General features: G+C 72.7%; 47 protein-coding genes (1 of these 47 only partly in view). 25 read left to right on the forward strand and 22 right to left on the reverse strand.

Features of this window, described 5'->3' with window-relative positions; genetic code table 11:
* On the reverse strand, window positions 1-956 hold a 956-nt coding region (locus ABD481_RS11725; protein ID WP_425559147.1), incomplete at its 3' end, for a DUF7507 domain-containing protein.
* A gap of 346 nt (window positions 957-1,302) precedes the next feature.
* On the opposite strand from ABD481_RS11725, the gene ABD481_RS11730 reads away from it, so the two are divergent.
* Together ABD481_RS11730 and ABD481_RS11735 are read left to right on the forward strand one after the other, a co-directional pair.
* Window positions 1,303-1,866, forward strand: coding sequence for an EF-hand domain-containing protein (locus tag ABD481_RS11730; protein ID WP_344665619.1), 564 nt, complete (start codon window positions 1,303-1,305; stop codon window positions 1,864-1,866).
* A 217-nt stretch (window positions 1,867-2,083) separates the two neighbouring features.
* Window positions 2,084-2,356, forward strand: a complete 273-nt coding sequence (locus ABD481_RS11735; protein WP_344665620.1) for a hypothetical protein — start codon at window positions 2,084-2,086, stop codon at window positions 2,354-2,356.
* A 95-nt stretch (window positions 2,357-2,451) separates the two neighbouring features.
* On the opposite strand, the gene ABD481_RS11740 is transcribed toward ABD481_RS11735, so the two are convergent.
* Window positions 2,452-3,072, reverse strand: coding sequence for a DUF3592 domain-containing protein (locus ABD481_RS11740; protein ID WP_344665621.1), 621 nt, complete (start codon window positions 3,070-3,072; stop codon window positions 2,452-2,454).
* 290 nt (window positions 3,073-3,362) lie between these two features.
* On the opposite strand from ABD481_RS11740, the gene ABD481_RS11745 reads away from it, so the two are divergent.
* The 3 genes from ABD481_RS11745 to ABD481_RS11755 all read left to right on the forward strand — a co-directional run bounded on the left by ABD481_RS11745 (window position 3,363) and on the right by ABD481_RS11755 (window position 6,185).
* Window positions 3,363-4,160: an alpha/beta hydrolase gene (locus tag ABD481_RS11745; protein WP_344665622.1), complete on the forward strand. Its 798-nt coding sequence runs from the start codon at window positions 3,363-3,365 to the stop codon at window positions 4,158-4,160.
* A 347-nt stretch (window positions 4,161-4,507) separates the two neighbouring features.
* Window positions 4,508-5,323 (forward strand): SDR family NAD(P)-dependent oxidoreductase, encoded by an 816-nt coding sequence (locus ABD481_RS11750; protein WP_344665623.1) that lies wholly within the window; start codon window positions 4,508-4,510, stop codon window positions 5,321-5,323.
* Between the two features lie 43 nt (window positions 5,324-5,366).
* Window positions 5,367-6,185, forward strand: coding sequence for an alpha/beta fold hydrolase (locus ABD481_RS11755; protein WP_344665624.1), 819 nt, complete (start codon window positions 5,367-5,369; stop codon window positions 6,183-6,185).
* A gap of 154 nt (window positions 6,186-6,339) precedes the next feature.
* On the opposite strand, the gene ABD481_RS11760 is transcribed toward ABD481_RS11755, so the two are convergent.
* Window positions 6,340-9,243: a helix-turn-helix transcriptional regulator gene (locus ABD481_RS11760; RefSeq protein WP_344665625.1), complete on the reverse strand. Its 2,904-nt coding sequence runs from the start codon at window positions 9,241-9,243 to the stop codon at window positions 6,340-6,342.
* A 65-nt stretch (window positions 9,244-9,308) separates the two neighbouring features.
* On the reverse strand, window positions 9,309-12,326 hold the full coding sequence (locus ABD481_RS11765; RefSeq protein ID WP_344665626.1) for a helix-turn-helix transcriptional regulator: 3,018 nt from the start codon (window positions 12,324-12,326) through the stop codon (window positions 9,309-9,311).
* A 204-nt stretch (window positions 12,327-12,530) separates the two neighbouring features.
* Between ABD481_RS11765 and ABD481_RS11770 the strand changes: the two genes are divergently transcribed.
* Window positions 12,531-12,989: a cupin domain-containing protein gene (locus ABD481_RS11770; RefSeq protein WP_344665627.1), complete on the forward strand. Its 459-nt coding sequence runs from the start codon at window positions 12,531-12,533 to the stop codon at window positions 12,987-12,989.
* Window positions 12,990-13,006: 17 nt separating this feature from the next.
* Window positions 13,007-13,276: a WhiB family transcriptional regulator gene (locus ABD481_RS11775; RefSeq protein ID WP_344665628.1), complete on the forward strand. Its 270-nt coding sequence runs from the start codon at window positions 13,007-13,009 to the stop codon at window positions 13,274-13,276.
* 15 nt (window positions 13,277-13,291) lie between these two features.
* On the opposite strand, the gene ABD481_RS11780 is transcribed toward ABD481_RS11775, so the two are convergent.
* A complete protein-coding gene (locus ABD481_RS11780; RefSeq protein WP_344665629.1) occupies window positions 13,292-14,059 on the reverse strand; it encodes an HNH endonuclease family protein in 768 nt (255 codons plus the stop codon).
* A gap of 199 nt (window positions 14,060-14,258) precedes the next feature.
* On the opposite strand from ABD481_RS11780, the gene ABD481_RS11785 reads away from it, so the two are divergent.
* Window positions 14,259-14,690, forward strand: coding sequence for a hypothetical protein (locus ABD481_RS11785; protein ID WP_344665630.1), 432 nt, complete (start codon window positions 14,259-14,261; stop codon window positions 14,688-14,690).
* Window positions 14,691-14,735: 45 nt separating this feature from the next.
* Here the strand turns inward: ABD481_RS11785 and ABD481_RS11790 are convergent, their stop codons facing one another.
* A complete protein-coding gene (locus ABD481_RS11790; RefSeq protein WP_344665631.1) occupies window positions 14,736-15,500 on the reverse strand; it encodes a VOC family protein in 765 nt (254 codons plus the stop codon).
* Between the two features lie 174 nt (window positions 15,501-15,674).
* Between ABD481_RS11790 and ABD481_RS11795 the strand changes: the two genes are divergently transcribed.
* The 3 genes from ABD481_RS11795 to ABD481_RS11805 all read left to right on the forward strand — a co-directional run bounded on the left by ABD481_RS11795 (window position 15,675) and on the right by ABD481_RS11805 (window position 19,498).
* Window positions 15,675-17,339 carry a hypothetical protein gene (locus tag ABD481_RS11795; RefSeq protein ID WP_344665632.1) on the forward strand — a complete coding sequence of 555 codons (1,665 nt, stop codon included), beginning with the start codon at window positions 15,675-15,677 and terminating at the stop codon, window positions 17,337-17,339.
* A 105-nt stretch (window positions 17,340-17,444) separates the two neighbouring features.
* Window positions 17,445-18,371: a ketopantoate reductase family protein gene (locus ABD481_RS11800; RefSeq protein ID WP_344665633.1), complete on the forward strand. Its 927-nt coding sequence runs from the start codon at window positions 17,445-17,447 to the stop codon at window positions 18,369-18,371.
* Window positions 18,372-18,424: 53 nt separating this feature from the next.
* On the forward strand, window positions 18,425-19,498 hold the full coding sequence (locus tag ABD481_RS11805; RefSeq protein ID WP_344665634.1) for a lysylphosphatidylglycerol synthase transmembrane domain-containing protein: 1,074 nt from the start codon (window positions 18,425-18,427) through the stop codon (window positions 19,496-19,498).
* 7 nt (window positions 19,499-19,505) lie between these two features.
* Here ABD481_RS11805 and ABD481_RS11810 read toward each other — a convergent pair whose 3' ends face one another.
* From ABD481_RS11810 to ABD481_RS11830, 5 genes are all read right to left on the reverse strand, one after another.
* The gene (locus ABD481_RS11810) at window positions 19,506-21,236 is read right to left on the reverse strand and encodes an ABC transporter ATP-binding protein (RefSeq protein WP_344665635.1); all 1,731 of its coding nucleotides are present in this window, start codon (window positions 21,234-21,236) and stop codon (window positions 19,506-19,508) included.
* Window positions 21,233-22,222, reverse strand: a complete 990-nt coding sequence (locus tag ABD481_RS11815) for an ABC transporter permease (protein WP_344665636.1) — start codon at window positions 22,220-22,222, stop codon at window positions 21,233-21,235. Before ABD481_RS11815 ends, ABD481_RS11810 begins: the two co-directional genes overlap by 4 nt.
* Window positions 22,219-23,169, reverse strand: a complete 951-nt coding sequence (locus ABD481_RS11820) for an ABC transporter permease (RefSeq protein ID WP_425559149.1) — start codon at window positions 23,167-23,169, stop codon at window positions 22,219-22,221. The genes ABD481_RS11815 and ABD481_RS11820 overlap by 4 nt, the downstream gene beginning before the upstream one ends.
* Window positions 23,170-23,182: 13 nt before the next feature.
* Window positions 23,183-24,931: an ABC transporter substrate-binding protein gene (locus tag ABD481_RS11825; RefSeq protein ID WP_344665637.1), complete on the reverse strand. Its 1,749-nt coding sequence runs from the start codon at window positions 24,929-24,931 to the stop codon at window positions 23,183-23,185.
* 124 nt (window positions 24,932-25,055) lie between these two features.
* Window positions 25,056-25,151 carry an Ms4533A family Cys-rich leader peptide gene (locus ABD481_RS11830; RefSeq protein ID WP_344665638.1) on the reverse strand — a complete coding sequence of 32 codons (96 nt, stop codon included), beginning with the start codon at window positions 25,149-25,151 and terminating at the stop codon, window positions 25,056-25,058.
* 143 nt (window positions 25,152-25,294) lie between these two features.
* Between ABD481_RS11830 and ABD481_RS11835 the strand changes: the two genes are divergently transcribed.
* From ABD481_RS11835 to ABD481_RS11865, 7 genes are all read left to right on the forward strand, one after another.
* A complete protein-coding gene (locus ABD481_RS11835; protein ID WP_344665639.1) occupies window positions 25,295-25,777 on the forward strand; it encodes a hypothetical protein in 483 nt (160 codons plus the stop codon).
* A 57-nt stretch (window positions 25,778-25,834) separates the two neighbouring features.
* Window positions 25,835-27,472 carry an APC family permease gene (locus ABD481_RS11840; RefSeq protein WP_344665640.1) on the forward strand — a complete coding sequence of 546 codons (1,638 nt, stop codon included), beginning with the start codon at window positions 25,835-25,837 and terminating at the stop codon, window positions 27,470-27,472.
* Between the two features lie 81 nt (window positions 27,473-27,553).
* Complete coding sequence (locus ABD481_RS11845; RefSeq protein ID WP_344665641.1) at window positions 27,554-29,164, forward strand: TetR family transcriptional regulator; 1,611 nt, start codon at window positions 27,554-27,556, stop codon at window positions 29,162-29,164.
* A gap of 95 nt (window positions 29,165-29,259) precedes the next feature.
* Window positions 29,260-30,474: an acetyl-CoA C-acetyltransferase gene (locus tag ABD481_RS11850; protein WP_344665642.1), complete on the forward strand. Its 1,215-nt coding sequence runs from the start codon at window positions 29,260-29,262 to the stop codon at window positions 30,472-30,474.
* An 18-nt stretch (window positions 30,475-30,492) separates the two neighbouring features.
* Window positions 30,493-32,649, forward strand: a complete 2,157-nt coding sequence (locus ABD481_RS11855; protein ID WP_344665643.1) for a 3-hydroxyacyl-CoA dehydrogenase NAD-binding domain-containing protein — start codon at window positions 30,493-30,495, stop codon at window positions 32,647-32,649.
* A gap of 188 nt (window positions 32,650-32,837) precedes the next feature.
* Entirely contained in the window at window positions 32,838-33,572 is a 735-nt protein-coding gene (locus ABD481_RS11860; protein ID WP_344665644.1) for a DsbA family protein, read from the forward strand.
* Window positions 33,573-33,680: 108 nt separating this feature from the next.
* Window positions 33,681-34,142 carry a MaoC family dehydratase gene (locus ABD481_RS11865; protein WP_344665645.1) on the forward strand — a complete coding sequence of 154 codons (462 nt, stop codon included), beginning with the start codon at window positions 33,681-33,683 and terminating at the stop codon, window positions 34,140-34,142.
* Window positions 34,143-34,156: 14 nt separating this feature from the next.
* Here the strand turns inward: ABD481_RS11865 and ABD481_RS11870 are convergent, their stop codons facing one another.
* On the reverse strand, window positions 34,157-34,645 hold the full coding sequence (locus ABD481_RS11870; RefSeq protein ID WP_344665646.1) for a hypothetical protein: 489 nt from the start codon (window positions 34,643-34,645) through the stop codon (window positions 34,157-34,159).
* A gap of 228 nt (window positions 34,646-34,873) precedes the next feature.
* On the opposite strand from ABD481_RS11870, the gene ABD481_RS11875 reads away from it, so the two are divergent.
* On the forward strand, window positions 34,874-36,760 hold the full coding sequence (locus ABD481_RS11875; protein WP_344665647.1) for a glycoside hydrolase family 9 protein: 1,887 nt from the start codon (window positions 34,874-34,876) through the stop codon (window positions 36,758-36,760).
* 341 nt (window positions 36,761-37,101) lie between these two features.
* Here ABD481_RS11875 and ABD481_RS11880 read toward each other — a convergent pair whose 3' ends face one another.
* The 4 genes from ABD481_RS11880 to ABD481_RS11895 form a co-directional block, all read right to left on the reverse strand.
* Window positions 37,102-37,671, reverse strand: a complete 570-nt coding sequence (locus ABD481_RS11880; protein WP_344665648.1) for a GNAT family N-acetyltransferase — start codon at window positions 37,669-37,671, stop codon at window positions 37,102-37,104.
* A 236-nt stretch (window positions 37,672-37,907) separates the two neighbouring features.
* Window positions 37,908-39,107 (reverse strand): ROK family transcriptional regulator, encoded by a 1,200-nt coding sequence (locus tag ABD481_RS11885; RefSeq protein WP_344665649.1) that lies wholly within the window; start codon window positions 39,105-39,107, stop codon window positions 37,908-37,910.
* 35 nt (window positions 39,108-39,142) lie between these two features.
* Window positions 39,143-40,534: a KamA family radical SAM protein gene (locus tag ABD481_RS11890; protein WP_344665650.1), complete on the reverse strand. Its 1,392-nt coding sequence runs from the start codon at window positions 40,532-40,534 to the stop codon at window positions 39,143-39,145.
* Between the two features lie 122 nt (window positions 40,535-40,656).
* The gene (locus ABD481_RS11895; RefSeq protein WP_344665651.1) at window positions 40,657-41,889 is read right to left on the reverse strand and encodes a hypothetical protein; all 1,233 of its coding nucleotides are present in this window, start codon (window positions 41,887-41,889) and stop codon (window positions 40,657-40,659) included.
* Between the two features lie 153 nt (window positions 41,890-42,042).
* Between ABD481_RS11895 and ABD481_RS11900 the strand changes: the two genes are divergently transcribed.
* Window positions 42,043-43,227, forward strand: a complete 1,185-nt coding sequence (locus tag ABD481_RS11900; RefSeq protein WP_344665742.1) for an NADH:flavin oxidoreductase — start codon at window positions 42,043-42,045, stop codon at window positions 43,225-43,227.
* Between the two features lie 209 nt (window positions 43,228-43,436).
* Complete coding sequence (locus tag ABD481_RS11905) at window positions 43,437-43,901, forward strand: DUF2690 domain-containing protein (RefSeq protein WP_344665652.1); 465 nt, start codon at window positions 43,437-43,439, stop codon at window positions 43,899-43,901.
* Between the two features lie 129 nt (window positions 43,902-44,030).
* Here ABD481_RS11905 and ABD481_RS11910 read toward each other — a convergent pair whose 3' ends face one another.
* Genes ABD481_RS11910 through ABD481_RS11920 form a run of 3 tightly spaced genes read right to left on the reverse strand, consistent with a single transcriptional unit; the run spans window position 44,031 to window position 47,219 of the window.
* Window positions 44,031-44,750, reverse strand: a complete 720-nt coding sequence (locus ABD481_RS11910; protein WP_344665653.1) for an HAD family hydrolase — start codon at window positions 44,748-44,750, stop codon at window positions 44,031-44,033.
* The gene (gene ligD, locus ABD481_RS11915; RefSeq protein WP_344665654.1) at window positions 44,747-45,631 is read right to left on the reverse strand and encodes a non-homologous end-joining DNA ligase; all 885 of its coding nucleotides are present in this window, start codon (window positions 45,629-45,631) and stop codon (window positions 44,747-44,749) included. The genes ABD481_RS11910 and ligD overlap by 4 nt, the downstream gene beginning before the upstream one ends.
* A complete protein-coding gene (locus tag ABD481_RS11920) occupies window positions 45,621-47,219 on the reverse strand; it encodes a DNA polymerase ligase N-terminal domain-containing protein (protein ID WP_344665655.1) in 1,599 nt (532 codons plus the stop codon). Before ABD481_RS11920 ends, ligD begins: the two co-directional genes overlap by 11 nt.
* 64 nt (window positions 47,220-47,283) lie before the next feature.
* Between ABD481_RS11920 and ku the strand changes: the two genes are divergently transcribed.
* Entirely contained in the window at window positions 47,284-48,324 is a 1,041-nt protein-coding gene (ku, locus tag ABD481_RS11925; RefSeq protein WP_344665656.1) for a non-homologous end joining protein Ku, read from the forward strand.
* A 34-nt stretch (window positions 48,325-48,358) separates the two neighbouring features.
* Here the strand turns inward: ku and ABD481_RS11930 are convergent, their stop codons facing one another.
* Together ABD481_RS11930 and ABD481_RS11935 are read right to left on the reverse strand one after the other, a co-directional pair.
* Window positions 48,359-49,321, reverse strand: a complete 963-nt coding sequence (locus tag ABD481_RS11930; RefSeq protein WP_344665657.1) for an NADPH:quinone oxidoreductase family protein — start codon at window positions 49,319-49,321, stop codon at window positions 48,359-48,361.
* Window positions 49,322-49,367: 46 nt separating this feature from the next.
* Entirely contained in the window at window positions 49,368-50,045 is a 678-nt protein-coding gene (locus ABD481_RS11935) for a phosphotransferase family protein (protein ID WP_344665658.1), read from the reverse strand.
* A gap of 150 nt (window positions 50,046-50,195) precedes the next feature.
* Here ABD481_RS11935 and ABD481_RS11940 point away from each other — a divergent pair, with 150 nt between their 5' ends.
* The 3 genes from ABD481_RS11940 (at window position 50,196) to ABD481_RS11950 (ending at window position 56,361) form a co-directional block, all read left to right on the forward strand.
* Window positions 50,196-51,263 carry a hypothetical protein gene (locus ABD481_RS11940; protein ID WP_344665659.1) on the forward strand — a complete coding sequence of 356 codons (1,068 nt, stop codon included), beginning with the start codon at window positions 50,196-50,198 and terminating at the stop codon, window positions 51,261-51,263.
* Window positions 51,264-51,352: 89 nt separating this feature from the next.
* A complete protein-coding gene (locus ABD481_RS11945) occupies window positions 51,353-52,954 on the forward strand; it encodes a Y-family DNA polymerase (RefSeq protein WP_344665660.1) in 1,602 nt (533 codons plus the stop codon).
* Window positions 52,954-56,361, forward strand: a complete 3,408-nt coding sequence (locus tag ABD481_RS11950; protein ID WP_344665661.1) for an error-prone DNA polymerase — start codon at window positions 52,954-52,956, stop codon at window positions 56,359-56,361. Before ABD481_RS11945 ends, ABD481_RS11950 begins: the two co-directional genes overlap by 1 nt.
* Window positions 56,362-56,408: 47 nt before the next feature.
* On the opposite strand, the gene ABD481_RS11955 is transcribed toward ABD481_RS11950, so the two are convergent.
* Window positions 56,409-56,934 carry the 3' portion of a hypothetical protein gene (locus tag ABD481_RS11955; protein WP_344665662.1) on the reverse strand. It continues 44 nt past the right edge of the window, so the window shows 526 of its 570 coding nt (coding positions 45-570); its start codon lies beyond the right edge, outside the window; the stop codon is at window positions 56,409-56,411.

A 56,934-nucleotide genomic window follows, 5' to 3' on the forward strand; every position in this document is an offset into this window, starting at 1 on the left:
GTCGGGGTCGGCGTGGGAGTCGGGGTCGGGGTCGGCGTGGGGGTCGGGCTCGGGGTGCTTGGCGGCGGGGGAGCGGCGGCGCGCGGGGTGGTGCGCGGCTTCGGGGGCGGCGGTGGTGCGGGTGTGGAGGGCGGGGGTGGGGGCGGCGCCGGGGTGGTGGGTGTCGGGGTCGGCGTCGGAGGCGGTGCTGGTGGGGGCGCCGGTGGCGGTGGCAGGGCCACGACGCTGAAGTCCGCCGACGCGTTGGCCGTCAGCTTCGGCGGCGGCACCGATTTCCCGTCCGGATCCACGGTGGTGGTGCGGTCGTCGGCGGAGGCTGTCGTAGAGCTGTGATAGCTGCCGGGGGTGAGGTGCGTGGTCGCGGTGCAGGTCAGCGATGCGCCGGGGGCCAGGCCGGATCCGGACCCGGACCCGGATCCGGGTGCCGATGGGCAGCTGGCGCCGGAATGCAGAAGCGCGTCGGCCACGGCGAAGTCGAACAGCGCCGCCTTGCCGGTGTTGGTGAGGACGTAGGTCAGGGTCACCTGCGCGCCGCTGGTATCAGATGTCGTTGATACGTGCTCTGTGATGCCGACTGAGCTGGCGATGCCTTGGTAGCCGACCGTGGTCGAAGCGCTGACCTGCTGGTCGTGGTCGTTCTTCTTGCCGTGGCCATCGTCGTGGCCATCGCCATCGTCGTCGCCATCGTCGAGATCCGCGTGCGCGGTGGCGACGACCGTCCCCGTATGCGCACCCGGCTGCGCGGTGAACCGGACGAGGCAGTCCACGGACGTTCCGTGCCGCAGCTCCACCGAGTGCCCTCCGCCGGGGCAGCTCACCGTCCCGCCCAGCGCACCCGGCTCGGCGATCTGTACGTCCACCAGCCGCGGCGAACCGCTGTTGGTCAGCCGATAGTCGACGACCACCGGCGTTCCGGCCCGGATCGAGGGCGGGGAAGAACCCGGCCGCGTGTTCACGGTCGCGGAGATATCGAGCCGTGCCGGCGGACAAGGATGGCACAGCAATCCCGATAGAGACAATGGCGCGATAAGTGCGCACAGCAGCGATGAATGATACGTCGTGGGGGTCATCGAGCCGCACCGTAGCGCGGGTACGAAGGGCCGGCCAGGGCCTGCGGGGCTGGCGAAGAATGGCGAATGTGGCACGCCCGCCGGGCGGATCTCCGGCGCTATTCCAGGCGATGCCAGAATGCTGAAAACATATCCGGAAATCCGCCCTTCACGCCACCGTGGAATTCATCCGATCGTGGGGTTTGACCGACCGGCCCCACTACTCTGGCCGCCCCGGCCCGACCATGGCGCCATGGCAAGCGAATTCCAGCGGACCAAGGTCGCGGCCGTCTTCGACGCGATGGACTCCGGCCGCCGCGGATACCTGGTGGCTGGCGACTTCCAGGCCCTCGCCGCGCGCTGGACCGCGGTCCGCGGCGTCCCCCCGGGCTCGCCCCAGGCCGAACGGCTCCGCACCGTGATGCTCCACTGGTGGACCTCGCTCAGCGCCGCGTCCGCCAACCCCCGCCAAGTCACCATCGACGACGTCCTGACCGTCGTCGACCTCCTGCCCACCATGTCCGAAGCCGTGACCGCGACCGCCGACGCGATGTTCGACGCCATCGACGAGAACGCCGACGACCGCCTCTCCCAACCCGAATACCGCCAGCTCATCGAAACCTGGAACGGCCGCCCCACCGACACCGACGAAGTCTTCGCCCGCCTCGACCTCGACGCCGACGGCCACATCTCCCGCGAGGAGTTCCGCCGCCTGTGGACCCAGTTCTGGGCCGGGGACGACCCGGAGGAGCCGGGGACGTGGGTGTTCGGGCGGGTGGGACCGTTGTCGGGGGTGGGTGGGGGCGAGGTGGGCTGAGGGTGGGTGGCGCCTGTGACTTCCGGTGATGATGTGGACGCTGTGTTCTTCACGTCGATGACGAACACAACGGCAACCAGGCCCGGACGCTGCTGACCAGGGCGTGGTTCACTGTCGGCCGGCACGGGGTCCTCCCGCGCCTGGAGCTGATGCTTGCCGCCACCGCGATCGCCGAAGGCCGCGCGAAACGCGGCTACTCGGCCGTGATCGTGGATGAATGCCAGGGGTCACGATTGCCGGCGCCCGCGGCGTCGTTCTGCGTACCAACTATCGCAACGCCGAGGAGATTTGGAACACGGCGATGGCCGTCGTGGCCGGTGACAGCTTCGAGGATCTCGACGAGACCCGTGCGCTCGGCCGGCGCGACGTCGAAACGACCTATCGAGACGCCTGCAAGATCGGAACCTTTTCCATCGCGTCAAGGGTCTGGAATTCAAGCATGCCTTCCTGCCCTGTCATGACGCGCTCTGCACGACATCGTTGGATATGAGAGCGCGGCTCCGGAGCGTGCTGAACTGGTCCGCCGTCAGCTGTTCGTGGCCATGACCAGGGCGCGCGACACTCTGTGGCTCGGCTCGGTCCATCTCACTGGTCCTCCACCATCCAATCCGGCCGCGCCTTCCGCAACTCCTGATACCGCTCCCGCGCCGTCCGCTCCTCCGCGCCCCGCTTCACGCTCGCGTTGAACGCCCGCAGCGTTGCGCCCTTGTCGTCGGCGCGTTGCGCTTCCTTGTGCGCTGCTTTGGCTTCCTTCGTGCGGGCTGCGGCTGTGCGCCATCGGTCGTATGCCGTGCGCATTGCCGCGTCGGTCGGGAGGTTGCGGGCGGGGCCCGGGTCGGGTTGGCCGGACAGGGTGCGGTCGGCGCGTTCCACGGCTTCGGCTTCCGCTTCGCGTTGCTTTGCTTCGCGTTCGGCCAGCAGGGCGGCTTCGTCGACGGTTGCGTGCGTCGGGTCGGTGGCGTCGTAGCGGACGGGGACGATGTCGCCGGCCGAGAAGTAGGTGTGGGCGCTGTGGGTCAGGCCGCCTAGTTGGCATTCGGTGTCGGTGGTGGTGCCGTCCGGCAGGTGGATGCGGAGGCGGAGGCGGTACGTGACCGGGGTGGCGCCGCCGTTGGCGGTGAGGTGGCCGCCGGAGCGGAGGGCGTCGACGATCACGGCGCGGCCTGGGGTGCCGTCGCGCAGCAGTTTGCGGTTCTTGCCGAACATGCGCCGATCCTTTCCGGAGGCTGGCCCTGATGTGTGTCGCATCATCGCATCGACCAGGGCGGCTGTTCCACGCGGCGGTGGTTGTCCCGCTGCGGTGATACCTCGGGGGGACCCCCAGCTTCCCGGTTCCCGGCTCCCCAGCGGCCCCGGCGCCCTGGGGACTGTGGTGTTTCCCCGGTTCGAGCGACCGCCCCGGCCTGGTGTCCTGCTGGGAGAACAAGCATCCCGCTGTGAGAGCAAGCACAGCACTCGTCGATCCGCTTCCACGGAAACGGAAAGGAACCGCGGCCATGACCACCCCCACGCCCGTCCTGTTCATCCACGGCCTCTGGCTGCACGCCACCTCCTGGGAGCCGTGGATCGACCTCTTCCGCGAGGAGGGCTACGCTCCCAGCGCCCCCGGCTGGCCCGGCGACCCCGACACCGTCGCCGAGGCGCGCGCCAATCCCGAGAGCATCGCCGACCACGGCATCGACGACGTCGTCGAGCACTACGCGGCGATCATCCGCGGCCTGGACACGCTGCCGATCCTCATCGGCCACTCCTTCGGCGGCATGATCGCGCAGAAGCTGCTCGGTCAGGACCTGGCCGCCGCCGCGGTCGCCATCGACGCCGCGCAGATCAAGGGCGTGCTGCCGCTGCCGCTGTCCGCCCTGCGCGCGACGCTGCCGGTGTTCAAGAACCCGGCGAACAAGCACCGCGCGGTGTCGCTGACCGCCGAGCAGTTCCGCTTCGCCTTCGGCAACGCCGTCTCCGAGCAGGAGTCCGACGAGCTGTTCGAGCGGTGGACGATTCCCGCGCCGGGCAAGCCGCTGTTCGAGGCCGCGGCGGCCAACTTCAACCCGCACTCGCCGGCCAAGGTCGACACCGCCAACTCCGGACGCGGCCCGCTGCTGCTGATGAGCGGCGGCAAGGACCACACCGTGCCGGAGACGGTCACGCGGGCCACGCTCAAGCAGTACCGGCACTCCGAGGCGGTCACCGAGTTCGCCGAGTTCCCGGACAAGGGCCACTCCCTGACCATCGACAGCGGCTGGCGGGAAGTCGCGGACGCGGCGCTGGCCTGGCTGCACCGGCAGTCCTTGTAGCAGCGCGATGTAGCAGTACACGCAGAAGGTTGCAGCGCGATGTAGCAGTACGCGCGGAACGTAGCAGCGCGATGTAGCAGTACGCGCGAAAGGTAGCAGCGCGATGTAGCAGTACACGCGGAAGCTCATGGAGCAGCGCCCGCGACGGTCGGCCGGGGTCGGTCAGCCAGGCAGCCCGGCAGCCCGGCAGGCAGCCAGGCGGCCAGACAGCCAGGCGGCCAGACAGCCAGGCAGCCCGCCAGCCCGGCAGCCCGCCAGACAGCCAGGCAGCCAGCCAAGAAACCGGCCGACCAACCCGTCGGGATCGAGCCGCGGACACCCCACCAGGAAAGTCGAAGGGACCCGAGATGGACCTCGGAATCAGCGGCAAGACCGCACTCGTCACCGGAGCCGGGCGCGGCATCGGACTGGCGATCACCCGCGCCCTCGCCGAGGAGGGCGCCCGCGTGGCCGCCGGATCCCGAGAGGTCTCCGCCGAGCTGGAGGACCTCGCCGCCGAGCTGGCGAAGCTCGGCGGCGCCGGCCAGGTCGTCCCCATCGCGGTCGGCCTGGCCGACCTGCCCGACCCGGCCGGACCGGCGGCGCTGGCCGCGGCCGCCGCCGAGGCCCTCGGCGGCCTGGACGTGCTGGTGCACAACGTCGGCGGCGTCCGCCCCCGGCCGGACGGCTTCGCCAGCGTCACGGACGACGACTGGGACCGGACCCTGACCATCAACTTCCTCAGCGCCGTGCGGACCACCCGCGCCGCGCTCCCGCTCCTGCTCGACGGCGGCGGCAGCATCGTCACCGTCAGCTCGGTCAACGCCGCCCTGCCCGATCCGCTGGTGATCGACTACTCGGCGGCCAAGGCGGCGCTCGCCAACTTCTGCAAAGCCCTGTCCAAGGAGGTCGGGCCGCGCGGCGTCCGCGTCAACACCGTCAGCCCCGGGCCGGTCGCCACCGGCCTGTGGCTCGGGGACGCCGGGGTGGCCGCCACCGTCGCCCGGGCCGCCGGGCTGTCTCCCGACGACGTGGTGGCCGGCGCCGCCGCCGACAGCGTCACCGGCCGGTTCAGCCGCCCCGAAGAGGTCGCGGACCTGGTGGTGTACCTGGCCGGGGACCGTGCCGCGAACATCACCGGCGCCGACTTCGTCATCGACGGCGGACTGATCAAGACCCTGTGACCGCACTCACCGCCGACCCTCTTACCGTCCTGAAGGAGAACTCATGAAAGCCAAAGCTGTGATCCCGGCCGCCGTGCTGGCCGTCGCCGCCGCGACCACCCCGGCGCTCGCCTCGGCCGCCCCCGCCGGCGCGGCCCACCACGCGCCCAAGCCCACGGTGGTCCTCGTCCACGGCGCCTTCGCCGACGCCTCCGGCTGGTCCGGCGTGATCGAACGGCTGCGCCACGACGGCTATCCGGTCGTCGCCCCGGCGAACCCGCTGCGCGACCTGACCAGCGACGCGGCCTACATCTCCAGCATCCTGGACACCATTCCCGGACCGGTGGTGCTGGTCGGCCACTCCTACGGCGGCGAGCTCATCACCAACGCGGCCGTCGGCCACGCGAACGTCAAGGCCCTGGTCTACATCGCCGCCTTCGCCCCGGACCAGGGCGAGTCGGCCCTGGAGCTGACCGGCCGCTTCCCGGGCAGCGAGCTGGGCGCGAACCTGAGCGTGCACAACTACCCGGTGCCCGGCGGCGGCAGCGCGCCGGAGGGCGTCATCAACCAGGACGCCTTCCACGCGGTCTTCGCCGCCGACGTCCCGGCCCGCACCGCCGCCGACATGGCCGCCAGCCAGCGCCCCGTCGGACTGGCCGCGCTGTCCGCGCCGAGCGGCGTGCCGGCGTGGAAGACGCTGCCCAGCTGGTTCCTGGTGGCCGGGGCCGACCAGGCGATCCCGCCGGCCTCGGAGGCGTTCATGGCGCAGCGGGCCAACTCGCGGCGCACCATCACCGTCAACGGCGCCTCGCACGCGGTGATGGTGTCGCACCCCAAGCAGACCGCCGACCTGATCAAGGAGGCGGCGGAGGCCACCGGCTGAGACTGAGCCACGAGCCCGAGCCTGAACCCCGAGCCTTCGAAGCAGAAACGGCTGTGGGACCGCGACAACTGTCGCGGTCCCACAGCCGTTTCCCGGTCACCAACCGCGGATCAACCTTCTGCCGACAACCCTCTGCCGATCAACCGTCCGCCGATCAACCCTCCGCCAACATCGTCCGCAGCTGCCGCCGCGACGTGATGTCCAGCTTCCGGAACACCTTGTTGAGGTGGTACTCGATCGTCGACTGCGTGATGAACAGCCGCGTGGCGATCTCCGCGTTCGTCGACCCCGCCGCCGCCAGCTCCGCGATCCGCCGCTCCTGCGGGGTCAGGCCGTGGCCGGTCCGCGTTGTGCGCTTGCGGGCGTGCTCGCCGGTGGCCAGCAGCTCGACCCGCGCCCGCTCGGCGAACCCGGCGGCGCCCATCGTCTCGAACATGTCGTACGCCGTGCGCAGCTCGGCGCGCGCTTCGGCGCGCCGCTTGCGCCGCCGCAGCCACTCGCCGTAGAGCAGGTGGGCCCGCGCCGACTCGGTGCGGATCGGCGTGCGGTCGAGCAGCTCGACGGCTTCCTCGAACAGCGACGCGGTCTGGTCGTCGTCGCTCATCAGGGCTCGACAGCGCGCCAGCAGGCCCAGGGCCCACGGCGTGCCCGCCACCGTGGCCCGCTCCTCCAGGCGGCGCAGCGCGTCCTTGGCGGTGAGTTCGTCCCCGCTGCGCGCCGCGGCCTCCACCAGGTCCGGCAGGATCCGCGCCGCCGCGCCGGGGTTGTCCGTGCCGAACGCCACCCGCGCCAGGGCCGCGGCCTCGGCGTAGCGGCCGAGGCTGAGCTCCAGCACCGTCAGCGAGTAGCGGGCCCAGTCGCCGAAGCCGCCGTGGTCGTTGGCCTCCACCCAGTCCTCGGCCACCAGCCTGGCCGCGGCCCGGGTCTCGGACTCGCGGCCGCTGTAGGCGAGAAGCTCGATCCGGTAGGCGTCGCCGGGAGTCGGCTGTCCGGTGACGACCGCGAGGTCCTCCGCCTCGTCCAAGCACATCGTCGCGACCGAGAACCGGCCGGCTCGCAGCTCCCACGAGGAACGGACCAGCAGCGCCGCGCGCAGTGCGCCGAGTGCGCGGGTTTGGCGGGCCCGGGCTTCCAACACCTCCACGGCGCGCAGAGCGTCGTCGTCCCAGGTCTCGTCGCCCGCGTAGATGGTGAGCTCGGCCACCGGCATGGTCTGGTCGTCGGATTCCTCGCCACGACAGATCGCCGCTATGGCGGCTCGCAGCACCGGCACGCACTGCGGGTAGCCCTCGGCCATCCGCAGCGCGAAGCCGCGCAGCATCAGGTCCGCACCGCTGTCCGGCCCGAGCGGGGCTGACCCCGAAGGGCGCAGCGCGGGGGAGTCCAGCACCGCCTCGCCGAACTCCCGCAGCCGGTCGTGCCCGCTGTACAGCGTGGCGACCAGCCCTTCCAGCAGCATCCGCCGGGCCAGCCCGGGATCGTTCCCGGCCACGGCGACGGTGTCGGCGGCGGACATCAGCAGGGCCGGAACACCGGTGAGCTGGGCCAGCAGCATCCCGATCTTCGCCCGGGCGTAGAGGGCGCGGGCGCGGAGCAGCGGATCATCGGCCAGCAGCGGCTCGGCCTGCTCCAGGACGCTCCGCGCCGAGTGCGGGTCGCCGAGCACCAGATGTGCCTGCACGGCCTCGACCAGCCGGCCGGCCCGGTTCACCACCGACAGCTCGGCCGCCCGGGCCAGGAACGCCGCCTGCTCGGCGTAGCCGCCGCGGGCCCGGGCGCGCTCCGAGGCGGTCTCCAGTTCGCCGGCCACCGTGTCGTCCAGGCCGATCGTCGCCTCGGCGCTGTGCCAGGCCCGGCGTTCGGGAGTCTGGACCGGGTCGGTGACGGCGGCCAGGGCCCGGTGGACCCGGCGGCGCAGGGTGGCGTCGGCCCCGCGATACACGGCGGAGCGGATCAGCGGGTGCCGGAACTCGATGAGGTGGTCGCCGGTGATCAGGCCGGCGGACAGCGCCTCGTCGGCGGCCGCGGCCGGAACCCCCAGCTCCCCGGCGGCCCGCCACAGCAGCACCGGGTCCTCCGGCGACGCCGCCGACAGCAGCAGCAGGAAGGCGCGGGTCGGCTCCGGCAGGTCCTGGATCAGGCGTCGGAAATGGTTCTCCAGCCGGGCCCCGACCGGCAGCGGCTCGTGCAGCGGCGCCGCGCCGGCCAGGTGCGCGGGGCTCAGCGCGTCCGCGATCTCGGTCAGGGCCAGCGGGTTGCCGCCGGTGTCGGCGACGATGCGGGTGGCGACCTCCGGGTCCAGCAGTCCCAGGACGCTGTGACGCAGCAGCGCGTGCGCGTCGGTCTCGGCCAGGCCGCGGACCGGCAGCGCGGTGAAGCCGTCGAACGGTCCGCCCGAACCCGAATAAGAACCCAAATAGGAATCAGAAGGGTCCGAAGAGTCCGAATAAGAGCCGGAATAAGAGTCCGAATAGGAACCCGGGCCCTCGCCCGCGGCCGGGCCGGAGCCCTCCGTGCGCCCCGCGACTACCAGCCCGATCCCCTCGGCCCCCAGCCGCCGCCCGACGAACGCCAGCACCTCGGCGGACTCCCGGTCCAGCCACTGCACGTCGTCCACCAGGCACAGCAGAGGCTGCGCCGCCGCGGTCCCGGCCAGCAGCGTCAGCACGGCCAGGCCGACCAGGTACCGGTCCGGCGTCGGCCCGGCGCGCAGCCCGAACGCGGCGGCCAGTGCCTCGTGCTGCGGCGCGGGCAGCGCCTCGAAGGCGTCCGGGTCCGCCAGCAGCGGGCGCAGCAGCCGGTGCAGCGCCGCGTACCCCAGCCTGGCCTCGGTCTCGACCCCGGCGGTCCGCACCACCCGCAGGTCGGTCGAGGTCCGAGCAAGATGGTCCAGCAGCCGGGTCTTGCCGATCCCGGCCTCGCCGACGAGCACCAGCGCGGAGCTCATGCCCTCGCGCACTCCCGCCAGCAGATCGGTGAGTATCCGCAGTTCCTCGTCGCGTCCGGTAAGCGGGGCCCTGCGGGTGCGGGCGCCGCCCGGGAGGTGTCCAGCCGTCACCCCTTCAGCGAAGCACCGAAATCCCTAGGCGGCCCTAGGGTCCGACCCTAGTCCGGGCAGTTCGCTCAGGCCCGGACCAGCGCGGTGAGGTGACGGCGCGACGTTATGCCGAGCTTGGAGTAGATGTTGGACAGGTGATACTCCACCGTCTTCGGAGTGACGTAGAGCTCTGCCGCCGCCTGCTGGTTGGTGCGGCCGTCGGCGATGAGGTACGCCACCGACAGCTCCCGCTCGGTCAGCGCGTGCAGCGGACCGCCGGTCTGTGCCGGCGCGGACAGGCCGATCGCTGCCAAGTCCGCCTCGCACCGCTCAAGGAACGGCGCGGCACGCAGCGCGGCGAACCGGTCGTGCGCCGACCGGAACCAGGCCGACGCCTCCCGCCGGGCCTTGGAACCGGTCGCCACGAGCAGCCGGCCGTAGCCGTGTTCGAGCAGCGCGCGGAAGAAGACCGGGTCCTCGGCCGCACCCGCGCGGGCCCGGATGCCCGCCGCCGCGCCGGAGCCCGCCTCGGATCTGCTGCCCGCCGCGCCCGCGCTCGCTGCCCCCGCACCGGAGCCTGCCCCGGATTGGCTGCCCGCCGCGTTCGAGCCTGCTGCTCCCGCGCCGGCCCGGATGCCCGCCGCCCCGGAACCCGCCCCGGCCCCGCCGTCCAACACCTCCCGATACGCCGCCAACGCCTCCTCCGGCCGCCCCTGGGCCTCCGCCAGCAGCCCGTTCAGCCTCGCCTCGACCAGCCGCGAGTACCCTCCGTGGTCGCAGTCCTCTTCCTCCAGCTCCCGCAGCGACCGCGTCGCCGCCTCCACCTGCCCGGTCCCGATCAGCGCCTCGACCAGCAGCGACCGCTGCCACAGCCGGAACGGTTGATACCGCAGCCGCAGCGCCGCGTCGGGGTCGATGCCGCCGTCCTCGGCGTGCCGGTCCACCATCGGCTCCAGCGCCACCAGCATCGCGGCGTGGTCGGCGCGGGCCTGCGCCAGTAGCGCCCCGGCCAGCGCCAGGTAGACGGCCTCGGCCGGCGGGTCGCCGAGCATCCGCGTGATCTCGGTCAGGGCGGTGAGCTGGGCCTCGGCGGCGTCCCACAGACCGCGTCCGGCCTGCACGCACACCGCCGCGAACCCGGCCGCCGCGTCGCCCAGCACGTGGTCCTGGCTCGCGGCGATCGCCAGCGCCCGGTCCGCTGCCGACTCCGCGGCGTTCCAGTCCCCGGACAGGTACTCGGTCACCGACCACAGCGACAGCGACAGATGGCTGAGTTTCGAACCGGCGCCCTGCTGGTCCCGGCGCGCCACCGTGGCCAGGTCGGCGCGGGCCGCCGGCAGGTCGCCGACGAACAGGCTCATCACGCCCCGGGTGGCCAGCGTCTCCAACTGGTGGTTCGCGGAGTCGGCGGCGAGGCGCGGCAGGTGCGCCACGTCCTCCAGGGCGGCGCGCGGACCCTTGTCCCACATCCGGCCGGTCGCCAGCACCGCGCGCGTGAAGTCGGTCGTGGCCGGGTCCAGGTCGCCGATGGCCAGGGTGCGGGTCGCGATGTCGACGGTCCGGGCGCCGCGGCACTGCCGGATGGTGATGACCGCCAGGAAGGTCCCGGCCAGCACGGCGACCCACCCCGACTCCGGGTCGGCCAGCGCGGCCTGCCAGGACTCCGACAACCGGGCCTCGGCGTCGGCGAACCGGCCCTCCAACAGGTCCATGACCCCGAGCACGCAGCCGCGCAAAGTGCTCGGCGCGCAGTCCTCGACCTGCGGCCGCAACCGCATCGCGGTCGCCGGCTGCATGGTCAGCAGCGACTGCGCGCAGGCGGTGAGCAGGCGGCGCTCGCGGTCCTCGGAACGGTCGGACAGGGCCGAGGCCTCGAGCAGCCCGGTGGCGGCCAGGGCGATGCGGCCGAGGACGGCCTCGGCGCCGCCGGACTGCTCCAGCTCGGCGGCGAGCCCCGCGTCGGCCGCGCCGGCCGCGGCGACGCGGTGGGCCCAGGACGCGGCGGTGCCGACCACGCCCGCGGCGGCGGCGTGCAGGGTGCGGCGGCGCTCGGGGCCGATCGCCTCGTAGACGGCGTCGCGCTGGAGCGCGTGCACCAGCGCGACCGTGCTCTCGGCCTCGGCCGGCCACCACTGCGCCAGGCCCGCCGCCAGCGCGGGCTTGAGCGCGCGGGCCGGATCCGGCAGGGCACCGACCTGAGCGACGGTCGCCAGCGGGAGCCTGGCGTCCAGCACCGCCAACGCTTCCAGCAGCGCGACCGACTCGGCGGGCAGCCGCTCCATCAGATCGCTGATTCCCACGCGCAGCGAGCGCGGGACCGGCCAGCGGGCCGCGGCCTCGGCGCCGAGGGTCTGGATCGGGACCTCGGCCAGGACCGTGCGGACGTAGAGCGGATGGCCCTTGGTGTACGAGTACAGGCGCTCGACGAGCCCCGGCGCCGCGGGCGTGTCCAGCAGGCTGTCCGCCAGCCGGGCGACGTCGTCCTCGGCCAGGCCGCCGACCTCGATCCGGGCGGCGCGGTCCGTGGAGCGGACCAGCCGGTGCAGGCTCTCGGTGGTGCGCTCCTCCTCGGAGCGGGTGACCAGCACGGTCAAAACCCGGTCCGCCCACAGTCGGCGCAGGACGAACCCCAATACCTGCACGGAGAACGGGTCGGCCCAGTGGAAGTCGTCGACCACCAGGGCGACCGGGCCGGTGCTCTCCTGAAGCGCGCCGAGCAGGAGCAGCAGCTGCCCGCCGACCGCGTGCGGGGAGGCCCCGGTCGCGGCGTCCGGCCCCAGCAGCGGGAACCGGTCCGCCAGGGCCCGGTCCACGCGCCGGGTCAGCTGGCCGACCACGCCGCCGGGCAGCTCGGTCTCCGAAACGTCGCCGGTCGCCCACAGCACCGTGAAATCAGGGAGTGAGGACGTCAGCCGCCGGGCCAGGGCGCTCTTGCCGATGCCCGCCTCGCCCTCGATCACCGCCAGCCAGGCCCGGCCGGCGCGGGCCTCGCCGGCCCCGGCCAGCAGGCGTTCGGACTCGGCGGCGCGGCCGACGAACACTTCGCCCGGGGTGGGTGCGAGGCCGGGAGCCTCCGGATCCGTCGGATGTATGGCCGGGCTCATGGTGCGGTCTCTCCGAGGGGCCGGGCGCCGTCGCCGGCGGGGGTGCTGGTGCAGTTGAGAGCACTTTAGCGGGGCGGTGCCGACTAAGACTGGGGTCTTTCCTTGATGCGACCGCCTGGCGGCCGGTGGTCTTCTCAGAGGGCGGACGATCTTCGTCCTCCGTTTGGCATCCGGGCGCTTCCCGGCACATGGAAAGGCTGCGCGATGAGTTTCGTGACCGACAGTTCCCAACCGTTCTGGTTCCTCGGCGGACAAAGCCGGGTCTTGATCCCGGGACAGGCCACCGCCGGATCGCTGAGCGTCGTCGAGTTCACCGACGGAGCCGGCCACGCGCCGCCGCTGCACATCCACGAGGACGAGGAAGAGGTCTGGATCGTGCTCGACGGCGAGGTGAGCTTCTTCGTCGGCGACCGCCGGATCGAGCTCGGCCCGGGCGACGCCGCGCACGGCCCGCGCGGCGTGCCGCACAGCTACCTGGTCCGCTCGCCCACCGCGCGGCTGGCCGCGGTCTTCGCGCCGGCCCGGATCGAGCAGTGGTTCGTGGCCAACGGAACTCCGGTCGGCGCCCCGGACGAGGCGCCGGCGGGGTTCGACCTCGACGCGATAGTCGCCTCCGCGCAGGCTTTCCACCTGCGCGTGGCCGGGCCGCCGCCGGCCGCCTGACCGGGCCGGGGACCGCGATGAAGCATGCTGCGGCGCTGCGGCCGCTGCTGACGACGTGGCAGTGGCAGGCCGCGGCGGCCTGCCGGGGCCTGCCCAGCGCCGCGTTCTTCTCGCCCACCGGGGAGCGGGGCGAGGCCCGCGAGCGCCGGGAGCAGGCCGCGAAGCGGATCTGCGCCGGGTGCCCGGTCCGCGAGGAGTGCGCCGCGTTCGCCGTGGCGCTGGGCGAGCGCCACGGGACCTGGGGCGGGCTGACGGACAAGGAACGGCGCGGGGCGTGGCGGAACTAGTGCTGGGAACGTGCCTCAGCCCTGGCACAAGGTCAGCATCTTGGCCTTGTCCTCCTTGGCCACGTCCAGCTTGTACTTCAGCGCCACCTCGGCGAAGCGGACCGCGTAGGAGCAGTGGATCCCGGTGTTCGGCGGGAGCCACTCGGCGGGGCCCGAATCGCCCTTGGAGGCGTTGTCGGAGCCGTCGACGGCCAGCAGGTTGAGCGGGTCGTTGGCCAGTTGGACGCGCTGGTCGTCGGACCATCGGGCCGCGCCCATCTGCCAGGCGTAGGACAGCGGGATGACGTGGTCTATCTGGACGGTGGTGGCCTTGGCCTTCGTCCACTGGATCGTCTCGGACTTGTAGGGGTTGTAGAGCGTCATCGAGGCCAGCACGCACTTGGAGCCCGAGGCGTAGGCGAGGTCCAGGCCGTCGCGGGCCAGGACGTCGTCGCGGGTGTCGCAGCCGTTGTCGGCGAACGGGACGCCGGTGGCGTTGTCGGTCCAGGCGTCGCCGAACTTCTCGCGGGTGTAGCCGGTCTTCGGGCCGGTGGCGGCGGTGGTCAGCTTGGTGATCAGGTCGCGGGCCTGTGACTGGTCGCCGGCCGAGGTGATCGCCCCCAGGCCGGGCTTGAGCCCGTCCCGGTTGGCCAGCGGGCTCACCGAGCGGGCGTCAGTGCCCGAGGACGCCTTCGAGCCGGTCGCGGATCCCGGGGGAGCGGAGCTGCTCGCCGTGGACTTGCATCCGCTCAGGGCGAGGACGACGGTCAGGACGGCGAAAAGCGGACGGCGGTTCGTGGTCAAGATCGGTCTCCAGTCGCAGGGTTTTCCTGCGAAGGATGCCATTGATCGGCCCCGAGCATGAACCGGCGTTCGGGCGCCGGGCGGTCCCGGACGCCACCGGCCCGGCGAGCCGGTGGCGTCCGCGACAGAGCCCTGTCATGCTTTTCCGATGCCGCTACAAGGTGGGGCGCCGTCGCGGCGGGTCGCGGAACCGCCCGAAATGGGACCGGGATCGAAGTTCGCGTTGGTCGTCGGCATCGACGCGGTTTTGGCGATCGTGGTCCTCGTCGCCGGATTCGTCATCGGAATGCGGGCCTGGGGCGGCGGCTACAAAACCGATCCGGACGCCGCCACCCGCCATTACGGCGACTGGCTGCTCGCCGTCGCGATCGCCCTGACGGTCTTCGGGATCGTCCTGGCGTGGTTGCGGATGACCAAGAACGCCGTGGTGCACGTCCTGCTGGCGATGATCGTGTTGGTGGCCGGGACCCGAGAGCGGGGCCTCCACGATCCGACGGCGCCGCAGCGCGTCGGTCCGGCCGTGGTGCAGCCGACCGGGCCCACGCCCGCGACGCCGTCGAGCAGCTTCGTCGTGGCCTGCAGTCTGGGCCACTGCACGGTCAACGGGACACCGGTGACCATCCACCCCTGAGACCTGAGACCTGAGACCTGAGACCTGAGACCCGTGTCCGCCCGCCTACTTCTTGACCTCCGGCTGATACACCGCGAACACCGCACCCTGCGGGTCCCGGGCCACCGCGAACTGCCCGGTGCCCGGCACCTCGAACGGCTTCGTCAGCAGCTCCGCCCCGAGCTCGGCCGCCTTGGCCGCCGACGCCGCCACGTCCTCGGTCTTGAAATACAGCAGCCAGTGCGGCGGCACGTCCTCCGGCACCCCGGTCCCGGCCATGTCCTGCACCCCGCCGAACTGCCGGTCCCCGGCGCTCAGGTGCGGGTAGTCGCCCTCGCTGACCGACCAGCCGAACAGCCCCTGGTAGAAGGCGTTGGCGGCGGGCACGTCGCGGGTGGCCAGCTCCACCCAGCAGGCGGCGCCCGGCTCGTCCCACAGCCCGAAGCCGTGGAAGGTGCGCGGCTGCCAGATGCTGAACATCGCGCCGCCCGGGTCCTGGAGCACCGAGAAGCGTCCGATGTCGAACACGTCCATCGGGGTCATGACCACCAGGCCGCCCAGCTCCTCGGCGCGGACCGCGGTGGCGTCGGCGTCGGCCACGGCGAACGACACCGACCAGGCCACCGGCTGGCCGGGGGCGTAGAGCGGGGACATCGCGGCCACCGGGGCGCCGTTCAGCGAGCACATGGTGTACCCGCCGGCGTCCTCGCGGGGGTCGGTCTCGACGCTCCAGCCGAACAGCGCGCCGTAGAACGCGCCGGAGGCGGGCAGGTCGGAGCTGCCGAGCTCGACCCAGCACGGTGCGCCGATGGCGGCTTCGGTCGGCTTCATGCCATTCACCTCGTACAAGCGTTCGGATACGGACCGTCCTCCTTCACGCTGCCACGTCCGGACCCGGGCCGCGACCGGAACCGCCGGATCCGGTTCGCCCGTTCAGCGCAAGCGATTCGTGTCTTCGCGTCCTGATCGCTCACAGTAATCCGGGTCTTCGGCACTCTCGGGCGGATGGAACAGATCTTGGCCACACGGATCACGGCAACGGCGGCGGCGATCGGCCTGGCGGGCGCGGCCCTGACCCTGCAACCGGCGGCGCGGGCGGCGCGGGCCGACGCGGTGCCCGCCGTCCCCGGCGGATCCATCCCGTTCTCGGTGGCCGACCCGGCGACCGCGCCGCGGCCGGTGGTGACCGTCGCGATCGGCGGCGTCTCGCTGCTGCTCCTGCTGGACACCGGCTCCACCGGCATCCGGGTCAGCGGCTCCAAGGTGCCGGCCGGCGCGGTCACCGTCACCGGCCGGGCGGCGCCCTATGGCTACGGCAGCGGCGTGCAGCTGCACGGCGACCAGGCCGACGCCGACGTCGCCATCGGCGGCTACCACACCGGCCCGCTCCCGATCGAGCTGGTGCGCTCCACCGACTGCTTCGCCGACAAGCCCCGGTGCCCGGCCGCCGACGGCGCCAAGCCGACGATGTTCGGCGGGCTGCTCGACGGCGTCATGGGCGTCAGCCTGGAGGGTGCCACCGGGCTGGTGAACCCGATGTGGACCCTCCAGGACGCGGCCGGCAACCACGTCGGCCGGCAGTTCGCCGTGCGGTTCAGCCCGGACCAGTACAGCGGCAGCATCCTGCTCGGCGTGCCGGCCGCCGGCTACAGACTGGTGCAGGCGGGCCGGACACCGACGCTGAAGGCCAAGCGCGGTTCCGCCGCCGGGCCGGAGGCGGGCGACGCCCGGACCGCGGCGGCGCGCTACGCGTCGTGGGCCGGGTCCTACGACGCCCGCCCGCAGGCCCGGGGGCGGCTCGGGGCGCGGCCGCCGCAGCGCCCGCTGCCCGCCGCCGACCCGGCGCTGGCCCCGGCGCCCCCGTCGTGGAACCCGCGGACGGTGCAGACCTGCCTGACCGCCGTCGGCCTGCCCAGGACCTGCGCCCCGGCCATGTTCGACAGCGGCACGCCGAACTTCGCGCTGGACGTGCCGAACGTCCCGGCCGGCACCTGGCGCGCCGGGCGGGCCCTGGAGATCGGCGTGCCGCAGGCGGGCTGGGACGCCACGTTCGTCACCGGCCCGGGCAACGCGGTCACCGTCACCAACGCTCCGTCCACGGAGATCAGCGGCTCGCTGATCGGGCTGCCCGCGTTCGCCAAGGGGCCGCTGCGCTTCGACCTGCTGGCCGGGACCGTCGGCTTCCCGGTGTCGGGCGCGGGCGCGGCGTCGCAGACCTCGCGGAGCCTTTTGGCACCGCAGCGCGCGCTGGTCAAGGACGCGCCGGTCAAGGACGCGCCGCCCCCGGCCATCGCCCCGCCGCCGCCGCTCGCCCCGGTGGCCCAGGTCGCTCCGATGGCCCCGCCGCCGGCCGTGGCCCCGGCGGCTTCGAACGCTGCCAAGCCCGTACTCCAGGCCGCACCCCAGGCCGCACTCCAAGCTGCATCCCAGGCCGCCCCGCAAGCCGCATCCCAGGCCGCCCCGCACGCCGCCCCCCACGCCGCCCCGCCGAAGCACCCCGCCGCGAAGCCGCATGCCAGGATCCCGTTCCACCAGTCCGGGAAGAAGGCGCTGCCCGACACCGGCGTGCCGCTCTCGGCCGCGCTCGGCGCCGTCACGGCCCTGACCGCGCTGCTGGCCGGGATCGGGACGGTGCTGGCGGCCCGCCGCCGGACCGACCGCGGGGCCTGATTCCCACCGGGCCCGCCGCGGCCGGGGAATGATCACCGCCGCCGTGCGGTTCGCTGTTGCGGAACGTCCTCTTCAGGAGAGTCCTCTTCAGGGAAGGTGCACAGGATGCGGATTCTGGTCGTGGGAGCCGGGGCCACCGGCGGGTACTTCGGAGGCCGCCTGCTCCAGGCCGGGCGGGACGTCACCTTCCTGGTGCGGCCCGGGCGGGCCCGGGTGCTGCGCGAGCGCGGGCTGCGGATCGTCGGGCTCGGCGAGCAGACGGTGCTGGAGCCCGAAGTGGTGCTCGCCGGGGAGATCGAAGGGCCCTACGACCTGATCCTGCTGACCGTCAAGGAGTCCGGGCTGGCCGCCGCCGTCGACGACCTGGCCCCGGCGGTCGGGCCCGGGACGCTGATCGTGCCGGTCCTGAACGGGATGCGGCAGATCGACCTGCTGGTCGAGCGCTTCGGCGAGGAGGCGGTGCTCGGCGGCATCGCCTACGTCATGACCACGCTCGACGACTTCGGCGACGTCCTGCGGCTGGCCGGCATGCACCGCCTCGCCTACGGCCGCCGCGACGGTTCGGTCGACGAGCAGGTGCGGGCTGTCCATGCCGCGCTGTCCGACGCCGGGTTCGAAACCGTGCTGTCCGAGCACGTCGCCTCGGCGATGTGGTCGAAGTGGACGTTCATCGCCAGCCTCGGCGCCGTCAACGTCCTCGGCGGCGGCAGCGTCGGCGACGTCGCGGCCGCGCCCGGCGGCAAGACCCTGGCCGAGGCCGTGGTCGACGAGGCCGCCGCGGTCGCGGCCGCCGCCGGCTACCCGGTGTCGGCCGCCGAACGCGACACCTACCGCGCGATGCTGACCGAGGACGGGAGCGCCGACACCTCCTCCCTGTTCCGCGACTTCGGCGCCGGACTTCCGGTCGAGGCCGAGCAGATCTTCGGGGACCTGGTGGCGCGCGCCGAGGAGTTCGGTGTGGCAGTGCCCTTGCTTCGTGCGGTCGCGGTGCGCTTGCGGGTGCATAACGCGCGGACGTCGAACCGGGCCTAGTCCTGGGCGATCGGCTAGCCTCACCCTTCATAAGGGGTTGATGGGGGGAAGCCGTGAAAGAGGGTGTGGGGGCACAGGGCCGACGCGTCGCGACGGTTCTGCTGCCCGTGACTGTCTGCGTCCTGGCGTTCGGCTTCGGCCTGCCGCGGCTGGCGCGGTTCCGCGACGTGCTCCAGACCCTCCAGAACCTGACGTCCGGCTGGATGCTCGTCCTCGTGCTCGCCGCCGCGGCGAACCTGGTCGCGAACTGGCTGTTCATCGCCGCCGCCATCCCCGGCCTGCCCTTGCGGCGCGCGGCGGCGGTCAACCTCGCCTCGACCGCCGTGGCCAACACGGTCCCGGCCGGGGGAGCGGTGTCGGTCGGCGTGAGCTGGCGGATGCTGTCCAGCTGGGGGCTGAGCTCGCGCTCGTTCGCGGTCTACGCCGGGGTCACCGGGGTGTGGAGCACGCTGGCCAAGCTGGCGACGCCGGCGGTGGCGGTGGGCGTGCTGGCCGCCACCGGGCGCCTGACCTCCGGGGCCGGCGCGGTCACGACGTTGTGCGTCGGTGCCGCGCTGTGCGCGGCGATGTTCCTGATCGGCGTGGCCGTGGTGCACCGCTCGCTGCGCGACGAGCGGGCGGCGCAGGCCGTCGGCCGGATGTCGCAGCGCTGGTCCGACCGGCTGTTCCGGCTGGCGCGGCGCACCGGCCCGACCACGGTCGCCGCCGCCGTGATGCGCTTCCGCGCCGACGCCGTGGACCTGCTGCGCGCCCGCAGCCGCCGGCTGACGCTCGCCAGCATCGGCAACGACCTGGGCTGGCTGCTGGTGTTCCAGACCTGCCTGCTGGCCTGCGGCGTCCCGCAGTCCCAGGTCCCGTGGAGCCGCTGCCTGGCCGGCTTCGCGCTGGCCCGGGTGCTGTCCGCGATCCCGATCACGCCGGGCGGGGTCGGGCTGATCGAGTGGGGGATGGCGGTCTACCTCGCCGCCGGGCTGGACAACGCCGCCTCGGCGCGGGTCACCGCGGCGGTGCTGCTCGCCAGGGCCCTGACGTACGTCCTGCCGATCCCGCTGGGCGCGGTGGCTTACGCCGGGTGGCGGTTCCGGCGCCTGGTCGGCCGGCAGGGCGACGAGAGCTTGAGCGCCTGAGAGCGGCTCAGACCGCCGTCGTCACCTCCGCGCCGGATCCCGCCGCCAGCGCCGCCCGCCGCCGCTCCCGCTTCTCCCGCGCCGCCACCGGATCCACCACGGGCACCGCGTCCAGCAGTGTCCTGGTGTACTCGTGCTCCGGCGCGTCGAACAGCGTCCCGGCGTCGGCCAGCTCCACGATCCGCCCGAACCGCATCACCGCCACCCGGTCGGCGACCTGCCGCACCACCGCCAGGTCGTGCGTGACGAACACCACGGTCAGGCCGTACTCGCGCTGCACCTCCTTCAGCAGGTCCAGGATCACCGCCTGGGTGCTGACGTCCAGCGAGGCCACCGGCTCGTCGCAGATCAGCAGGCGCGGCCGCGGCGCGAGGGCGCGGGCGATGCCGACGCGCTGCCGCATGCCGCCGGAGAACTCGTGCGGGAACCGGTCGTAGCCGTCCGGGTCCAGGCCGACCTTCGTCATCAGCTCGCGCACCGTCGCGCGGATCTCGGCGTCGGAGCGACCGCCGGCGATCCGCAGCGGGTCGGCGATCGTCTCGCCGACCGAGCGGCGCGGGTTCAGCGACGACAGCGGGTCCTGGAACACCATCTGCAGGTCGCGGCGCAGCGGCCGCAGCTCGCGCTCGCCGAGCGCCGACAGGTCGGTGCCGGCGAAGACCACGCGGCCGGCCGACGGGGCGAGCAGCCGGACCAGCATCCGCGCCAGCGTGGTCTTGCCGCTGCCGCTCTCGCCGACCAGGCCGAGCGTTTCGCCGGCCCGCAGCTCCAGGCTGACGCCGTCCACCGCGCGCAGCGGCTCGGCCCGGCGGCCCAGCAGCGCCCCGCCGCGGCGGTAGTGCTTGGCGACGTCCTCGATCCGGACCAGCACCTCCGGCTCCGCCACGGACGCGTCGCGCGCCGGCAGCGGGGCGTCGAGGCGCGGCATCGCGGCCAGCAGGCCCTGCGTGTAAGGGACCTGCGGATCCAGCAGCACCTGCTCGGCCGGCCCGCGCTCCACCGCCAGGCCCTCGTGCATCACCAGGACGTCGTCCGCGGTGCCGGCCACCACGCCGAGGTCGTGGCTGATCAGCACCAGCGCCATCCCGGTCTCCGCGCGCACCTCGTCGAGCAGGTCCAGGATCTGCGCCTGCACCGTGACGTCCAGCGCCGTCGTCGGCTCGTCGGCGACCAGCACCTTCGGGCGGCACGCGAGCGCCATCGCGATCAGCGCGCGCTGGCGCATGCCGCCGGAGAACTCGTGCGGGTGCGCGCGGGCCCGCCGCGCGGCGTCCGGGATCCGCACCTGGTCCAGCACCTCGATGGCGCGGGCCCGGGCCTGCGCGCGGGAGGCCTTGGTGTGGACGCGGTACACCTCGGCTATCTGGTCCCCGATGGTCTGGAACGGGTCCAGCGCGGTCAGCGGGTCCTGGAACACCATCGCGATCTGCGACGCGCGCAGCCGGCGCACCTCGGCGTCCGAGGCCGCGACCAGGTCCACACCGGCCACCCGGACCTGGCCCGACACCCGTGCCGAGGTGCCGCGGTGCAGGCCCAGCAGCGCCAGCGCGGTCGCGCTCTTGCCCGAGCCGGACTGGCCGACGACGCCCAGCGCCGCCCCGGCCACGACCGAGAAGCTCAGATCCTTGACCGCGTGCACCACCTGCCCGCCGCGCACCGGGAAGTCGATGCTCAGCCCCCGGACATCGAGGACCGCGCCGGCCGGGCCCGGCACCGCGTCGTTTCCGGGGGACGTCATGCCAGCTCCACTCGGGGGTCGATCGCCGCGTACAGGATGTCGGCCAGGGCGTTGGCCAGGATGTAGACCGCGCCGGCCGTGACCGTCACGCCGACGATCACCGGCAGGTCCCCGCCGCCGACCGCGCCCACCAGGGCGTGGCCGATACCCGGCAGCCCGAACATGGTCTCGGTCAGCACCGCCGAGGTCATCACCGCCGCCAGGTCGATCGCGGCCATCGTCACCAGCGGCGTCAGCGCCCCGCGCAGCACGTGGCGCCCGATCACCCGGCGCTCGGACAGGCCGTAGGCGCGCGCGGTGCGGACGTGGTCCTCGCCGAGCGTCTCCAATGTCTGCGCGCGGGTCATCCGCGCGTAGGACGCCGCCTGGATCAAGGCCAGCGCGATCCACGGCAGCAGCAGGTTCCGGGCCCACTCGGCCGGGTTCTCGGTCAGCGGCACGTAGGTGGGGAACGGCAGCCACTGCAGGTCCGAGCAGAACACGATCAGCAGCACCAGCGCCACCAGGAACACCGGCGTGGAGTACCCGAGCAGCACCACGGTGTTCAGCCCGCGGTCCAGCCAGCGCCGCCGGCCGAGCACGGTCACCAGCCCGGCGGTGACGCCGAGCAGCACCGACAGCGTCATCGCGCCCAGCGCCAGCGAGGCCGACACCGGCAGCGCGCCGGTCAGGATCGAGGTCACCGACTGGTCGGACTCGAAGGAGTAGCCCAGGCACGGGGCCGGGCAGCGCCGGATGCTCGGGCCGGAGGAGTAGTCGTGCCCGAAGAAGATCCCGTGCAGGAACGACAGGTACTGGTCGGCCAGCGGCTTGTCCAGCCCCATGGCGGACTTCACCAGCGCCAGCCGGTCCGGCGTGCAGCCCTTGCCGCAGGCCAGCAGCGCCGGGTCGGACGGCCCGGCGTAAAAGAGCCCGTAGACGATCGCCGACAGCGCCAGCAGCACTATCGCGGCGCCCACGAGGCGTCGCAGCACATAGCCGGTCACGGGGCCACCTCGGTGTTCTTCGGGTCCATGGTCCGGCGCACGCCGTCGGCCAGCAGCGTGAACGCCAGCAGCGTCAGGAACAGCGCGCCGCCGGGCACCAGCACGTACATCACGTCCGGCCGGAACCAGGTCGTGCCCTGCGACAGCATCTGGCCCCAGGACGGTGTGGGCGGCCGCACCCCGACGCCCAGGAACGACAGCCCGGCCTCGGAGATCATGTTGGCCGGCACCAGCAGCGCGGCGTAGGTCAGGATCGGGGTCACCAGCCCCGGCAGGATCTCGCGGCGGGCCACCCGCAGCGGCGGCGCGCCGGACAGCTTCGCGGCCGCCACGTAGTCGCGGGTCCGCAGCGACAGCGTCTGGCCGCGGGCCAGGCGCGCCGTGGAGCCCCAGCCGAGCAGCGCGATCACCACGGCCAGGATCAGCGGCCGGGGCACGGAGCCCGGGACGATCGCCATCAGCGCGATGGCGAACAGCACCGAGGGGAACGCCAGCGTCAGGTCGGTCAGCCGGCCCAGCGCGGTGTCGACGAGGCGCCCGCCCAGGCCGGCGGCGATGCCGACGCCGACGCCGATCAGTACCTGGAGCGCGGTGGCGCCGATCGCGACGCCCAGGGAGATCCGGGCGCCGTAGACCAGCCGCGCGAACAGGTCGCGGCCGGTCTGTGGCTCCACGCCCAGCCAGTGCGCGCCGCTGACGCCGCCGAGCGAGCCCAGCGGCGTGCCGCCGGTGGCCGAGTCGACCAATTCCGGGTGCATCGTGGTGGTGTCCTGGCCCTCCAGGGCGGCCAGGAGCGGGGCGAGGACGGCCACCGCCACCATCAGGGCGATGATGACCATGCCGGTGGCCGCGGCCTTGTCGCGGCGCAGGCGCCGCCAGACCGCGGCGCGGGGACGCGGGGGCGACGACGGGCCGGAGCCCGCCGCCGCCTCGGTGATGACCGTCACGCGCTGCCCTGTCCTACTTCACCGAGATGCGGGACAGGTCGTACTGGCCGCGCCAGCCGTCCGGCACCGCGCCCTTGACGTTCTTGCCGACCAGGTAGACGTCCTTCTCGTAGAACAGCGGCACGGTCAGCGCCTGCTGCCCCAGCTTGGCGTCCAGCGCGCCCCAGCGGGCCTGCGCCTGGGCCGGGTCGGTGATCTCGTTGATGGCGTCGATCTCGGTGTTCACCGCCGGGTCGTTCAGCTGCGCCAGGTTGAAGTTGCCGCCGCTGTCGATGATCTGCCGGCCGTCGAAGATCGGGATCAGGAACGGCGCGCCGGAGGGCCAGTCCGAGCCCCAGTACTGCAGCGAGACGCCGGGCTCGGAGCTGGGCTTGCCGGTCAGGTCGCGGTAGCCGGAGTCCTCGACCGGGTTCAGGGTCACGGTGATGCCGGCCGCCTTCAGCGCCTCCTGGAGCGCGGTGGCGATCTTCGGGCCGAGGTTCTCGGCGTCGTCGGCCTCGTGGAACAGCGTGATGCCCAGGCCGTTGGGGTAGCCGGCCTGCGCCAGCAGCTCCTTGGCCTTGGCCGCGTTGCCGGTGGCGCCGGCCGGGAAGTAGTCGTAGGCCTGGTAGCCCAGCGCCTTCTGCGGCGGCAGGAAGGTGGTCGAGGCGCCGGCCACGGCGGTGCCGCCGGCGGCGTTGACGACCGTGGTCCGGTTGACCGCGTAGGAGACGGCCTCCCGCACCCGGATGTCGTCGAACGGCTTCACCTTGGTGTTGAACGCCAGGTAGGTGGTGGCCGGGAACTCGCCGCGGCTGATCCGCTTGGCCAGGTCCGGGTTGCTGTTCAGCTGCGCCAGCTGGTCCGGGCCGACCTGGGTGTCGGTGGTGACGGCGTTCGCGTCCGCGCCGCTGCCGGTGGCCAGCCGCTGGTTGATGACCGCCGACTCCAGGCCCGCGGTGATGTTGATCTTGTCCGGGCAGGCGAACCGCAGGGTGTCGACGGCCGCGGACCAGTGCGGGTTGCGCACCAGTTGGAGCGACTTCTTCTTCTCGAAGCTGGCGACCATGTAGGGGCCGGAGGAGACCGGGTGCTTCTCGTAGTCCGCGCCGGTGTCCTTGGCCTTGGGCACCGGGGCGAACTGCGTCGCGGTGGCCAGCAGCGGGAAGTCGCCCTCGGGCTTGCGCAGGTGGAAGATGATGGTCTTGGCGTCCGGGGTCTCGATGGCCTTGATGCCGTCCGGGCTCTTGTAAGGACCCTGGTAGTCGCTGGCGTCCACCAGCCAGTCCCGCAGGTACGGCGCGCCGCCGGGCAGCTCGGGGGCGAAGGAGCGCTCGATGCCGTACTTGACGTCCTGCGCGGTGATCGGCGTGCCGTCCTCGAAGAAGAGGCCGTCCTTGAGGTGGTACGTCCAGGTCTTCGCGCCGTCGGACGGCGTGCCGAGGTCGGTGGCCAGGTCCGGCGCGGGCTTGGCGCCCTCCTGCCCGGGCAGCCGGTTGCGGGTGGTCAGCGTGCGGAACAGCAGCGAGGGGATGTTGCCGCCGCCGGAGGTGTAGAGCCGGGCCGGGTCCAGGATGCTGATGCCGCCCTGGTTGAGCACCTCCAGGGTGCCGCCCTGGCAGGTCTTGGGGTCGATGGCGGCGGCCGTGCCGGTGCCGCCGGTGCCGCCGGAGCCCGCGGAGCTCCCGGTCTTGCCGGTGGAGGACGAGCTCGACGACGAGCACGCGGCCGTCCCGGCGATCACCAGCGCCAGGGCAGCCGAAAGGACAGGTATTTTCCGCATGGGAAGACCTCTCGGACGAGGGGAAGACGTGAAGGAACCGCGCACCGGAGGAAGAGGCACGCTAGTCAGAGAAACGCTTTAGTGGTTTCCACGCAAGGGTGGGATATGAGGAGCCTGCTATGAGTCAGCGGCTACACAAGATGTCGGCGACGCAGTGATTCGTCACGGCCAGCAGCGCGCGTTGCAGGAACGCGAGCCGGGCCGTGGAAGTCGAGGACATGTCTTGATGGTAGGTCTGGTGCTGGAGGACATCCAAACCGGATCGGTATATGGACGCGACCTTGACATGATCGTTACCGGCGGGTGCTCGCGCCGAGATCATCGGGGACGGAACTGTTTGGTGCTCCGCAACGTCGAAGCCCCATGACGCGTTATGGCGAGCGAATAGTCGCAGGGTTCTGTGTCGTGGGGTTGGCGGCCGCGGTGGCCGCCGGGGCCGCCGGATGCGGTTCGGAGATGCCGAAGGGCGCGCAGCGGACGCCCTGTCCGAGCGGTTCGCCGCTTCCTGGCGGCCGCGGGGAGTCCCGGGACTACGTCGACCTGGTGCGGTTCGACGGCCGGGTCTACTACAGCCCTTCAGGAGTGGGTGAAGGACTGCTGGCGGACCCTTCGAAGCGGGGCTCGTGGGTGGGCACGGTGCAGTGCTCGCAGGCGCAGCACGACAGCAACCGCCGCACCGAGCCGGAGTGGACCGATCCGGGCTCGACCCTGGTCCCGGACGGCGGTCCGCTCTACGCGGTGGCCGGCGTCCCGGTCGCGTGCCAGCTCGTCGCGACCTCGGCGGACGGCCGTCTGCACCTGTACACCGCGCAGGAGCAGTATCGCCCGGCGAACTGCCCGCCGTGATCCTCGTTCGGGTGCCCCGAGGTTACTTTCGCACCCTTTTGGACCACATCTCCAGGTATGGCGGTACCGAAGCTCTCCGAGCACCCCGAGACCGGTTCGCACCTGCGTCGTGACATCGGGCTCATCGGGCTGATGTGGGCCTCCGAGGGGTCGATCATCGGGTCCGGCTGGCTGTACAGCGCCAAGGAGGCGCTGGTGGCGGCCGGGCCCGCGGCGCTGATCAGCTGGGGGATCGCGGCGGTGGCGATCATCTCGCTGGCGTTCGTGCACGCCGAGCTCGGCGGGATGTTCCCGGTCGCCGGCGGCACGGCGCGCTACCCGCACTACGCGTTCGGCGGCGCGGCCGGGGCCTCGTTCGGGTGGTTCACGTGGCTGCAGGCGGTGACCGTGCCGCCGATCGAGGTGCAGGCGATGATCGGCTACGCGCAGCACTACACGTGGGCCGACGGCTGGCAGCACGCGGACGGGACGCTGACCGCCGCCGGGCTGGTGGTCGCGGTGCTGCTGATGGCGGTGTTCGTGGCCGTGAACTTCCTCGGCATCCAGAAGCTGGCGGCCGTCAACAACGCCGCGACGTGGTGGAAGGTGGGCGTGCCGCTGCTGGCGATCTTCGCCCTGGCGGCCACCCACTTCCACACCTCGAACTTCACGGCGGCCTCCGGCGGCGGCTTCCTGCCCTTCGGCGCGCACGGCGTGATGGCCGCGGTGTCCACCTCCGGGATCATCTTCGCGCTGCTGGGCTTCGAGCAGGCGATCCAGCTCGCGGGGGAGTCGCGCAACCCCAGGCGGGACATCCCGCGCGCCACCATCGGCTCGATCCTGATCGGCGCGGCCATCTACATCATGCTCCAGGTCGTGTACATCGCCGCGCTGCCGGCGGCGACGTTCGCGGCGGGCTGGGCGAACCTGGACTACAAGAACATCAGCGGGCCGTTCGCCGGGCTGGCGACGCTGGTCGGGCTGGGCTGGCTGGCGACCGTGCTCTACATCGACGCGATCATCTCCCCCGGCGGGACCGGGCTGATCTACACCACGTCGACGTCGCGCATCACCTACGGGCTCAGCCGCAACGGCTACATCCCGGTGCAGTTCGAGCGGGTGACCGGGCGCGGGGTGCCGTGGCTGGGGATGATCGCGGCCGGGGCCGTCGGATGCATCTGCTTCCTGCCGTTCCCCAGCTGGCAGAAGCTCGTCTCCTTCATCACCTCGGCCAGCGTGCTGATGTACGCCGGGGCGCCGCTGGCCTTCGGGGTGTTCCGGGACAAGCTGCCGGACGTCGAACGGCCGTACCGGCTGCGCGCCGGGGCGGTGCTGGCGCCGTTCTCGTTCATCGTGGCGAACCTGATCATCCTGTGGGCGGGCTGGGACACCATCTGGCGGCTCGGGATCGCGATCGTGATCGGGTACGTGCTGGTCGCCGCCTCGCGGGTGTTCCACCTGAACCCGGTGCACCCGCCGCTGGAGCTGCGCTCGGCGCAGTGGCTGCTGCCGTACCTGCTGGTGATGGGGGTCATCGTGCGGACCAGCGCGTTCGGGCCGATGAAGCACCCGTGGCTGACGGAGTGGACCTCGCTGGTGGTGGTCGCCGCGGTGAGCCTGGTCGTCTACTACTGGGCGAAGGCGGTGTCGCTGCCGGCCGAACGGATCCGCGCGCACGTGGGGGAGGTCGCGGTGGTGGATGCCGGCGGGCACTGAGCGGCGCCGGATGCCGAACCGCACGCTTTGCCCGGTGCGCCTGCCTTGTCAGCGGCGCCGGTCGCGGATCAAGCTGTCGGCATGACCACGCGGACCGGCCGGAGCGCTCCCGGCACCACCCGGCGCGCACAGCTGACCGCGATCGCCGCCACCCTGTTCGCCCGCGACGGGTACCACAACGTGACGGTCGGCGACATCGCCGCGGCCGCGGGCCTGTCCGGCCCGGCGATCTACCGCCACTTCCCCGGCAAGCAGGCGATCCTGGCCGAAGTGGTCCGCTCCGGCTTCGACGAGATGGCCCGGGCACTGGCCGCCGACCTCGCCACCACCACCGACCCGGCCGACCGCCTCCGCACCACCTACCGCGACCTGGCCTCCTTCGTGATCCGCCGCCCGGAGTTCGGCGTGATGTGGCGCCGCGAACACCGCCACCTCGCCCCCACCGACGCCGCCGACCTGGCCCACCGCATGACCGCCGCCTCCACCGCGACCGTCACCGAGATCCTCCGCCTCCGCCCGACCCTGCCCGCCCCCGACGCCGAACTCCTCTCCTGGGCGGCCCTCAGCATCCTCGGCAGCATCTCCGACCACGGCGTCCGCCTCCCACGCGCGGCCTTCGAGGAACTCCTCGCGAGCATGGCGATGGACGCGGTGTCGACGGAGTTCGATCCGGATGAAGCAAATAACAGGCCCCAAAGCCCGCCCATTTCCGAGGGACGCCGCGAACAGATCCTCACCGCCGCCGCCCGCCTCTTCTGGGACCGCGGCTACCACGCGGTGACGCTGGAAGAGATCGGTGCCGCTGCCGGAATCGCCGGCCCGAGCATCTACAGCCACTTCACCGGGAAGACGGATCTTCTGCAGACGATCACCGAGCGGATCGGGGACCGGCTGCGGCTGACGCTGGTGGCGGAGGGTGCCGAGGTCGGTGGGGGCGATGGGGTCGGTGATTCCGGGGTCGAGCCTTCGCGGACTGCCTTCGCGAATTCCGACACTTCGGCGGCTGGTGCTCCAGAAGGCTCGGGGCTCGCCGATGGCGCCGGCACAGACAGGTCCGCCACTGCCGAGGCCGCGTCGACGGACAACCTTCAGGCTGGCACCGCCGCACTGACCAACTCGGCGCCGACGGCCAGTTTCGCTGCCGATGCACCTGGCTCGGCGCTGGCTGACAGTTCGGGTGCGGCCGTGCCGACGGCAGCGACTGGCTCGGCGCTCGCCGACAGCGCTGCTGCTTGTCTGTCTGCCGAAGCCAACAGTGCCGACAAGACCGGTGGCTCGGCCGGCTCTGCTGGCCCTGCGCTCGCCGACTCGGCCGCACTCAGCTCCGCCGCCGCCCAAGCCGCCCTCACTACCCTCGTCACCCGCTACATCGCCACCGTCCTTGCTTCCCGTGACCTCGTCGCCGCCTACTTCACCGAAGGCCACAACCTCCCGGATCGGGATCGTGCCGAGACCCGGCGTTTCCAGCGTGTCTATACCGCGCACTGGGCCGGCCTTCTCGCCGCTGCTCGTCCCGGTATGTCGGCGGCCGAGGTGCGGATTCGGGTGCTGGCGGCGTTCGCGGTCGTCAACGACACGGTGCGGACGCGGCGGTTGATCGATCGGGGCGGGTTGCCGGGGCGGTTGCGGGCGTTGATGCTGGCTGTGCTCTTGACACCGGTGTGCCGGGCGCGCGATGTTAATCGCCGTTAGGCGGTGGGCCTCGGCGGATGTGGAGCTGGTGCCGACGGGACCGGGATGGAACTGATCGCCTGCTCGCGGTGGGCGGGAAGAGAGAGGACACTGCGATGTCGAACGCGTACGTCTACGACGCGATCCGGACACCGCGCGGCCGGGGCAAGCAGAACGGCTCGCTGCACACCGTGAAGCCGATCACGCTCGCGGTCGGGCTGATCGACGAGGTCCGGCGCCGTCACCCCGCCCTGGATCCGAACCTCATCGAGGACGTCATCCTCGGTGTGGTGTCCCCGGTCGGCGAGCAGGGCTCGGACCTCGCCAAGGTCGCCGCGCTGGCCGCCGGGCTGCCGGACACCACCGCCGGCTTCCAGCTCAACCGGTTCTGCGCCTCGGGCCTGGAGGCGGTGAACACCGCCGCGCAGAAGGTGGCCTCGGGCCTGGGTGAGGACCTGGTGCTGGCCGGCGGCGTGGAGTCGATGTCCCGGGTGCCGATGGCCTCCGACGGCGGCGCCTGGTTCGAGGACCCGGAGACCGCCTACGACATCTCCTTCATCCCGCAGGGCGTCGGCGCCGACCTGATCGCCACCATCGAGGGCTTCGGCCGCGCCGACGTCGACGAGTTCGCCGTCCGCTCCCAGGAGCTGGCCGCCGCCGCCCGCGCCGCCGGCCACTTCAAGAACTCCGTGATCCCGGTTCGCGACCGCAACGGCCTGACCATCCTGGACCAGGACGAGTTCGTCCGCCCCGGCACCACCGTCGAGACCCTGGCCGGGCTCAAGCCGTCCTTCGAGGTCATCGGCGACCTGGGCGGCTTCGACGCGGTGGCGTTGCAGAAGTACCACTGGGTGGAGCGGATCAACCACGTCCACCACGCCGGCAACTCCTCCGGCATCGTCGACGGCGCCGCGCTGGTGCTGGTCGGCAACGAGGCCGGCGGCCGCGCCGCCGGGCTCACGCCGCGCGCCCGGATCGTGGCCACCGCCGTGTCCGGCGCGGACTCCACGATCATGCTCACCGGTCCGGCCCCGGCCTCGAAGAAGGCACTGGCCAAGGCCGGCCTCACCATCGACGACATCGACCTGGTCGAGATCAACGAGGCGTTCGCGGCCGTGGTGCTGCGCTACGTCCGGGAGATGGGCTTCCCGCTGGAGAAGGTCAACGTCAACGGCGGCGCGATCGCCCTGGGCCACCCGCTGGGTGCCACTGGCGCGATGCTGATCGGGACCATCGTCGACGAGTTGGAGCGCCGGGATCTGCGGCGGGGTTTGGTGACGCTGTGTGTGGGCGGCGGTATGGGCATCGCGACCATCGTCGAGCGGGTCTGAGGAAGGGTGCGGAGAGACATGAGCGAGCAGAGCTACTTCGCTTGGGAGCGGGATGCCGATGGCGTCGTCACCCTCACCATGGATGCGCCTGGCCAGTCCGCGAACACGATGAATCGTGGGTTCGTCGAGGCGTTCGGGTTGGTGGTGGACCGCTTGGAGGCCGAGCGCGACGGCATCGCCGGTGTGGTGGTCACGAGTGCGAAGAAGACGTTCTTCGCCGGTGGTGACCTCAATGAGCTGATTCAGGCGCGTCCGGAGGATGCCGCCGATGTGATGGCCCGTAACGTGCAGATCAAGGCACTGTTGCGGCGGCTGGAGACGCTGGGCAAGCCAGTGGCGGCGGCGGTGAACGGTGCGGCGCTCGGCGGCGGTTTGGAGATCGCGCTGGCGTGTCACTTCCGGGTGGCGTTGGACGCGAAGGGTTCGGAGATCGGGTTTCCGGAGGTGACGTTGGGGTTGTTGCCGGGCGCTGGGGGTGTGGTGCGTTCGGTGCGGTTGTTGGGCATCGCCGATGCGCTGCTCAAGGTTCTCCTTCAGGGTCAGCGCTATAAGCCTGCTGCCGCGTTGGAGGTCGGCCTGGTCCACGAGGTGATCAGTGACCGCGAGGACCTGTTGGCCAGGGCCAAGGCATGGGTGCTGGCCAACCCGGAGGCGAAGCAGCCGTGGGACGTGCCGGGGTTCCGGATCCCGGGTGGCGACCCGACCAATCCGAAGTTTGCTGCGAATTTGCCGGCGTTCCCGGCGAATCTGCGTAAGCAGCTCAAGGGCGCGAACTATCCGGCGCCGCGCAATATTTTGGCGGCCGCGGTGGAGGGTGCGCGGCTGGATTTCGACAACGCGATGGTGGTGGAGGCGCGGTATTTCGTGGAGCTGGTCACCTCGCAGGTGGCGAAGAACATGACGCAGGCGTTCTTCTTCGACATGCAGAAGGTGACCGGCGGTGCTTCGCGTCCGGCCGGGTTCGAGCCGTGGCAGGCCTCGAAGGTGGCGGTGCTGGGGGCCGGGATGATGGGCGCCGGGATCGCCTACGTCTGCGCACGCGCCGGCATCCAGGTGGTGCTGAAGGATGTCAGCGTCGAGGCGGCGGAGAAGGGCAAGGCCTATTCGGCCGGGTTGTTGGACAAGGCCGTGGCGCGCGGGAAGACGACGCGCGAGGCCGCCGATGAGGTGCTGGGGCGTATCCACCCCACCGCCGAGGCTGTCGACACCGCCGGGGCTGATCTGATCATCGAGGCGGTGTTCGAGTCTCCGGAGTTGAAGGGCCGGGTGTTCCAGGAGGTTCAGGACCTGGTGGCCCCGGACGCGTTGTTGGGTTCGAACACCTCGACGCTGCCGATCACCGGCCTGGCCGCCGCGGTGCGGCGTCCGGCGGATTTCATCGGTCTGCATTTCTTCTCTCCGGTGGACAAGATGCCGCTGTTGGAGATCATCGCCGGCGAGCAGACGTCGGATGCCGCGATCGCCAAGGCGTTCGATCTGGCCAAGCAGATCCGCAAGACCCCGATCATCGTCAACGACAGCCGCGGCTTCTTCACCTCACGCGTCATCGGCCGCTTCCTGGACGAGGCGGTCGCGATGGTGAACGAGGGCCTGAACCCCAACTCCATCGAGCAGGCCGGCTCGCAGGCCGGCTACCCGGCGCCGCCGTTGCAGCTGATGGACGAGCTGACGCTGACCCTGCCGCAGAAGATCCGCAAGGAGGCGCGCGCGGCAGCCGGCGACGACTGGGTCGAGCACGGTTCGGAGACGGTGATCAACCGCATGGTCGACGACCTCGGTCGCGGCGGACGCTCCGCGGGCGCGGGTTTCTACGAGTACGTCGATGGCAAGCGAGTCGGTCTGTGGCCGGGTCTCGCAGACGCCTTCGGCAAGCCCGAAGCGGAGATCCCGTTCGAGGACATGAAGGAGCGGATGCTGTTCGCCGAGGCGCTGGACACCGTTCGCTGCCTGGACGAAGGCGTGCTGCGCTCGGTCGCCGAGGCCAACATCGGCTCGATCCTCGGCATCGGCTTCCCGGCCTGGACCGGCGGCGTGATCCAGTACATCAACGGCTACGACGGCGGCGTCACCGGCTTCGTGGCGCGGGCCAAGGAGCTGCGGGACAAGTACGGCGAGCGGTTCGACGTGCCGCGGTCGCTGGTCGAGAAGGCCGAGCGCGGGGAGCGCGTGGAGTAGAGGAGCGCGTGGAGTAGGGGAGCGGAAGGGCGGCAGCTCGGCCGTATAACAGCAGACCAGCGGTGCGGTGGGCCGGGTCGCAGTATCTAAGAATATTGCGATCCGGCCTACTGCGGACCGGGGTAGGGAAACCCCTCACCGAGGCCTTCGGCCTGCCTCCGCATCGCTCGAACAAATACCCTGATGTCATGAGGGGAAGACTGATTCTGCTGGTCCTGTCGGCCGCCCTGCTCGCGGGCTGTTCATCGAGCGGTGTCGTGGGTGCCGGTTCCGACACGGTGTCCGGCCCGGCCGGCCGCACGTCGGGCTCGGCCCCGGCTTCCGCGCCGGGCACCAGCGGCGGCACTGGCTCCAGCGGCGCCACGGGCTCGCAGCCCGCCGCGGACGCGGCGGTGGTGCTCGGGACCGGGAAGACATCGGTGACGATCTACCACGATTATCGCTGCGGGCCCTGCCGGGAAGTCCACGAGCGGCTCGATCCGGCCGTGGCCGCCGCCCTCAGCGCCGGCACGATCAAGCTCGACGTGCACGCTGTGAACCTGATCGACCGGAACGCCGGGGGCACGGGCTCGCTCGCCGCCGGCAACGCGGCCAGCTGTGCCGCCAAGGCCGGCAAGTTCCAGGCCTACAGCGCGCAGCTGTTCGCCGCCCAGCCGAAGACCGAGGACGACGACGCGTTCGCCGTGCCGAGCTATCTGATCGGTCTCGCCAAAGGCGTGCCCGACCTGGACAGCCCCGCCTTCGAGTCCTGCGTCCGCACCCAGCCCTACGCCGCCTCGATCAAGAGCACGTACGACGCCACCCTCGGCGCCGGCAAGTACGACGGCGTGCCGACGATACTCATCAACGGGGTCAAGTGGCAGGTCCCGACCACCGGCGACATCGCCGCGGCGTTCACGGACGCGGTGGCCAAGGCGGGGTGAGGGCCGGGTCCTGTTCAGGCCTTCCGTGAGCTGATTTCATCTTCCTGTTCCTGGCCGTCGGTGTCGCTCGCCGAGGGCGTCAGCCTCTCCGCGAAAGGCTTGTCCCGTATGCCTCGCACCGTCACCGGTATCCCCGAACTGCTGGCTCTGGGACCCGGCCCCGTGGATCTGGGCCACAGCGCCTGGCGGGAGATCACCCAGGAGCGGGTGAACACCTTCGCCGACGCCACCGACGACCATCAGTGGATCCACACCGATCCGGAGCGCGCCGCCACCGGGCCGTTCGGCGGCCCGATCGCGCACGGCTATCTCACCGTGGCGCTGTTGATCCCGTTGTGGACGGAACTGCTGGTGGTCGAGGGCGTCGGCATGAAGGTGAACTACGGGCTGAACCAGGTCCGCTTCCCCTCCCCGGTGCGGGTCGGGGCGAAGATCCGGGCCGCAGGCGTCATCGCCTCGGTCACCGAGCTGCGCGGCGGGGCCGAGGTGCTGGTCGATCTGACCGTCGAGATCGACGGCCAGAAGCGGCCGGCGTGCGTGGCGCAGGCGGTGTACCGGTTCTACGCGTGAGGGTTCCGGGTGTCTCAGTCGGTGCAATAAGGGCTCTCGTTCGACGAGGTGATGCTCATGAGCGAGAACTTGTCCTTGTTCGGCAGGATGCTGACTTTCAGGCAGCCGTGCTGGTCGGCCGCCTCGCTGGCCTTCTTCTCGACGAACGGCATGCTCACGCCCTCGCCGAGCAGGCACAGGATCCCGCCGCACAGCATGCCCAGCGCCAGGTGCACGGCGATGGTGCTGGCCAGCGGGTGGTTCTTCAGAGTGTCGGCCAGCGACTTGGTGTCGCTGCGGGACATGAATCGCACGCACGGGGGCGCGCCGCACAACTTCTCCGTGCTTTTCGCCGCCGGGTTCGGCGCCGCCGGTGCCGCCGCTTGGGCGCCGCCGGTGCCGCCGCCCGAACCGGAGGAGGCGTCCGCGCCCCCGGTCGATTGACAGCCGGTCACGAGCATCATCAGCATCGCGACGATCAAAGCCAGGCCGCGCCAGGTCCGCGGCATCGTGTGGTCGGCCATGGTTCCACCCCCACAAATCCTTACTCCCCTTGGTTCCACGGTAACGTCCAGCGCCGCTCTAGTCCGGCTTGATTCAGGCCCTTGACGGGAACTGGCGGGCCGGATAGGTTCGCCGCTATCTGATTAGGAACCTTTCCTAACTGTTTATCGTCGCTCGTCGGGAGGGGTTTCATGGCTCGGCCGGTGCTCCGTCATCGCAAAACCGCCGCTTCTTTGGCCGCTGTCGCAATGGCGGGTTTGGCCTTCGGCGCCGCCACGGCGCTGTCGCAGCCGGCCCAGGCCGCCACCGCCGGGCTGATCCGGGTGGACCAGACCGGGTTCGCGCCCGGTGAGGTCAAGCAGGCGTATCTGATGACCGGGGCGGCGGTGTCCGGGGCCACCTTCACTGTCCTGGACTCCCACGGCGCGAGCGTGCTGACGGGCAAGGTCGGCGGGACCAGCCTGGGCAAGTGGAACGCCGCCTACCCGGACGTCTACCCGATCGCGTTCAGCGCCCTGAAGACGCCGGGCACGTACCGGATCAAGGTCTCCGGGAGCGCGGCGGCGACCTCGCCGTCGTTCAAGATCACCTCCGCCGACGCGCTGTACGGCAAGCTGGTCGCCGACGGCGTCACCTTCTTCCAGGCCCAGCGTGACGGTTCGGACGTGATCGCCGGGAGCCTGAAGCGTCAGGCCTCGCACCTGCACGACTCCGCCGCGAGCCTCTACGCCTGGCCGGAGTTCGCCCCGGACGATTCGGACATCATCACCACCGCCGACCTGACGAGGACCGGCGGACCGGTCGACGTCTCAGGGGGCTGGTTCGACGCCGGCGACTACCTGAAGTTCACCAACAACGAGGCGTTCGGCGCGATCACCCTGTTCGCCGCGCAGCGCGCGCTGGGCTCGGCGGCCCCGGCGAGCCTGGCCGCCGAGGCGCACTACGGCGAGACCTGGCTGGACAAGGCCTGGGACGGGAAGACGAAGTCGCTGGTGCTCCAGGTCGGCATCGGCTCGGGCAACGCCGCGGGCACCTTCTTCGGCGACCACGACCTGTGGCGCCTGCCGCAGCAGGACGACGGCGACACCGCGAGCACCGACCGGTACGCCGCCGCGCACCGTCCGGCGTTCCTGGCCGCCGCGCCCGGCGGCCGGATCAGCCCGAACCTGGCCGGCCGCGTTGCCGCCGCCTTCGCGCTGGCCGCGCAGGTCGACGCCACCGCCAAGCCGGCGCGGGCCGCCGCCGAGTACCAGGCCGCCGCGTCGGTCTACGCCCTGGCCGACACCCGCACTCCGCCGAACCCGCTGACCACCGCGCTGCCGAACGCCTACTACCCCGAGCCGATCTGGCACGACGCGATGGAACTCGGCGCCGCCGAGCTGGCGCTGGCCGCGCAGCAGCTGGGCCACAGCCCGACCGCCTACCTGGCGCAGGCGGCGACCTACGCCAAGGACTACATCGCCTCCGACACCGGCGACACCTTCAACCTCTACGACAACAGCGCTCTGGCCCACGCCGACCTGCTCAAGGCGCTGGCCGCCGCCGGCCACCCCGCCGGCCTGGCCGTCACCCCGGCCGCCCTCACCGCCGACCTCAAGCGCCAGGTCCAGGCCGCGGCCACCAAGGCCAAGGCCGACATCTTCCACGCCGGCGGCGACTCCACGAACTTCGACGTCAACGCCCACACCTTCGGCTTCCTCACGGTGCAGGCCCTGTACAAGCAGGCCGGCGGCGACACCTCCTTCGACGCCTTCGCCACCGAGCAGCGCAACTGGCTGATGGGCGCCAACGCCTGGGGCGTGAGCTTCATGGTCGGCGAGGGCAGCACCTTCCCGCACTGCATGCAGCACCAGGTCGCGAACCTCTCCGGCAGCCTCGACGGTACCGGCCCGATCGCCACCGGCGCGGTGATGAACGGCCCGAACAACCCGAGCAACTTCACCGGCGGCCTCGGCGACCTCCAGGACGGCATGAAGAAGTGCCCGCCCTCCGGCGCCGACCCCTACGCCGCCTTCACCGGCCACACCAGCCGCTTCGCCGACGACGTGCGCTCCTGGCAGACCGACGAGCCGGCCCTGGACATGACCGGCTCGGCGGTGCTGGGAGCGGCGCTGCAGGAGGCGATCGCGGGCTGATCAGCGGTGGGTGCGGCCGGACCGCCGAGCCCTGGCTCGGCACGGTCGGTCGGTGCCGCTCGATCGGCACTGCTCGATCGGCACTGCTCGGTCGGCACTGCTTGATCGACACCGTTCCCCGAACCGGCTTCGGCCCCTGATGACGCTGACTCAGGGGCCGAAGCCCATTTGTTGGCCGCCCGGGGAAGGCTGGACCGCCTTGCCCAGCCCGGCTTTGCCCAGGCCGGTTTTTGACCTGGCTGGTTTCGACCAGGTCAGGCTGGTCAGCACCTTGGCCCCACCTGGAGATCAGCCTGTTGACCTGCTGATCATCTTCCAGTCCGTGGGGTCTGGTGGCGGGCTCAGCCGCCGGGCGGCCGTCGCATCGGCCACAATCGTGGACCGCCCTCGGGCAGCTCCAGAGCACCAAGGTGGACGAACCCGAGCCGCTCGTAGAGCGCCGCGCTCCGCTCGCTGCTGGCCTCCAGGTACGCCGGCATCTGTTCGCCGTCGCAGCGGTCGAGCGTCGGCCGCATCAGCGCGCTGCCGAGCCCCTGCCCCCGCAGTCCGGACCGGACGCCGATCCAACGGATGTAGTAGTGCGGCTCGGTGGGGTGGTGCTCCTCGAGCGCCTGTAGGGCGCGGAGCGAGCGGGGCAGCCGTGTTCCGAGTGTCCACAGCCACCGCGCCGCTGTCCGCCCGTCCACCGTTTTAGGCATCTGCCACCGGTCCGGCGGCAGCGCGACGCATCCGCCGACCAGGCCGTCGCGGCCGGCGTCGGCGGCGAACACGAGACCGTCCTGCGGCAGCACGTAGGTCTGCAATTCCAGCCTGAACATCTGCTTGCGACGTGCAGTCCGTCGGGTCCGCTGCGGCAACAGCCAACTCAGCGTCGTCTCGCTCGCGAAGGCTTGCGCCAGTGCCGTGCTCAAGGCCGCAACGTCGCCTGCGGCCGCTGGTCGAACTGTGACCATGCGGACACGATAGTACCGAGCGATCGCATCCCCAAGCGTTGCCCCACACCTGACCCCCGCAAGACCAACGCGGCGCTGTACTGGCCCCTTTCGATCAGCCCGGCTTTGTCCAGGTCGGCTTCGACCAGGCCGACGTTGACCAGCCCGGCCTTGTCCAGGCGTCGAGTTTGATCAGGCCGCCCCCCGGCAGATCGCTACCCGAAGTACTCCCGGATCAACTGCTCCACCGTCAGCGAGGCGCCCAGCGACGCCGCCCCGGCCAGTACCGCCCCGCTGCCCAGCGCCGAGGTCTCCAGGCGTGGCGGGTAGGGCAGGCGCGCGGCCAGGTGTTCGGCGACCGGGGCCAGCAGCAGGTCGCCGTTCAGGCCGATGCCGCCGCCGAGGACGACCAGTTCCACGTCGACCACCGCCGCGGCGACGGCGACGTAGTTGGCGATCCGGCGGGCCTCCTCGTGGGCCACGTCCAGGGCCGCCGGGTCGCCGGCCCGGGCCAGTTCGAAGACCCGCTCCGGCGTGGGTTCCGGCTCGCCGGGCAGTTTGCGGGCCGCGTACTGCATCAGGGCCGGGGCGCAGGGGTCGGTGCCGGTGGGGACCGAGGACTCGCGGGTGCCGTCGGCGTTGTCGGTGTATTCGGGCTCGAAGGCGTCGTCGAGCTCGCCGGCCGCGCCCTTGAAGCCGCGGTGCAGGTGGCCTCCGAGGACCAGGCCCGCGCCGACGCCGGTCCCGATGGACAGGAACAGGAAGCTGTCGGCGCTGCCGCCGCAGCCGCGGGCGTACTCGCCGTGCGCGGCCAGGTGGATGTCGTTCTCGACCGTCACCGGCATGCCGAGCGCGGCGCTGAACTGCTCCTGGGCGGCGAAGCCCTCCATGCCGGTCACGTTCGCGGCCTGCCGCACCCGGCCGTCGCGCCGGTCCACGACCCCCGGCACGCCGATCACCGCGTGCCGCACCGAGGACTGCGGCACCCCGGCGGCCTCGGCCAGCTCCCGCGCCAGCCGCACCGCCGCCGTCACCATCCCCGGCGCGTCCAGCTTGTCCACCTCGGCGTCCAGCCGCACCACCTCGGCGCCGTCCAGCCCGGCCAGCGCCCCGCGCAGCCGCCGCGCGCCCACGTCGAACGCCACCGCGTAGGCCGCCTCCGGCCGCGGCTTGAAGAACACCGCGCCGTAGGTGAAGCCGCGCGAGTCGTCGGCGGTCTCGGCGACCAGCCCGATCTGCAGCAGATCCTCCAGCACCGCCGACACCGTCGGCTTGGAGATCCCGGTCGCCCGCGAGATCTCCGCCCGCGAGATCGGCGCGCTGGCCCCGATCAGGCCCCACACCGTCCGCAGGTTCAATTCGCGGACCGTGGCCGAGGTGGCCCCGGCGTAGGGCTTGGCTGTGGGATTGTTCATCGCCCCAGCGTAGGGGACGGGTGGGGGCCGGTCGATCACGCGTTCCCGGTCGGGCCCTGATTCGTGTCCCAGTCGTCACCGGCGGTGCCGACGCCCTGCCCGCCACCCCGCCCGGCCTCGACCGCGGCCCGCAGATCCGCCGGCGTTCCGGGCGCGAGTTCGAGGTCGTCGATCCAGGCCGCGCCGGGGGAGTGGACGGCCCGGAACGGCCGCCCCACCAGCCGGGGATCGCGTGCCTGCACGTAGCGCAGCTCGAAGAACGCGCCGCCGCCGGGCTCCTCGGCCACGCCGTCCACCACGATCTTCCCGCCGGTCGTGGACATCACCGGGCCGCGCACGGTGCGCGCCAGCCCCGGCAGCGTGCTGTAGGCGTCCCGGAAGATCTCCGCGGACCGGGCCAGCGGCACCTTGAAGTAGTCCCGCGGCCCGGTGTCGCGGGCCACGAACATGTAGTACGGCACCGCCCCCGCGCGCAGCTCGGCCCGCCACAGCCGGGCCCACACCGCCGCGTCGTCGTTCACCCGGCCGATCATCGGGGCCTGGCAGTAGAGCACCGCGCCGGTGTCCCGGATCCGGCCCAGCGCGGCGCGCGCCACCGCCGGCTCCAGCTCCACCGGGTGGCTCAGGTGCGCCATCACCGCCAGCGTCTTGCCGGCCGCCACCACCTGCTCGAACAGCCGCAGCGTGGCGTCCGCGTCGTGGTCGTCGACATACCGGTGCGGCCAGCTGGCCACCGACTTGGTGCCGATCCGCAGGGTCTGCACCGACTCCACCGCCAGGAACGGCTCCAGGTGCCGCCGCAGCCGCTCGGCCGACATCACCATCGGGTCCCCGCCGGTGACCAGCACGTCGGTGATCTCGGGATGCCGCCGCAGATAGCCGACGGCGCGCGCCGGGTCGGCCGCCGAGAAGCGCTGCTCCGGCTCGCCGACGAACTGCGCCCACCGGAAGCAGTAGGTGCAGTAGGCGTGGCAGGTCTGTCCGGCCGCGGGGAAGTACAGCAGCGTCTGTTCGTACTTGTGCTGCACGCCGGGCAGCGGGCCCTCGGCGTCGTGCGGGACGTTCAGGTCCAGCTGGTGCTCCGGGTGCGGGTTCATCCCGGCCCGGATCCGCGCGACCTCTTGCGCCAGCCGCGCGCGGTCGCCGCCGTCCCGGGCCGCGGCCAGCCGCCGCTCCTGGTCCGCGTCGAGCATCCCGGGCTGCGGGAAGAAGAGGTGGAAGATCGGGTCGGCGTCCGGGGCGGTCCAGTCGATCAGCTCGCCCAGGACGTACTCGTTCACCCGGAACGGCAGGACCAGGGAGAACAGGCGGACGCTCTCGCGCAGGTCGGCGCCGATCCCGAACTTCGCGGCGATCTCGTCGAGCCGGTTCGGCCCCAGGGCCTGGAAGCGGCTCCCGACAGCGCGGCCGACCGTGGTGTGCTGCACGGACCGACGCTATCCGACCCGGGGTGGGAACGCGGCCTTCCGTCCGGAGCCGGTGCTGTGTCGTGACGGGTGCCGGGTCGTGATCGGCCGCGGAGGTAAGCAGCAGAGGTAAGCCGCGGAGCTCAGCCGCGCAACAACAAGTAGGCGGTCTCCGGGATCTCCCCGTAGACCGTCCGGAACGCCGTGTCCAGCCGCGGGCCCAGCACCGTGCGGTCGGCCGCCTCCAGCCGGAAGGTCAGGCCGTCGTTGCTGGCGCTCACCTCGCCCACGGCGCGGCGCAGGAAGCGCTGGACGCGGCGGGAGGCGACGTAGCGGCCGTCCTCGAGGTCGACGAAGCGGACCAGGTAGGTGCGCTCGATGCGGTCGTCGGCGACCGTGACCGGGGTCAGGGCCTGGTGCGGGGCGGCGGCGCGCCAGACGGCCTGGAAGCGGTTGTTCACGAAGGCGCCCAGCGGGGTGTCGACGGCGACTTCCAGCTGAGTGGAGCGGCCGGACAGGGTGCCGACCGGGTAGAACGACACCAGCGCGCGGTCGTCCCACCGGTACATCGTCACGTCCGGGCCGGAGGAGTACAGCCGGACCTGGAAGTCCGCGGCGGTGCCCCGGCCGCGCGGGCCGCCCTCCTGCTCGAAGGAGCGGTGGATGCGGGCCACCGTCGCCAGGTTCTGCTCCAGCATCGGGCGCAGCTCGTCGGCGTGGCCCAGTTCCAGCTCGCGCTGCTCGGCGGCCAGCGTCGTGGGGTTGATCAGCAGCACCCGGACCGACACCCCGCGGGCCAGGGCGTCGCAGACCACGGTCTCGAAGCGCTCCGCGTGCGGCTCGGAGAGCAGGTTGGAGTAGGTGTCCAGGATCCGCACCACGCTGGTGGCGCGCGCGGCGTTGTCCAGGAACTGCGAATAGTCCAGCTCGGCGTGCTCGCGGACGCCGCCCTGGCCGGCCCGCTCGATGATCGGGGTGATCACGTAGATGGTGAACACCGCCCCGATCAGGTCGGCGGCGGTGTTCAGCGCGAAGTTCGGCCAGTACGGCGCGACGCTGCGGCCCATCCAGCCCAGGCCGAGGACCGCGGCCAGGCCGATGCCGAGGCCGGCCACCCAGCGCGGATCCGGGGCGCGGCGGGCCGGCAGCCGTAACCGCAGCGGCAGCAGGAACCGGAGCGGGCGCGGGCGCAGGAGTCGCTGGAGGCGCCGCGGCCGGCGTTGCGGGGTGTGGTGCGAGGCGCTTTGCGGGCTGCTTTGCGAGGCGTTCTGCGGGCTGCGTTGCAGGGTGTGTTGCGAGCTGCGTTGCGGGTTGCGTCGCTGGGTGCGGCGCTGCCGGTCGTCGTCATCCTCGTGCCCGCGATCCCCGTATGCCACGGTCTCGAAGGCTACTGGGGATGATCGATTTCTTCCAGGGCTCGCAGAACGCTTATCCCGCCGGGGTGGCAGTCGCGGGCAGCAGCCGTGGGCGGCAGCCGTGAGTGGCACTGGCATCTTGGCGGCGGCCGTCCTAGGGTCCGCGCAGTGACGATGCCCTCCGACCCTTCGACGGCCCCTGACGTCCTGGCCCCCGCCACGCTCGGCCCCCTGCGTCTGCGCAACCGCGTCATCAAGGCCGCCACCTTCGAAGGCGCCACTCCTGAAGGCCTGGTCACCGACGCCCTCATCGACTACCACCGCCGTCCGGCGGCCGGCGGCGTCGGCATGACCACCGTCGCCTACCTGGCCGTCTCCCCGGAGGGCCGCACCGAGCGCCGGCAGATCCACTGGCGCCCCGAGGCCGTCCCGGGCCTGCGCCGGCTCACCGACGCCGTACACGCCGAGGGCGCGGCGGCCGCGGCCCAGATCGGCCACGCCGGCCCGGTCGCCGACGCCCGCTCCAACGGCGCCCCCGCGCTGTCCTGCGCGCCGATGCTCAATCCGATCAGCATGCGCCGCACCCGGGCCGCCACCGCCGCCGACATCGACCGGATCACCGCCGCCCACGCCCGCGCCGCCCGCCTGGCGGTGGAATCAGGCTTCGACTCCGTCGAGATCCACCTGGGCCACAACTACTTCGCCAGCGCCTTCCTGTCCCCGCGCCTGAATCCGCGCACCGACGCCTACGGCGGCAGCCTGGCCAACCGCGCCAGGGTCGCCCGCGGGCTGGCCCGCGCGGTCCGGGCCGAGGTCGGCGGCCGCGTCGCCGTCACCGCGAAGCTGAACATGGAGGACGGCTACCCCGGCGGCCTGCGCCTGGAGGACAGCCTGCAAGTCGCCCGCTGGCTTCAGGAGGACGGCGCGCTCGACGCCCTGGAGCTGACGGCCGGCAGCTCCCTGATGAACCCGATGTACCTGTTCACCGGGGACGTCCCGCTGCGCGAGTTCGCCGCGGCCTTCCCGCTGCCGCAGCGGCTGGGAATCCGCTGGTTCGGCAAGAAGTTCCTGCGCGCCTACCCGTATCAGGACACTTATCTGATGGACCGCGCCGTGCGCTTCCGGGCCGTCCTCGACCTGCCGCTGATCCTGCTCGGCGGCGTCACCACCCGGGCGACCATGGACCGCGCGATGGCCGCCGGCTTCCAGTACGTCGCCATGGCCCGGGCCCTGTTGCGCGAACCGGACCTGGTGAACCGCCTCGCCGCCGATCCGGCCGCGCCCTCCCGCTGCATCCACTGCAACCGGTGCATGCCGACGATCTACACCGGGACCCGGTGCCCCGAGATCGATCATTGACGGTTCAACCTGCGGCGGAGCCGCCCGCGCGGGTGAGCCGGACCGCAGCGTCGCCGGTCCCCCGAACGGCGCAAGCGGTGCGGCGCCGGGGCGCTCCTGCGCGCCCCGGCGGGCGACGATGGCCACGGTGCTTCGGCACCAGGCGTCGCCTTCGGGTCGACGGGTCTTCCCGCCGCGACGGCGCCTTCTGATCCCCCCGAGGGGGAGTCATGTTCTCTCGTCGGATCGTCTCCCGCATCGGCGTCGGGCTCGGCACGGTCGCTCTGGCCAGCGCACCGCTGGTGGCCTACGCGGACTGCCACACGCCGTCCAAGCCGCCGCCGGCCAGTTGCAGCAACAAGGGCTGCAACGGCAAGGACCCGCAGACCACCGGCTGTTCCACCACCGACCAGGCCCGCTCCATCCGCACCACGCCGATCATGAGCAACGGCAAGCAGATCGGCACCGTGGAGCTGCGCTGGTCGCCGTTCTGCGGCAACAACTGGGCCCGGGTGACGGTCGCCGGCGGCGGCACCGCGCACCTGACGGCCACCGCCACCCGCCACGACGGCGCGAAGATGACCGCCACCGGCAAGGGCACCGTGCTGTGGACCCCGATGATCTTCGGTCGGGACCTGTGCGTGGCGGCCACCGGCACGATCAACGGGGTGAGCGCCACCACGCCGTGCGCGTGAGCGGATCCTGGCGCACACTGGGACCACTGAACGTCTCTGAACGCGGGGCGGGCGCACGACATTGGCGCCCGCCCCGCTCCTTTGCGTTCGGGGCGCGTACGCCCCGCCCTCAGACGCTCTCAGACGCCCTCAGACCAGCGCCAGCAGCTCGCTCAAGGAGCTGATGGCAAGCACGCCTGAGCCGGCCGGGCCCTTCCCGCCGGCCGCGCTGTTCCCACCGGCCTCCGGCTCCCGCACCATCGCGCGCCCCTGGTACCCCAGCGCGATCGCCGCCGCGACCAGCTCCGGGTCGTCGTCCACGAACAGGCACTCCTCCGGCGTCAGCCCCAGCGCCTCGCTGGCGTGCCGGTACATCCGCGGGTCCGGCTTGGTGCAGCCCAGCACCGCCGAGATGGCGTAGGCGTCGAAGAAGTCGTGCAGGCCCAGGGCGGCGTGCAGGTCCGGCAGGTCCGGCCAGGCGTCGGACACCACGGCCATCGGCACGCCCCGGGCCCGCAGCGCGTCCAGCGTCGGGATCACCTCCGGGAAGGTCTCCAGCACACTGGCCGGCGGCACCTCCCGGACCAGCGCGGCCAGCAGCTCCGCGGTGGCCGGCACGCCGATCCGGGCCAGCAGCGCGCGGTGGTACTCGTCCCGGTCCGGGGTGCCGGAGCCGGCGGGCCGGGCGGCCAGGTACCGGTCCCCGGCCGCGACCGCCTCGGCCAGCTGCTCGGCGGTGACGTGCGGCGCGTGCGCCCGCACCGTCGGCTCGAAGTCGGCGCGCGGGTTCCACCGGCCGCCGATCGGGCGCATCAGCACCCCGCCGGAGTCGAGCAGCAGGGCCCTGGGTATATCCGGAGTCTGATTCACAACGCCGATAGTAGGTCGCCGTGCTCGGCCACCTGGGCCAGCGCCGCCGGCGGGCCGAAGACCAGGTCCTCCGGGACCCCCGCGGCCGCCAGCTGCTCCCAGGTCACCGGCGTGGACACGGTCGGCCGCGGCCGGGCCCGCAGCGAGTACGGCGCCACCGTGGTCTTGGCGTGCGTGTTCTGCGACCAGTCCAGGAACACCTTGCCGGGCCGCTCCCGCTTGGCCATGTTCGACACCACCAGCTCCGGCAGCCGCGCCTCCAGCCCCAGCGCGATGGTGCGGGCCAGCTCCCGGGCCTGCGCGGCCGGGACCCGCGACAGCGGCGCGTACAGGTGCAGGCCCTTGCCGCCGGAGGTCTTCGCGATCAGCTCCATCCCGTGCGAGGCGAGCAGCTCCCGGGCGGCGAAGGCGACGGTGACGCAGTCCAGCACGGTGGCCGGCGCCCCCGGGTCCAGGTCCAGCACCAGCAGGTCGTGGTGCGCCGGGTCGGCCGCGTGCCACTGCGGCACGTGGAACTCGATCGCCGCCAGGTTCGCCGCCCACATCAGCGAGGACAGGTCGTCGATGAGGAGGTACTCCACGTGCTTGCCGGAACTGGTCGCGGCGATCGAGGCGGTGCGCACCCAGTCCGGGCGGTGCGCCGGGGCGTGCTTGGCGAAGAACCCCGCGGCGTCCACGCCGTCCGGGTGGCGGATGAGGGTGGCCGGCCGGTCGGCCAGGTGCGGCAGCATCGCCGGCGCGATCCGCGCGTAGTAGTCCAGCACCTCGCCCTTGGTGAACCCCGTCTCCGGAAACAGCACCTTGTCCAAGTTCGTCAGCTTCACCTTGCGGCCGTCGATCTCGACGGTCTGCGCCGCCGAGGAGCGGGGATCAGGGCTCACGGGCCACCTCCGAGGCTTCCTTGTCCGGCCGCACGCCCTTGAACACCGGATGCCGCAGCCGTCCCTTCGGCGTCCACTCGCCGAACGTCACCTCCGCCACCACCGCGGGCCGCACCCAGGTGGCCACCCGCGCGTCGGCGGCGTCCACCGCGGTGGCGAACGGGCTCTCCGGTACCGCGAGCTCCGCCAGGGCCTCCAGCAGCACCCGGCGGTCGTGCTCGGTGAAGCCGCTGCCGACCTTGCCCACGTAGCGCAGCCGCCCGGCGCCGTCGGGCACGCCGAGCAGCAGCGCGCCGATCCCGCCGATCCCGCCGATCCCGCCGATCCCGCCGATCCCGCCGAGCCCGCGCGGCGGCCGGCCGGCGGCCGCGCCCTGCCGCTTCAACGGCGTGTAGCCGCCGACCACCACCGACTGCGACGCGGTGAGCTTCACCTTCCGCCAGGCCGGCGACCGGGTCCCGGGCCGGTAGGGCGAGTCCAGGCGCTTGGTGACGACGCCCTCCAGCCCGGCGGCGCGCGCCGCCGCGAGCACGTCCGCCACCGGGGTGTCGGGGAAGGCCGGCGGCGTCTGCCAGTTCGGCCCGGACAGCTCCAGCGACTCCAGCAGCTCGCGGCGGGCCGTGTAGGGCAGGTCCACGGTGTCCCGGCCGTCCAGGTGCAGCAGGTCGAAGACCAGGTAGGAGACCGGGGTGGTGCGGGACAGGCGCAGCGCCTCGGAGCCGGTGGCGCCGAACCGGGCCTGGAGCGCGGCGAAGCTGACCCGGCCGGCCTCGTCCAGCGCGATGATCTCCCCGTCGAGCAGCAGCCGCGCGCTGCTGACCGTCTTGGCCAGCGCCTTGAGCTCCGGGTAGCTGTCGGTGACGTCGTTGCCGTTGCGGGAGCGCAGCCGGGCCCGGCCGCCCTCGATCCGGCACAGGGCCCTGATGCCGTCCCACTTGAACTCGGCGGCCCAGCCCGGGTCGGCCGGGGCCGGGCCCGGGACCGCGAGCATCGGGCGCAGGGAGTCCGGGACCGGGGCGAGCTCGGGGTCTTGGCCTTTCTCGCGGTGGATCATCCAGTCGGCGTCGCCGCCGCTGGCGGTGCTGTCGGTGCTGTGGGCGCGGTCGGTGCGGAACAGGGTGTAGCGGCCGGTGAGGCGTTCGCCGGCCAGGTCGACCTTGACCTCGTCGTCGGCCCACTTCAGGGGCTGGTAGCGGCCGCGGTCGTAGGTGGCCACCGTGCCGGCGCCGTATTCGCCGGCCGGGATCCGCCCGGTGAAGTCGGCGTACTCCATCGGGTGGTCCTCGGTGCGCACTGCCCGGTGGTCGTGCCGGGAGTCGGTGGGGACGCCCTTCGGCAGTGCCCAGGAGACCAGGACGCCGTCGTGCTCCAGGCGGAAGTCCCAGTGCAGGGCGCTTGCGCGGTGCTCCTGGACCACGAAGCTCGGCGCGTCGGAGGTCCGGGCCGGCGCCTTCGGCGGGGCGGATACGGACGCGGCGCTTTCGTCCGGGGCGGGTTCGGGCGGGACTGGTTCGGGCGTGCGGGCGGCGTCGCGCTTGGCGCGGTACTCCCGCAGCCGGTCCGGTTTCTCCGCAGGTCCGCGTGCCACCGCTCCATGACAACCTGCCGGCGCTGGTGGTGCGAGTCCGGATGATCCGAATTAGCGTCGGGGCATGCGGGCGATCTGGAGCGGAGTGATCTCCTTCGGGATGGTGACGGTACCGGTGAAGATGTACGGCGCCACCGAGGAGAAACGCGTCGGGTTCCACCAGGTGCACGCCGCCGACGGCGGCCGGGTGCGGCAGAAGCGGGTGTGCGAGCTGGACGGCGAGGAGGTGCCGCTGTCCGACGTCGCCAAGGGTTACCAGCTCCCCGACGGCGACGTGGTGGTGCTCACCGGCGAGGACCTCGAAGGGCTGCCGGAGGCGATCGCCAAGACCATCTCGGTCGAGTCGTTCGTGCCGGAGGAGCAGATCGACCCGATCATGTATTCGAAGTCCTACTACCTGGCCCCGGACAAGCTCGGGGTGCGGCCCTACGCGCTGCTGCGCGACGCGATGGACTCCTCCGGACGGGTGGCGGTGGTGCGCTTCGCGATGCGGGAGCGGGAGAGCCTGGCCGCGCTGCGGGTCCGCGACGGGGTGCTGGTCCTGGAGACCATGCTGTGGTCCGACGAGATCCGCGAGCCCGACTTCGACTTCCTGGGCAAGGACGCCAAGGCCGAGCCCAAGGCCGCCGAGCTGAAGATGGCCGAACTCCTGATCGACTCGCTCAGCTCCGACTTCCATCCCGAGGACTACCACGACACCTACCGCGAGGCGCTGGAGGAGGTCATCGAGGCCAAGGTGGCCGGGCGCGAGGTGGTGACGCCGCCGGCGCCGGCCGAGGGCGGGGCGCAGGTGATCGACCTGATGGCGGCGCTGAAGGCGAGCGTGGAGGCGGCGAAGCGGACGCGGGGCGCGGGGGAGGAGGAAGCCGAACCGGCGAAGAAGACGGCGAAGGCCACAGCCGCCGCGAAGAAGACAGCGGCGGCGAAGAAGAGTTCCTCCTCCTCCTCCTCTTCTTCCTCCTCTTCTTCGGCATCGAAGAGTTCTGCGACCCCGAAGCGGGCGGCGAAGGGGGCGCGCGCCGCCGCGAAGACCACCGATCGGCACAGCGCGTCGACGCGGAAGAAGCCCGCGACGAAGTCGACGTCGACGCGGCGGAGCGCTTGACGCGGGCCGGCGGCGAGGAGTCTCGGCGCCGGCCCTAAGGCAGAACCACCAGCCGGCCCACCGCCTCGCCGGCGGCCAGCCGGGCCAGCCCGGCCGGGGCGGCGTCGAACGGCAGCCGCTCGCCGATCAGGGTCCTGATGGTGCCGGCCGCGGCCAGCCGGGTCAGCTCGCGGTGGCAGGCGGCGACCGCCGCCGGGTCCTGGGTCCGGTACAGGCCCCAGTGCAGGCCCAGGATGGAGTAGTTCTTCACCAGGGCGTGGTTCAGCGCCGGGGCCGGGATGGTGCCGCCGGCGAAGCCGACCACCACGATCCGGCCCTCGAAGGCGACGCACTTCGTCGAGCCCTGATACGCGGCGCCGCCGACCGGGTCGTAGACCACGTCCGCGCCGCGGCCGCCGGTGGCGTCCTTCACGGCGGCGACGAAGTCCTGCTCGCGGCGGTCCACGACGACGTCGGCGCCCAGCGCCCGGGCCGCCTCGGCCTTCGCCGGGCCGCCGACCACCGCGATCACCCGGGCCCCGGCGGCCGTGCCGAGCTGGACCGCCGCGCTGCCCACCCCGCCGGCCGCGGCGTGCACCAGCAGCGTCTCGCCGGGTTGCAGGCGGGCGCGCCGGTGCAGGCCGAACCAGCCGGTCTGGTAGGCGAGCAGGAACCCGGCGGCCTCGGCGTCGTCGAGCGCGTCCGGGGCCGGGAACGCGGCGTCCGCCTCCACCACGGTGTACTCGGCCAGGGCGCCGTGCGGCAGGACCGGCATCCCGACGATCCGCTCCCCGCTGTCGGCCACCTCCCCGCACAGCTCCACGCCCGGGGTGTAGGGCAGAGGCGGCTGCACCTGGTACTGCCCGCGGCACATCAGGACGTCGGGGAAGTTCAGCGCCGCGGCCCGGACCCGGACCCGGACCAGCACCTGCCCCGGCCCGGGCACCGGGACCGGGACGTCGGCGGCGCGCAGGACGTCGGCGGGCTCGCCGTGGACGGGGACCTGCCAGGCTTTCACGGCGGTGGCCTTTCCAGGAGGGGCGGCTCGATGCCCTCGGATCCTTTCACCCGGCGCGGGCGATCACCAGGCTGACGGCCTCGTCGAGATACCGGTGCACGTCGTGCGGATTGTCCGCCCGCTGGGCGTGCGCGCCGGCCACGGCGGCGGCGTCGAGCACGACCGTCTCCGGACGGTGCGCGAGCAGGGCGGTCAGCAGATCGTCGGCGGGCCGCGACAGATCCGAGCCGTCGAGCGCGACCTGGGCCAGGATCAGGGCCGACATGGCCCAGTCCAGCGCGGGGTCGCCCTGGCGGGTGTTGGTCCAGTCGATGACCACGGGGCCGTCGGCGGTGAGGATGACGTTCATGGGGTGCAGGTCGAGGTGGAGTATGGCGACGGGGTCGGAGCTCCGAGCCTCATCCTCGCTCTCCTGCACCGGCACCGTGTGCAACCGCACCAGCAGATCGGCCAGGATCGCCCCGCCCCGCCCGAAGTCCACCTCCCCGGCGATCCCCGCCTCCAACAGCGTGGGCCCGGCCACCCGCCGCATCACCAGGTCCTCGGGCGGCCCGCCGTCGGCACGCACCTCGGGTACCGGATAGCCATGCGCGTGCAAATGAGCCATCACCGCGGCCTCCCGGGTCTGGGCCCGGCGGTCACGGGTCCGGCGCAGGACCCAGGAGTCGTCGAGGGCGTAGACGTCCGCGTCGAGCCCGGAGCCGATCAGTTCGCCAATCTGCATGCAGGAACGGTAGCCGGTCGACCGCGACTGCGAACCCGGCGGCTGCCGAAGCCGGAATTTTCCGACTACGGGAGGTGGCGGTGGCGCTGCGATGTGGGGTGCAGTCGCTCACCGGTTGACACCTTAGAACAAAACTTCGAGTATGGCCGCGTGGCAGCGATCGCGCAGATGTTCGATGAGGAGGGCACGGGGCGCGGGGTGCGGAGGCGTTCGGAGCAGGAGCGGGCGGCGGAGGTCGCGCGGTTGCGGGTGCTGCTCGGGGAGTCGGTGGGCGGGGCCGGGGTGGGAGCCGGAGCGAGAGGCGGGGTCGGAGGCGGGGTCGGAGGCGGAGTCGGGGTCGGGTTGCGCGGCGGCGGAGGCGCCGTAGCTGGTGCCGTCGGCGGTGCTGTTGGTGCTGCTGACGGTGCCGCCGTTGCTAGTGCCGTTGCTGGTGCTGTCGCTGGTGCTGCCGGCGGCGGGACAGCCGTTCGCGAAGCGGCGGCTCGGGGTGGCGGCGTGGCGGAGGCTCCCGACGTGCCCGCGTTGCCCGCTCTGCGTGCCGTCCTGCCCGGCGGGGTCCTGCGGCGTGGCGGGGTCGTGGCGGTGCAGGACCGGGTGCGGGCGTGGGGGGAGGCGCCCAGCTATCTGGCGTTGGCGTTGGCGGCCGGGGCTTCGGCGGGTGGGGCGTGGTGCGGGGTGGTGGGCCTGCCCGGGTTCGGGATCGCGGCCGCTTCGGGGATGGGGGCCGACCTCGGGCGCTTCCTGATGGTGGACGAGCCGGGCGAGCGGTGGGCCGAGGCGGTGAACGTCCTGGCCGGCGCGGTGGATGTGGTGTTGGTGCGGCCGCCGCGCCGGCCCAGTGGCGAACATGTCCGTCGCATCGGTGCCCGCATCCGTCGTACTGCCCGGCAGCGGGGTGCGGTGCTGCTGGTCGCCGGCGAGTGGCCCGGGGCGGATGTTCGGCTGCGACTGACCGAGTCGGTCTGGTCCGGCCTCGGGGCCGGGACCGGGCACCTCACCGGCCGCCGCGTCACCGTCGCCGTCGACGGACGGGGTGCGGCGGGGCGCGAGCGTACGGCCCGGCTGTGGCTGCCCGCCGCGGACGGCGCGGTTCGCGAATGGGTCGCCGAGACCGCCGGGAGCACCGGGACCGCCGGAACCACCGACCGCCAGGGCTTCGGCGGGATATCGGCGGAGATCCGCGACGGCGGCGAGGTGGTGCGCCTCTGGAGCGCGTGAGCCGCACTGAATCAACAGCCTGATGAACTCTGATGAATCTTGATGAACCCTGACGACCCGTCGTCCGCCCGAGGAAAAGAGCCACCGTCATGTCCGCCGTCCCCGATCGCGCGCTGGCGGTCTGGTGTCCGGACTGGCCGGTGGTGGCGGTCGGCGCGGATCCGGACACCGCGGCGGCGGTGGTCGTCAAGAACGTGGTCGTCGCCTGCTCGTTCGCGGCGCGCGCCGAGGGGGTGCGGCGGGGGCAGCGGGTGCGGGACGCCCAGCGGCTGGCGCCGGGGCTGGTGGTGCACGCGCGGGACGAGGCGGCCGAGGCGCGGGCCTTCGAGCCGGTGCTCGGGGTGCTGGCCGAGTACACGCCGCGGTTCGAGGTCGTGCGGCCGGGGCTGGCGGCGCTGCCGATGGACGCCCCCGCGCGCTACTTCGGGGGCGAGGACCTGGTGGTGCGGGGGATCCGGGACCGGATCGGGGAGCTCGGGGTCGGGGCCGGCGTGGGGGTGGCCGACGGGGTGTTCGCCGCGGCGCTGGCCGCGCGCAGCGACACCCGGGTGGTGGCCGGACGCACCGCGGAGTTCCTGGCCGCGTTCCCGGTCCCGGTGCTGGAGCTGCCGGAGCTGGACGAGCCGCTGGCCCGGCTCGGCGTGCGGACGCTGGGCAGGCTGGCCGAGCTGCCGGCCGACGCGGTGGCCGGCCGGTTCGGGGCCGCCGGGGTGGCGGCGCACCGGCTGGCCCGCGGGCTCGACGCCCGGCCCCCGGCGCCGCTGCGGCAAGGCCCGGACCTGACGGTGGAGACGGTGTTCGACCCGCCCGCCGACGGCTCCGAGCGGATCGTGTTCGCCGCCAAGGCGCTCGCCGACGAGCTGCACGCGGTGCTGGCGCAGTCCGGTGTCGCGTGCGTGCGGGTGGCGGTGGAGATCCACGGGACGGCGGGCGCGGCGGGCGTGTCCGGCGCGGCGGGCGCGGCGGGCGCGGCGGGCGCACCCGAGGTCTCCTACCGGTTGTGGCGGCACGAGGGCCTGTTGTCGAGCACTGCCGTTGCCGAGCGGGTGCGCTGGCAGCTGTCCGGCTGGCAGATCCAGCTTCAAAGGAACTCCACCGAGCATCCCGCCGACCACCCCGCCGACCAAGGCATCACCCGCCTCCGGCTGATCCCCGACCACCTCACTCCGGCCCTCGGCGTCCAGCCCGGCCTGTGGGGCGCCGACGAGGCCCCGGACCGCATCGCCCGCGCCGCCGAGCGCCTGCAGGCCATGTACGGCCCCAACGCCGTCACCCTGCCCGCCGACCGGGGCGGCCGCACCCCCCTGGACCAGGGTGTCCGCACTCCCTACGGCGATCTGCCGCCGGATCGGGCCGAGGCCGCGCCCTGGCCGGCCGCGCTGCCCGCCCCGGCCCCGGCCGACGTCCCCCGCCGGCCCCGCCCGGCCGTCGTCACCGACCGGACCGGCGCCCCGGTCGCGGTCTCCGGGCGGCTCCTGGTCTCCGCGCCGCCGGCCGAGCTGACCGTCCCCGGGACCGGCGAGCGGCTGCGGATCCTGGCCTGGGCCGGGCCGTGGCCGCTGGCCGAGCGCTGGTGGGAGCCGGGGGCGGCGGTGCGGCGGGCCCGCTTCCAGGCCGTCACCGACGACGGCCGGGCCTGGCTGCTGGCCGTGCAGGACGGCGCCTGGCTGATCGAGGCGGTGTACGACTGATGGGTACCTTCGACGCCGGCACCCGCCACGGCGGCGGCACCTTCAACCCGGTCATCCCATGGCGCGAACTGGAGAAGCGCCTTACTTGGGGCCGCTACGGCGAGGCCGTGCCAGCCGTCCCCGAATCCGTCCCCGGTGCCGCGCCGGGCCCGCGCCGCACCGCCAAGCTCGACCCCCGCTACGCCGAGCTGCACGCCCACTCCCACTTCTCCTTCCTCGACGGCGCCTCCAGCCCCGCCGAGCTGGTCGCCGAGGCGGCCCGCCTGGGCCTGCACGGTCTGGCCGTCACCGACCACGACGGCTTCGCCGGCGCCATGCAGTACAAGCAGGCCGCCGAGGACGCCGAGCTGGCCACGGTGTTCGGCGCCGAGCTGTCCCTGGAGCTGACCGCCGCCCGCACCGGGGCCGCCGACCCGGCCGGCAGCCACCTGCTGGTGCTGGCCCGCGGGGCCGAGGGCTACCGGCGGCTGTCCGCGGCCATCGGCAAGGCGCAGCTGGCCGGGCAGGAGAAGGGGCGGCCGGTGTACGACCTCGACGACCTGGCCCGGGCGGCCGTCGACGAGCACGGCAGGGGCCACTGGACCGTCCTCACCGGCTGCCGCAAGGGCACCGTCCGCCAGGCGCTGGAGCGGCACGGCCTGACCGGGGCCGGCGTCGCGGCCGCCGACGCCGAGCTGCGCCGGCTGCTGGAGCTGTTCGGCCGGGACCGGGTGGTGGTCGAGCTCACCGACCACGACCAGCCGCTGGACGACGCCCGCAACCGGCTGCTGGCCGGGCTGGCGGGCCGGCACGGGCTGCCGACCGTGGCCACCGGCAACGTCCACTACGCCCGCCCGGCCGACTACCGCCTGCACACCGCGATGGCCGCGCTGCGGGCCCGCCGCACCCTGGCCGAGATGGACGGCTGGCTGCCCGGCGCGCCCACCGCCTACCTGCGCAGCGGCGCGGAGATGCTGGCCCGCTTCCCCGAGCGCGAGTTCGGCCCGGCCGTCGCCTTCAGCGCCGATCTGGCCGCCGACCACGCCTTCGACTTCGACACCGTCAAGCCGCGGCTGCCGGACTACCCGGTGCCGGCCGGGCAGACCGAGGCCGGCTGGCTCCGGCACCTGACCTATCGGGGGGCGGCGCTGCGCTACGGCCCGGAGGCGGACAACCGCGAGGCCTACCGGCAGCTCGCCTATGAGCTCGACGTCATCGAGCAGCTCAAGTTCCCCGGCTACTTCCTCATCGTCTACGACATCGCCGAGTTCTGCCGGGAGCAGGGCATCCTGGCCCAGGGCCGCGGCTCGGCCGCCAACAGCGCGGTCTGCTTCGCCCTGGGCATCACCAGCGTCGACTCGGTCCGGCACGGCCTGGTCTTCGAGCGCTTCCTGTCCCCGGTGCGCGACGGCCCGCCGGACATCGACGTCGACATCGAGGCCGGGCGCCGCGAGGAGGTGATCCAGCACGTCTACGAGAAGTACGGCCGCGACCGCGCCGCCATGGTCTGCAACGTGGTCACCTACCGGGCCCGGCTGGCGCTGCGCGACTCGGCGCGGGTGCTGGGCTACTCCCCGGGCACCGTGGACGCCTGGGCCGGCACCGTCGGGCCGCACGAGAGCGCGCCGGACGGCTCCGAGGAGATCCCGGAGCAGGTGCTGGAGCTGGCCGGGCAGCTCCAGCGGCGGCCCCGGCACCTGGGCATCCACAACGGCGGCATGGTGATCGTGGACCGGCCGCTGGCCCAGGTGGTGCCGATCGAGTGGGCCCGCCGCGAGGGCCGCACCGTGCTGCAGTGGGACAAGGACGACTGCGCCGCCGCCGGGCTGGTCAAGTTCGACCTGCTGGGCCTGGGCATGCTCGGGGCGATCCACGACGCGCTGGACCTGATCGCCGAGCACCACGGCCGCCGCCTGGGCCTGCACGAGCTGCCGCAGGACGGCCACCCCGAGGCCGACGCGGTCTACGCGATGATCCAGGACGCGGACACCGTCGGGGTGTTCCAGATCGAGTCCCGGGCCCAGATGTCGACGCTGCCCCGGCTCCGGCCCAAGACCTTCTACGACCTGGTGGTCGAGGTGGCGCTGATCCGGCCCGGGCCGATCCAGGGCGGCGCGGTGCACCCCTACCTGCGGCGGCGCAACGGCGACGAGGAGGTGGCCTACCCGCACGAGAGCCTGGAGCCGGTGCTGCGGCGGACGCTGGGCGTGGTGCTGTTCCAGGAGCAGGCGATGCAGATGGCGATCGCGGCGGCCGGGTTCAGCGCCGCCGAGGCCGACCGGCTGCGGCAGGCCATGGGCTCCAAGCGCTCGCCGGAGCGGATGGCCGAGCTCAAGGAGCGGCTGCTGGCCGGGATGGCCGAGCGCGGCATCACCCCGGAGGTCGCCGAGGACATCTACGCCAAGCTGCACGCCTTCTCCGGCTACGGGTTCCCCGAGTCGCACTCGGTGTCGATGGCCTACATCGTGTGGTGCAGCTGCTACCTGAAGCGGTACTACCCGGCGGCGTTCACCGCCGCGCTGCTGAACAACCAGCCGATGGGCTTCTACAGCCCGGGTTCGCTGATCACCGATGTGCGGCGGCACGGGGTGCGGGTGCTGCGGGTCGATGTGAACGCCTCCGGGGCCAAGGCGACGTTGCAGGAGGCGGAGCGGGAGGGGGAGCCGGAGCCCGCCGCGCCCCGCGCGTCCCGGCACCGGCACCGGCACGCCTCGCCGATCCCGCAGCCGGCCATCCGGCAGGGGCTGTCCAGCGTGCGCGACCTCGGCGACGACGTGGCCGAGGCGGTCGTCGCCGAGCGGGCGGCCGGCGGGCCGTTCGCCGGTCTGGAGGACTTCATCGTGCGCACCGGCCTGTCCCGGCCGGTGCTGGAGGCGCTGGCCACCGCCGGGGCGTTCGGCTGCTTCGGGCTGGACCGGCGCGAGGCGCTGTGGACCGCCGGGGCGCTGGCCGGCACCACCGCCGGGCACCTGCCGGGCACCGCGCCCGGCACCGCGGTGCCGGAGCTGGACCCGCTCACCCCGGTGGAGACCACGCTGGCCGACCTGTGGGCCACCGGCACCACCCCCGCCGACCACCCGATCGGCCACCTGCGGGCCCGCCTGGCGCTGCGCGGCGTGATCCCGGCCGAGCAGCTGCGGACCACCCGCAACCGCAGCCTGGTGCGGGTCGCCGGGCTGGTCACGCACCGGCAGCGGCCGCCGACCGCGCACGGCACCTGCTTCCTCGGGCTGGAGGACGAGACCGGCCTGATCAACGTGATCTGCCCGGCGCCGGTGTGGGAGCGGCAGCGCCGGGTCGCCCTCGGGCACGGCGCGCTGCTGATCCACGGGACGCTGGAGCGGACGGACGGGGCGGTGAACGTCGTGGCGGGGCGGATCGAGCCGTTGCGGGCGGGGGTGCCGCGCAAGGCCCGGGACTTCCGGTGAGGGCGGCAACTAGGCAGCAAATCGACAAATATGAAACACCACGTCAACTAGGCAACAAGCAGTGCCGGTATGTCGGCGAAGAGGGTGGCCAGCGTCTTCTTGCAGACGCCCCAGTCGTAGATCTGCCCCGCGATCACCGCGGTCCCGGCCACGCCGGTGCCGGTCCCGTCGCGGCGGATCTCGATCGTCAGGGTCCCGCCGAAGGTCTTGCGGTCCGAAGGGATCTCGGCGGTGAGGGCGGCGCCGTCCTCCCGCTGCTCGAAGGCGGTCACCGGCTGCGAGTTGCGGGCCAGCGAGCACAGGATCGCGGCGCTGACATGGCCGATCGGGGCCGTGAATTCCGCACTCTGCGTCTTCTCGGTCTTCAAGCCCAGGCGCAGCCCCGCCCGGCGTCCGCGATCCGCGCCGCGCAGCATGGCCTTCCCGTACGGCCGCGGCATGATGGACGCCGCCCGCGCCAGGAACTCCTCAGCGCTCATGGAACTGCGCGCGTTCTGGACGCAGGCGGCCACCATGGCCTGGACCTCGGGCCGCGCGAACAGCACTTCCGGCCGGTGCTCGGTGGACCAGTCC

The sequence above is a fragment of the Catenulispora yoronensis genome (assembly GCF_039531695.1).
Taxonomy (GTDB): domain Bacteria; phylum Actinomycetota; class Actinomycetes; order Streptomycetales; family Catenulisporaceae; genus Catenulispora; species Catenulispora yoronensis.

Excerpts from the sequence above, each read along its gene's own strand:
- ABD481_RS11770 (WP_344665627.1), top strand. The coding sequence starts at position 12,531 with ATGAGTTTCGTGACCGACAGTTCCCAACCGTTCTGGTTCCTCGGCGGA.
- ABD481_RS11810 (WP_344665635.1), bottom strand. The coding sequence starts at position 21,236 with ATGACGTCCCCCGGAAACGACGCGGTGCCGGGCCCGGCCGGCGCGGTC.
- ABD481_RS11730 (WP_344665619.1), top strand. The coding sequence starts at position 1,303 with ATGGCAAGCGAATTCCAGCGGACCAAGGTCGCGGCCGTCTTCGACGCG.
- ABD481_RS11795 (WP_344665632.1), top strand. The coding sequence starts at position 15,675 with ATGGAACAGATCTTGGCCACACGGATCACGGCAACGGCGGCGGCGATC.
- ABD481_RS11735 (WP_344665620.1), top strand. The coding sequence starts at position 2,084 with ATGCCAGGGGTCACGATTGCCGGCGCCCGCGGCGTCGTTCTGCGTACC.
- ABD481_RS11740 (WP_344665621.1), bottom strand. The coding sequence starts at position 3,072 with ATGTTCGGCAAGAACCGCAAACTGCTGCGCGACGGCACCCCAGGCCGC.
- ABD481_RS11755 (WP_344665624.1), top strand. The coding sequence starts at position 5,367 with ATGAAAGCCAAAGCTGTGATCCCGGCCGCCGTGCTGGCCGTCGCCGCC.
- ABD481_RS11800 (WP_344665633.1), top strand. The coding sequence starts at position 17,445 with ATGCGGATTCTGGTCGTGGGAGCCGGGGCCACCGGCGGGTACTTCGGA.
- ABD481_RS11850 (WP_344665642.1), top strand. The coding sequence starts at position 29,260 with ATGTCGAACGCGTACGTCTACGACGCGATCCGGACACCGCGCGGCCGG.
- ABD481_RS11905 (WP_344665652.1), top strand. The coding sequence starts at position 43,437 with ATGTTCTCTCGTCGGATCGTCTCCCGCATCGGCGTCGGGCTCGGCACG.
- ABD481_RS11765 (WP_344665626.1), bottom strand. The coding sequence starts at position 12,326 with ATGAGCCCGGCCATACATCCGACGGATCCGGAGGCTCCCGGCCTCGCA.
- ABD481_RS11790 (WP_344665631.1), bottom strand. The coding sequence starts at position 15,500 with ATGAAGCCGACCGAAGCCGCCATCGGCGCACCGTGCTGGGTCGAGCTC.
- ABD481_RS11845 (WP_344665641.1), top strand. The coding sequence starts at position 27,554 with ATGACCACGCGGACCGGCCGGAGCGCTCCCGGCACCACCCGGCGCGCA.
- ABD481_RS11870 (WP_344665646.1), bottom strand. The coding sequence starts at position 34,645 with ATGGCCGACCACACGATGCCGCGGACCTGGCGCGGCCTGGCTTTGATC.
- ABD481_RS11745 (WP_344665622.1), top strand. The coding sequence starts at position 3,363 with ATGACCACCCCCACGCCCGTCCTGTTCATCCACGGCCTCTGGCTGCAC.
- ABD481_RS11950 (WP_344665661.1), top strand. The coding sequence starts at position 52,954 with ATGGGTACCTTCGACGCCGGCACCCGCCACGGCGGCGGCACCTTCAAC.
- ABD481_RS11945 (WP_344665660.1), top strand. The coding sequence starts at position 51,353 with ATGTCCGCCGTCCCCGATCGCGCGCTGGCGGTCTGGTGTCCGGACTGG.
- ABD481_RS11885 (WP_344665649.1), bottom strand. The coding sequence starts at position 39,107 with ATGAACAATCCCACAGCCAAGCCCTACGCCGGGGCCACCTCGGCCACG.
- ABD481_RS11775 (WP_344665628.1), top strand. The coding sequence starts at position 13,007 with ATGAAGCATGCTGCGGCGCTGCGGCCGCTGCTGACGACGTGGCAGTGG.
- ABD481_RS11750 (WP_344665623.1), top strand. The coding sequence starts at position 4,508 with ATGGACCTCGGAATCAGCGGCAAGACCGCACTCGTCACCGGAGCCGGG.
- ABD481_RS11825 (WP_344665637.1), bottom strand. The coding sequence starts at position 24,931 with ATGCGGAAAATACCTGTCCTTTCGGCTGCCCTGGCGCTGGTGATCGCC.
- ABD481_RS11900 (WP_344665742.1), top strand. The coding sequence starts at position 42,043 with ATGCCCTCCGACCCTTCGACGGCCCCTGACGTCCTGGCCCCCGCCACG.
- ABD481_RS11830 (WP_344665638.1), bottom strand. The coding sequence starts at position 25,151 with ATGTCCTCGACTTCCACGGCCCGGCTCGCGTTCCTGCAACGCGCGCTG.
- ku (WP_344665656.1), top strand. The coding sequence starts at position 47,284 with ATGCGGGCGATCTGGAGCGGAGTGATCTCCTTCGGGATGGTGACGGTA.
- ABD481_RS11855 (WP_344665643.1), top strand. The coding sequence starts at position 30,493 with ATGAGCGAGCAGAGCTACTTCGCTTGGGAGCGGGATGCCGATGGCGTC.
- ABD481_RS11785 (WP_344665630.1), top strand. The coding sequence starts at position 14,259 with ATGGGACCGGGATCGAAGTTCGCGTTGGTCGTCGGCATCGACGCGGTT.
- ABD481_RS11875 (WP_344665647.1), top strand. The coding sequence starts at position 34,874 with ATGGCGGGTTTGGCCTTCGGCGCCGCCACGGCGCTGTCGCAGCCGGCC.
- ABD481_RS11935 (WP_344665658.1), bottom strand. The coding sequence starts at position 50,045 with ATGCAGATTGGCGAACTGATCGGCTCCGGGCTCGACGCGGACGTCTAC.
- ABD481_RS11860 (WP_344665644.1), top strand. The coding sequence starts at position 32,838 with ATGAGGGGAAGACTGATTCTGCTGGTCCTGTCGGCCGCCCTGCTCGCG.
- ABD481_RS11835 (WP_344665639.1), top strand. The coding sequence starts at position 25,295 with ATGACGCGTTATGGCGAGCGAATAGTCGCAGGGTTCTGTGTCGTGGGG.
- ABD481_RS11840 (WP_344665640.1), top strand. The coding sequence starts at position 25,835 with ATGGCGGTACCGAAGCTCTCCGAGCACCCCGAGACCGGTTCGCACCTG.
- ABD481_RS11865 (WP_344665645.1), top strand. The coding sequence starts at position 33,681 with ATGCCTCGCACCGTCACCGGTATCCCCGAACTGCTGGCTCTGGGACCC.